This is a genomic window from Microbacterium sp. A20, from assembly GCF_004794515.1.
Taxonomy (GTDB): domain Bacteria; phylum Actinomycetota; class Actinomycetes; order Actinomycetales; family Microbacteriaceae; genus Microbacterium.
On record NZ_SSDF01000074.1, the window covers coordinates 115,344 to 173,014 of the forward strand.

A 57,671-nucleotide genomic window follows, 5' to 3' on the forward strand; every position below is an offset into this window, starting at 1 on the left:
TTCCAGCAGCGTCCGAGCACCGGGTGGGGAACGCCGGCGCAGATCATGGACGCCGACCGCAGCACCCGCGTCTTCTACGGCGGTCGGACCGACCCCAACGGACATGTCACGCGCGGCCTGCTCGACGTCGCCGGATGGGAGAGCATGCCTTTCACCTCCGCCGCGCAGGCCGTGCAGATCTCGGCCTATCCGGACAAGTACGGCCAGTGGGAGACGCAGGCCTACAGCTGGCTCGCCCTCCACGGCTGACCACTTCCATAAAATCCGCAGGGTCGAGAGGTGAGCCGCTCCCCTGTCTTTCAGGCAGTTCTCAATAGAATTCTGACGTGACGACCAATCAGCAGGCCGACCCCCTCATCGGGCGGCTTGTCGACGGTCGGTACCGCGTGCGCGCCCGGATCGCGCGCGGAGGGATGGCCACGGTCTACGTCGCCACTGACCTCCGCCTCGAACGGCGGATCGCGCTCAAGGTCATGCACGCGCATCTCAGCGACGACTCGGCTTTCCAGAGCCGCTTCATCCAGGAGGCCCGAGCCGCCGCCCGCCTGGCGGATCCGCACGTCGTCAACGTGTTCGATCAGGGGCAGGACGGCGAACTCGCCTACCTCGTGATGGAGTATCTGCCCGGCATCACACTGCGCGAGCTCCTGCGCGAGCAGAAGCGCCTCACCATCCCGCAGACGATCACGATCATGGACGCGATCCTCGCCGGTCTCTCGGCAGCACACCGCGCCGGCATCGTGCATCGCGACGTCAAGCCGGAGAACGTGCTCCTCGCGGAGGACGGCCGCATCAAGATCGGCGACTTCGGTCTCGCCAGAGCGACCACGGCGAACACGGCGACCGGGCAGCAGTTGCTCGGGACCATCGCCTACCTCGCCCCGGAGCTCGTGACCCGCGGGACCGCCGACGCCCGCAGCGACATCTACGCCCTCGGGATCATGCTCTACGAGATGCTCGTCGGCGAGCAGCCGTACAAGGGCGAGCAGCCCATGCAGATCGCGTTCCAGCACGCCACCGAGTCGGTGCCGCGTCCGAGCGTGCGAAACCCCGCCGTGCCGGAACAGCTCGACGAACTCGTGCTCTGGGCCACCGAGAAGTCTCCCGACGAGCGCCCGGACGACGCCCAGCAGATGCTCGAACGTCTGCGCGAGATCGAGCGCGAACTCGGCGTCACCCCGACAGCGGCGAGAGCGACCGCTCCGCAGCACAGCCATGGCGACTCCGGCGACCTCACCAAGGTGATGCCGGGGACGATGGTCATCGCAGACCCGACCGCTCCTGTCCCCGCCGAGATCGACAACGCGACGCTCCTTCGACGACGAGCATCGAAACGGCGAGCCCGCGGGGCGTTCCTGCTGACACTGGTGCTGCTGCTGGCGGTGCTCGCCGGCGGCGTGGGCTGGTGGTTCGGGTCCGGGCCCGGCTCGCTCATCGCCGTGCCGGGTGTCGCGGGAAAGACCTACGACGAGGCCGCAGCGCTCCTGGTCGACGCGGGGTTCGTTCCGACGCAGAAGGACGCGTCGTCCGTCGAGGTCGAGGCCGGGGCGGTGATCGAGACCGATCCCGAAGAAGGCGCACGCCTCGACAAGGGGACCACCGTCACGGTCGTCGTGTCATCCGGTCCCGCGGCGCACGACATCGATGCGGTCGCCGGGGTGGCAGTGGACGACGTCCGCGCGGCGCTGCAAGCCGCCAACCTCGAACTCACGGAGGACGAGGAGTACTTCGGCGACCTCGACGACGGCAAGGTCATCAACGTCCGCATCACGCCGCGCGACGGCGGAGACGCGTTCGGCTGCGCCGAGGGCTGCACGGTCCACGAGACCGACACCGCGACGATCCAGGTGTCCCGAGGCCCTGTTCCCGATGTCAGCGACCTGAGCGTCGCCCAGGCGACCGACGCTCTCACGGGCAAGGGGCTGAAGGTCAATCCGGAGAGCCTCTACCAGACCAGCGACAACATCGGGAAGGACCGGGTCATCGGGATCGCCGACCGGCCGTCGGAAGGCGCCTGGCGCCCGGGCGAGACCGTGCAGCTCATCATCTCCCAGGGTCCCCCGCTGTTCGACGTGCCGGATGTGTCCGGAATGACCCGCGACGAGGCGACGGGTGCGCTGAACGAGGCAGGCTTCAAGTGGTCCTACACGAGCGGCACGGGGCTCCCGGACTCGGTGTGGGATCTCTTCGCCAACGAGAACACGAAGGTCGAGTCGTACAGTCCGACCGATGCCCAGCGCAAAGGGACGACCATCACGCTCACGATGAGCTTCTCCGGCTGAGGCCGGATAGACGAAGAGGGGACCGGAAGACGATTCCGGCCCCCTCTTCGTATCGAGCGTCAGCGCTTCTCGAGCTCCTCGGCCACGAGGAACGCCAGCTCCAGCGACTGCATGTGGTTCAGGCGGGGGTCGCACAGGCTCTCGTAGCGCGTCGCGAGGGCTGCCTCGTCGATCTGCTCGGATCCGCCGAGGCACTCCGTGACGTCGTCACCGGTGAGCTCGACGTGGATGCCGCCGGGGAAGGTTCCCACAGCGCGGTGCGCCTCGAAGAACCCGCGCACCTCGTCGACCACGTCGTCGAAGCGACGCGTCTTGTAGCCGGTCGGCGTGGTGATGCCGTTGCCGTGCATCGGGTCGGTGACCCACAGCGGCTGCGCACCGGAGTCGCGGACGGCCTCGAGCAGCGGCGGCAGAGCGTCGCGGATCTTGCCCGCGCCCATCCGCGTGATGAAGGTGAGTCGACCCGGCTCGCGCTCGGGGTCGAGCTTGTCGATCAGCGCCAGAGCGGTCTCGGGCGACGTGGTCGGACCGAGCTTCACGCCGATCGGGTTGCGGATCTTGGAGAAGTAGTCGACGTGCGCGCCATCGAGCTCACGCGTGCGCTCGCCGATCCAGAGGAAGTGCGCGGAGGTGTTGTACGGGGTGTCCGTGCGGGAGTCGATGCGCGTCATCGGGCGCTCGTAGTCCATCAGAAGGCCCTCGTGCCCGGTGAAGAACTCCACCCGCTTGAGCTCGTCGAAGTCGGCGCCTGCCGCCTCCATGAACTTGATCGCGCGGTCGATCTCGGCGGCCATGCGCTCGTAGCGCTGGTTGGCCGGGTTCTGCGCGAAGCCCTTGTTCCACGAGTGCACCTCACGAAGGTCGGCGAAACCGCCCTGAGTGAACGCGCGGATCAGGTTCAGCGTGGACGCGGCCGTGTGGTACCCCTGCAGCAGGCGACCAGGGTCCGCCGTGCGAGAGCCCTCGGTGAAGTCGTAGCCGTTCACGATGTCACCGCGGTAGGCCGGCAACGTTACGTCTCCTCGGGTCTCCGAGTCGCTCGAGCGCGGCTTCGCGAACTGGCCGGCCATGCGACCCATCTTCACGATCGGCATCGAGGCGCCGTACGTCAGCACCACGGCCATCTGCAGCACCGTCTTGATGCGGTTGCGGATCTGCTCGGCGGTCGCCCCGGCGAAGGTCTCGGCGCAGTCTCCGCCTTGCAGCAGGAAGGCCTGGCCGGAGGCCGCACGAGCGAGACGGTCGCGGAGGTTGTCGACCTCACCCGCGAACACCAGCGGCGGGAGACCCGCGATCTGACGGGAGACGTCGGCGACGCGGTCCGCGTCAGGCCACTGCGGCTGCTGCTTGATGGGAAGCGAGCGCCATGCATCAAGGGCTTCGATGTGGTGCGGGAGCATGCGTTCCAGCCTAGTGGTCGCGCGTACCGCCCAGACGCGCGCGGGGGGCTATGTGACGCGGGTCGGGAGGCGGTCCTTGACCGTCGACGCGTAGACGTCTTCGTAGGTCTGTTCGCCGAGCCGCTGCAGGGCCACCATGATCTCGTCGGTGACGGATCGGAGGATGTAGCGGTCGTTCTCCATACCGGCGTACCGGGAGAAGTCGAGGGGCTCCCCGATCACGATGCCGACGCGGACGATGCGCGGCAGGCGCCTGCCGATCGGCATCGCCGTATCGGTGTCGACCATGATCACCGGTACGACCGGAACCTTCGCCTCCAGCGCCATCCGTGCGATCCCCGTGCGGCCGCGGTACAGCTTGCCGTCGGGACTGCGCGTGCCCTCGGGGTAGATGCCGAGCAGGTCGCCGCCGCCGAGGACCTGCAGCCCCGTGTTGAGGGACGCCTCGGAGGCCTTGCCACCGGAACGGTCGATCGGGATCTGACCGGTGGCCTTCATGAAGAACTTCGTCGCCCACCCTTTGAGGCCGCGCCCGGTGAAGTAGTCGCTCTTCGCCAGGAAGGACATCGGACGGTCGATCACCAGCGGCAGGAAGATGGAATCGGCAAAGGAGAGGTGGTTGCTCGCGAGGATCGCCGCACCGTTCGCGGGCACGTTGTTCCGCCCCACGATCCAGGGGCGGAAGACACCCTTGACCACGGGGCCGATAACGACGTACTTCATCAGCCAGTAGAACATCGAGGTGAAGTCTAGCGCCGCCGCGAGCCGCACCCCGGAGTTCTCGCGTTCTCGACCTTGGAAGCGACTGAGTCTCACCTCGGGCGCGACCGGATTCCATGCCCTACACTCGAAGGACACCCGTGCCCGACCGGTACCGAAGGAGCTGCCGTGGTCCAGTTTGAAGTCCCCGCGATCGTCCCCGCCGATCCCGACGCGAACGTCGCCGACCTGCTGGTGAAGCGTGTCGAAGCCACTCCGGATCGTGCGCTCTTCTCCGTGCCCGACGGTGACGGGTGGCGCGACATCTCGGCCGCCGACTTCCAGACCGCCGTGGTCGCACTGGCGAAGGGTTTCGCCGCGGCCGGCATCCAGCCCGGCGAGAAGATCGGCTTCCTCGCGCGCACGACGTACGAGTGGACGCTCGTGGACTTCGCGCTCTTCTATGCCGGCGCGGTGATGGTGCCGATCTACGAGACCAGCTCGCCGTCGCAGATCCAGTGGATCCTCGAGGACTCCGGGGCGATCGCTCTGATCGTGGAATCCCCGGAGCACTTCGCCCGCGTCGATGAGGTCCGCGGAGACCTGCCGCTGATCCGCGAGGTCTGGCAGCTGCACCTCGGGGCCATCGACACCCTGACCGCTCAGGGCGCGTCGGTGAGCGACGCAGAGATCGAACGACGCCGCACCCTCGCCGTCGGTTCCGACATCGCGACACTCATCTACACCTCCGGCTCCACCGGTCGGCCGAAGGGGTGCGTCCTCACGCACAGCAACTTCGTCGAGCTGTCCCGCAACTCCGCCAAAGCGCTCGACGCCGTCGTGCAGACGCCGGGCGCCTCGACGCTCCTCTTCATCACCACGGCGCACGTGTTCGCTCGGTTCATCTCGATCCTCGACATCCACGCCGGCGTCCGCACCGGGCATCAGCCCGACACGCGTCAGCTCCTGCCGGCTCTCGGGTCGTTCAAGCCGACCTTCCTCCTCGCCGTGCCCCGCGTGTTCGAGAAGGTCTACAACTCGGCCGAGCAGAAGGCCGAGGCCGGAGGCAAGGGCAAGATCTTCCGCGCCGCCGCCGACGTCGCCATCGAGCACTCGAAGCTGCTCGAGGCGGGCAAGAAGATCCCCTTCGGGATGAAGCTCAAGTTCGCCCTCTTCAACAAGCTCGTCTACAGCAAGCTCCGCGAGGCGATGGGCGGCAACGTGGTGTACGCCGTCTCGGGCTCCGCTCCCCTGGGCTCCCGCCTCGGACACTTCTTCCACAGCCTCGGCGTGGTCATCCTCGAGGGATACGGTCTCACCGAGACGACCGCACCGGCGACGGTGAATCTGGCGGACAAGTCGAAGATCGGGACCGTCGGACCTGCTCTCCCCGGCGTCGGCGTCCGTCTCGCCGACGACGGCGAGATCGAGGTCCGCGGCATCAACGTGTTCAAGGAGTACTGGAACAACCCCGAGGCGACAGCCGAGGCCTTCAGCGAGGGCGGCTGGTTCCACACCGGCGACATCGGCAGCTTCGACTCCGAGGGCTTCCTGACGATCACCGGTCGGAAGAAGGAGATCATCGTCACGGCCGGCGGCAAGAACGTCGCTCCCGCAGCGCTCGAGGACCCGATCCGCGCCAACCCGATCATCGGACAGGTCGTCGTCGTGGGCGACCAGCGTCCCTTCATCTCGGCGCTCGTCACCCTCGACCCCGAGATGCTCCCGACCTGGCTCGCGAACAACGGCCTCGACGCCAAGATGTCGCTCGCGGATGCGTCGAAGAACACCGCTGTCCGCTCCGAGGTGCAGCGCGCGGTGGACATCGCGAACGCCCATGTCTCGCGCGCCGAGTCGATCCGGAAGTTCACGATCCTCGACTCGGAGTGGACGGAGGCATCCGGTCACCTGACGCCGAAGCTCTCGATCAAGCGCAACATCATCATGAACGACTTCGCCGACGAGATCGCCGCGATCTACGACGAGCCCGTGGCGACGACCAACGTGGCGATCGGCGGCTGACGCTCGCCCCCAACCACCCCTTCATGTACGAACCGGCCCCCTGTGCGCGTGCGCAGGGGGCCGGTTCGTTTGCAAGAGGGTGGTTCGGCGGTCAGAACCAGGCGCTCTCGCGCACCTCGCGCATGGCGACCTTGCGTGTCTCCGGATCGAGGCGCGTCAGGAAGAGCTTGCCGTCGAGGTGATCGGTCTCGTGCTGCAACGCCTGGGCGAGCAGACCCTCCCCCTCGAGCACCACCGGTTCGCCGTCGAGGTCGATGCCCTCGACCCGCGCCCACGGGTAGCGCTGGGCGTCGTGCCAGAGGCCAGGCACCGAGAGGCATCCCTCCCCCGTCGGCTGCGGCTCGCCGCGCACCTCGGTGAGGACGGGGTTGAGCACGTATCCGATATCGCCGTCGATGTTGTAGCTGAAGGCACGGAGCGCGACACCGATCTGCGGCGCGGCGACGCCGGCACGCCCGGGGAGCTCGACGGTGTCGACGAGGTCGGCCACGAGGGCCCGCACACCGTCGTCGATCTCCTCGATGGGTGCGCAGACGCTGCGCAGAACCGGGTCGCCGAAGATACGGATCTCACGCACCGACATCAGGCGGCCTTCGCCCGTAGGCCCTCGACCAGCAGTGCCGCCAACTCTCGGGCGGCGATCCGGGTCTCCGGGAGCAGGTTCGCGAACACGATCGTCCCTCCGCCGGCGATCTGCGGGTCATAGGGAACGCGGACGACGCTTCGCGCGCGGGTGGCGAAATGCGCCTGCAGTTCATTCAGTCGCACCAGCGGGGTTCCCGGTGTCGACTGGTTGAGGACCACGATCGCATCGCGCGCCTGCTCCGCGTAGCCGTTGGTCTCGAGCCAGGTGAGGGTCTCGGAGGCCAGCCGCGCCTCGTCGACGCTGAGTCCCGAGACGATGACGATCTGATCGGCGAGATCGAGGGTGGCCGACATCACCGAGTGGACGATGCCGGTCCCGGTGTCCGTCAGGACCAGGGAGTAGTAGTGCGCGGCGACGTCGGCGACATCGCGATAGTCGCTGTCGCTGAAGGCTTCGGCGATGCGCGGGTCGGAGTCGGAGGCGAGCACGTCGAGTCGTGTCGCATCCCTCGCGACGATGGCCGAGATGTCGTGATATCCCTTGACGTCGTCGTGGATCCGGACCAGATCGCGCACGGACTTGCTGTGGTGCGGGCGCACGATGCGCTCCGCCAGCGTGCCCCGATCGGGGTTGGCGTCGACGGCGATCACCCGATCCTCACGGGCGTCGGCCAGGGCCATGCCGAGCAGGGCGGTGATCGTCGTCTTGCCGACGCCGCCCTTGCGCGAAAGCACGGGGACGAACCGCGCGCCGCCGGCGAGCGGAGCGGCGATCCTCGCCGACAACGCCTTGCGCTCACGTGCACGACGGCCGTCGCCGATGTTGATGCGCCGCCCCGAGACGGCGTAGAGGAAGTGGCTCCACGCTCCCTCCGGCTCGGGCTTCGAGACCCGGTGGGGGTCGAGCAGCCGGTCTGCGGTCAGGAGGTCGGCCGATTCCCTCGAGGAGTCGCCCAGATCATCCAGGCGCTTGGATGTGAGCGTGACGTCGACTCGCGGCGCGGAGCGCACGGGCTGAGACGCGACGGACTTCTGGTCATCGGGAGTGGACACGGATCTGTTCTCCTTCTGGACGGACGCTCGCGCGGGCGTCGGTGCAGCGACCTTCGGTGCAGCGGGCGCCGATGCAGCAGGCGCCGATGCGATGTCGGCCTTCGCTCTGGCGAGGAAGCGCTCGGCGGTAGCCGCCTCTTCGGACCGATCGCCGACGTCGTCCGGCGTATCGACCTGCGCGGTGGCGTCGGGCTCTTCGATGATCACGGCATCGATGATGTTCTCCGACCGCGGATGGACGAGCGGAGGGGAAGACACCGGGGCGTCGTCGATCGCGGTGGCATGGACGCCCGACGGCTCGACGACCTCGACTTCGGGCTCCTCAACCTCGGGCTCGGGCTCCTCGACCACCGGCGCCGAGCGCACGAGATCTTCGGTCGCGGCCTTCTTCGGGGCCGGGATCGCGCCCGCTGCCTTCTCCTTCTTCGGCTTCTTCGCAGCGGTCGCGCGCTCCATCGGAGCAGCGGTCTTGTGCGGGGAGGACTCCCCCGGTGCCAACGGCTTGACGGTGGGTGCAGGGTGTGCCTCGGACTGTGCGGCGACGGGTGGGTCGATCACGAGATCGCCGACGATCTCGCCCTCGACGACCCCGTCGTCGGTGAGGTCGTCGTCCTCGTCCTTGGGCAACGTCACGCTGACCTGCGCGGTCCCGCCGAGGATGCCGATGCCGGCCGTGTCGAGCGACGCGGCCTCATCCAGCATCCCCAGCGGGTTCTCCTCGGGGTCAGCAGTGTTCTTCGGTGTCACGATCTCGCTCCCAGCCTGCGCGGGCCTCGGGATGCACACACAGTGCGCAGGCCTCGCCCGCACAAGATTAGTGCGCGGGGCGGATCACGACCAAAAGATCTCCCGCGTCCACCTGCTGCGTCTCGGCGATCGCATGGCGTTCGATGATGCCGTCGACGGGTGCGGTGATGGCCGCTTCCATCTTCATCGCCTCGATCGACGCGACGGGCTCGCCGGCTCGAACGGTCGCTCCGACCTCGGCCTTCAGGGTGACGACGCCCGAGAACGGAGCCGCGACCTGCCCGGGGACAGAGGTGTCCGCCTTCTCCACCTCGTGCGCATCGACGGCGATCGCGCGATCTCGCACGAACACGGGGCGAAGCTGGCCGTTGAGCGTCGTCATGACGGTCCGCATGCCCTTGTCGTCCGCCTCACCGATGGCTTCGATGCCGACGTAGAGCTGCACTCCGCGATCGATCTCGATCATGTGCTCCTGCCCGGCGACCAACCCGTAGAGGTAGTCGCTGGTGTCGAGCACCGAGAGATCGCCGAACAGCTCACGACGCTCCGCGAATTCCGCGCTCGGTCCGGGGAACAGCAGGGTGTTCAATCGTGTCCGTCGCTCGGCGCTGGTGCCGGCGAGTGCCGCCTCGTCCTCCGACGTGATCTCCGTGAGGCCGAGTCGCACCGAGCGTCCGGCGAGAACTTTGGTACGGAAGGGCTCCGGCCACCCGCCGGGAAGATCACCGAGCTCACCCGCCATGAAGCCGACGACCGAATCCGGCACGTCGTACTTCTCCGGGTTCGCCTCGAAATCGGCAGGATCCGCCTTCACGGCGGCGAGGTGGAGCGCCAGGTCGCCGACCACCTTCGACGAAGGGGTCACCTTCGGCACGCGGCCAAGGATCCGGTCGGCGGCCGCGTACATGTCCTCGATGAGCTCGAAGTCGTCCGCCAGGCCCAGCGCCTTCGCCTGCTGACGCAGGTTCGAGAGCTGACCGCCGGGGATCTCGTGGTGGTAGACGCGTCCGGTCGGCCCCGGAAGCCCCGACTCGAACGGCGCGTACGTCCGACGGACCGCTTCCCAGTAGGGCTCGAGATCGGACACTCCATCGAGCGGGATTCCGCTGTCCCGCTCGGTGTGCGCGAGAGCGGCGACGAGCGAAGACAGGGACGGCTGGCTCGTGGTTCCGGACAGAGGTGCCGACGCCGCGTCCACCGCATCGACGCCCACGGCGCTGGCTGCGAGGAGCGTGGCCAGCTGACCGCCCGGGGTGTCGTGCGTGTGCAGGTGCACCGGGAGGTCGAACCGCTCCCGCAGCGCCGCGACGAGCTTCGCGGCGGCCGCCGGGCGCAGCAGACCCGCCATGTCCTTGATCGCGATGATGTGCGCGCCCGCCTCGACGATCTGGTCGGCGAGCTTCAGGTAGTAGTCGAGCGTGTAGAGGTCTTCGGCGGGGTCGAGCAGATCGCCGGTGTAGCACAGTGCCACCTCGGCGACGGCCGTGCCGGTCTTGCGGACGGCTTCGATCGCCGGCCGCATCTGCTCGACGTCGTTGAGCGCGTCGAAGATGCGGAAGATGTCGACGCCACTGGCGGCCGCCTCCGCGACGAACGCCTCGGTGACCGCTGTCGGGTACGGCGTGTAGCCGACCGTGTTGCGGCCGCGCAGGAGCATCTGGATCGCCACGTTCGGCAGAGCGGCACGCAGCTTGTCGAGACGTTCCCACGGGTCCTCGCCGAGGAACCGCAGGGCGACGTCGTAGGTCGCACCACCCCAGGCCTCGACGGACAGCAGGCCGGGGGTCAGCCGCGCCAGGTAGGGAGCAGCGGCGACGAGGTCCTTCGTGCGGACCCGGGTCGCCAGGAGGGACTGGTGCGCATCGCGGAAAGTGGTGTCGGTGATCGCCAGGGCGGTCTGCTCGCGGAGGCTCCGGGCGAAGCCCTCCGGCCCGAGTTCGAGGAGCCGCTGACGAGAGCCTGCCGGCGGCTCCGCGGTCAGATCGACCGTCGGCAGCTTCGACGAGGGGTCGATCACACCCGGGTGGGCGCCGTGCGGCTTGTTGACGGTGACGTCGACCAGCCAGTTCAAGTACTTCGTCCCGCGGTCCTTCGAGACCCGACCGCGCAGAAGCTCGGGACGCTCATCGATGAACGAGGTGCTCACATCGCCCGCGATGAACGCGTCATCCTCCAGCAGAGCCTGCAGGAAGGGGATGTTGGTGGAGACACCGCGGATGCGGAACTCCGCCAGCGCACGACGTGCTCGGGCGACGGCTGCGGGGAAGTCGCGACCACGGCAGGTCAGCTTCGCCAGCATGGAGTCGAAGTGCGGGCTGATCTGCGCGCCCTGGTGGACGGTTCCGCCGTCGAGACGGATGCCTGCACCGCCGGGCGAACGGTAGGTCGTGATCTTCCCGGTGTCGGGGCGGAAGCCCTGCGTCGGGTCCTCGGTCGTGATCCGGCACTGCAGCGCCGCGCCCCGCAGATGCAGGTTCTCCTGCTGCAGGCCGAGGTCCGCGAGGGTCTGACCGGACGCGATGCGCATCTGGCTCTGCACGAGGTCGACGTCGGTGACCTCCTCGGTGACCGTGTGCTCCACCTGGATGCGCGGGTTCATCTCGATGAAGACGACCTCGCCCGTGCGCTCCCCCGCCGTCTCGAGCAGGAACTCCACCGTGCCGGCGTTCTCGTAGCCGATGGACCGTGCGAACGCGACCGCATATCCGTGCAGCGCGGTGCGGACGCTGTCGTCGAGGTTCGGCGCCGGAGCGATCTCCACGACCTTCTGGTGACGCCGCTGCACCGAGCAGTCGCGCTCGAACAGGTGCACGGTCTCGCCGGTCTTGTCCGCGAGGATCTGCACCTCGATGTGCCGGGGGCGCACGACCGCCTGCTCGAGGAACATCCGGGCATCGCCGAAGGCGCTGGCCGCCTCGCGCATGGCCTCGGCCAGCGCGGGGGCGAGATCGCCGAAGGATTCGACCCGGCGCATGCCGCGTCCGCCACCACCCGCGACCGCCTTGGCGAACAGCGGGAATCCGATGTCCTCGGCCTGGGCGACGAGAGCATCGACGTCATCGGAGGCCTCGGTGGAGCGGAGGACGGGTACACCGGCTTCGATCGCGTGACGCTTGGCCTCGACCTTGTTCCCCGCCATCTCCAACACGTTGGAGGGAGGTCCGATGAAGACGATGCCGTTGGCTGCGGCCTTCTCGGCCAGCTCAGGGTTCTCCGAGAGGAACCCGTACCCGGGGTAGATCGCATCCGCACCCGACTCGAGAGCGACACGGATGATCTCGTCGACGTTCAGGTACGCGCGGACGGGATGTCCGCGTTCACCGATCTCGTAGGCCTCATCGGCCTTGAGCCGGTGCACCGAGCCGCGGTCCTCATGCGGGAAGACCGCGACGGTGCGCGCCCCCACTTCGACTGCCGCACGGAATGCGCGGATCGCGATCTCGCCGCGATTCGCCACAAGGATCTTCTGGAACATGCACACCTCTGAAAGCTCGATGCGCAGCGTTTTCGATGCGCATGGGGCGGGGCTGAGTGTTCCCTCAGCCTAGGGGAAGGTAACGTGGTGTCCGTGCACGTACTCAGCGTCAGCTCTCTCAAGGGAGGCGTCGGCAAGACGACCGTGACACTCGGGCTGGCCTCAGCGGCTTTCGCTCGAGGAGTCCGGACTCTCGTCGTCGACCTCGATCCGCAGTCCGACGTCTCCACCGGGATGGACATCCAGGTGGCCGGACGACTCAACATCGCCGACGTCCTGGCGAATCCGAAGGAGAAGGTGGTCCGTCAGGCGATCACCTCCAGCGGCTGGGCGAAGGTCCACCCCGGCACCATCGACGTGCTGATCGGAAGCCCCTCCGCTATCAACTTCGACGGACCGCACCCGAGCGTGCGCGACGTCTGGAAGCTCGAGGAAGCGCTCGCCTCCGTCGAGGCCGACTACGACCTCGTGCTCGTCGACTGCGCGCCGTCGCTGAACGCCCTCACCCGCACGGCCTGGGCCGCGAGTGATCGCGTCATGGTCGTCACAGAACCCGGGCTCTTCTCGGTCGCCGCAGCCGACCGTGCGCTTCGCGCGATCGAGGAGATCCGTCGCGGCCTCTCTCCCCGGCTGCAGCCGCTCGGCATCGTCGTGAACCGCGTGCGCCCGCAGTCCATCGAGCACCAGTTCCGCATCAAAGAGCTGCGCGACATGTTCGGCCCCCTCGTGCTCTCCCCGCAGCTCCCGGAGCGCACCTCCCTGCAGCAGGCGCAAGGTGCCGCCAAGCCGCTGCACATCTGGCCCGGTGATTCCGCACAGGAGCTCGCCGCCGACTTCGATTCGCTGCTCGATCGCATCATCCGCACCGGACGGATCGCCGTTCCCGAGAGCGGTCCGCAGAGCTGACACCCGCCACGCGCACAGCGAAACGGCCATCCTCATCGAGGACGGCCGTTTTCTGTATGACGGGACGTGCGATCTAGGCGGAGCGCTTGGTCCGGCGGGCCGAGAGTTCGTCGACCGGATCCGGAGCGGTCGCGTCGAACGCGACGAGCGTCGACTCCACCTCGCGGAGGACCTTGCCGACCGCGATGCCGAAGACGCCCTGGCCTCGGCTCACGAGGTCGATGACCTCATCGTTCGAGGTGCACAGATAGACCGAAGCGCCATCGCTCATGAGGGTCGTGCCGGCGAGATCGCGGATACCCGCGCGTCGCAGCTCTTCCACGGCGGTGCGGATCTGCTGCAGAGAGATGCCCGTGTCGAGAAGGCTCTTCACGAGCTTGAGCACGAGGATGTCGCGGAATCCGTACAGGCGCTGCGAACCGGAACCGCTCGCTCCGCGAACGGTGGGTTCCACCAGCTCGGTGCGCGCCCAGTAGTCCAGCTGACGGTAGGTGATGCCGGCGGCACGAGCGGCGACCGCACCGCGGTAGCCGACCTCGTCGTCCATGGCCGGAAGACCGTCCGTGAAGAGGAGTTCGGGTACGAACCGCGGGTCTGCTGCGAGCTCATCCGCATTCATCTGAAATCCTCCCTGGAACGGTTATCTTCCACGGTAGAGCAGTGCCTGGGCACCGGCAATCACATCCGCGGGACCGCGAAGGCGTGTCGCAACCAGTTCGTTACGAAAGCACGCGCGACAGCGCGTCCTTCACGAAGAGCGAGCGCACTTCGTCGATCCGCGCGGCCAATTCCGGCGCCAATTCACTGGCCTTGGCCCGCGACGGCGCATCCGTCCGACGCAGCAGCGCGGACATCGCCGATTCGATGAGCGCGACCTCGCGGTCTGCTCCCTGACGCAGCGAGCGCAGGTGCCGGGGCTCGATGCCGTGGCGGTCGAGGGCGACGAGACCGCGCAGCAGCGTGACCGTCGCCTCCGGGTAGCTCTCCTGCGCGACGATGACGCCGGTGCTGATCGCGTCGTTGAGCAGCTGCGGACCCGCGCCGGCCGCAGCCAGCAGCTCATCGCGTCGATATCGGCGTGGCGCCGGCGCGATGGAGGGCGGCGGAGCGAGCGGAGCGGCCTCCCCGCCGGCATCGACCTCGTCGAGCTGCTCGCGGATCACGCTCAACGGAAGGTAGTGGTCGCGCTGAAGAGTGAGTCCGAGACGCAGTCGCTCGATGTCCGCCGCGGAGAACTTGCGGTAGCCGGATTCCGTACGAGAGGGGCTGACGATGCCCTGCACCTCGAGGAAGCGCAGTTTGCTGGAGGTGAGGTCGGGGAACTCCGGTGTGAGCCGAGCGAGGACCTGGCCGATGCTCAGCAAGCCCGCGGACGCGGAACGTTCGCGGGCGGGAGTAGCCGCCATCAGTCGTTCGCCGCCGCGCGATCGCGAGGGGAGGCGAAGAAGTTCAGGCGGAACTTGCCGACCCGCAGTTCGGAGCCGTCGACCAGCGGGCTGCGGTCGACGCGCTCCCCGTTGACGTACGTTCCGTTGAGCGAGCGTTGGTCGATGATCTCGAACGTCGACCCGGTGCGGGTGATCTCCGCGTGACGACGGGACACGGTGACGTCGTCGAAGAAGATGTCGGCCTCGGGGTGACGGCCGACCGTGGTCACGTCGGTGTCGAGGAGGTAGCGGGCACCGGCGAGAGCGCCGGAACGGACCAGCAGCAACGCCGATCCTGCGGGCAGGGCGCTGATCGCACTCTGCTCCACGTCGGTGAGTTCCACTCCGAACGGCACGAAAGACAGGTCGGAATCGTGCCCGAACGTCTGCGTCACGTCGTGTCTCTGCTCACCGGAACGGTGGATCGCGGCTTCTCCGGCCGGTCGGCTGTCGCTGTCAGTCACAGTGCCCTCCTTGGTTTTCCAGACTAACGGATGCCGAGGCGCTCGCGGGAGGCAGCTTGCATACTCAGCCATCACATACCGCGGATTCATAGGGTGGACTCGTGAAGATCAAAGCTCTGCGCCATCCGGCCGCCCCGATCACCCTCGCCGTGACACTGCTCGCCGCGTTCCTCGTTCTCTTCTCCCCGGTCTCCGCCTCCGCGCACGACGCGCTCGTATCGTCGTCTCCGGCCGCCGATGAGTCGGTCGAGACCGTGCCGGAAGAGCTGACGCTCACCTTCAGCGCGAAGCTCATCGACGGCGAGGGCGCGACCGAGGTCGTCGTCACCGCCCCCGACGGCTCCTCGGTCTCCGATGGCGCAGCGACCGTCGACGGCGCGATCGTGACACAGCCGCTGCAGGGCTCGGGGCCCGCCGGCGACTATCACGTCATCTGGAAGGTCGTCTCCAGCGACGGCCACCCCACCTCCGGCGAGTACTCCTTCACCGTGACCGTCGGAGACGACGCGACACCGACCGAGGAACCCACTGCCGCCCCCACCACCGCGGCGCCGACGGCCGAGCAGACCGCAGCACCCGAGGCGACCGCGACCCCGGCAGCGGATTCCGACGACACCGCGGACGGATCGCCGTGGGTCTGGGTGCTTGCGATCGTCGCTGTCCTGGTGGTCGCCGGCGTGGTCATCTGGATCGTCCTGAGCCGTCGCCGTGGCGGTTCCGCGTCCGGTTCCGACGCCCCGACGGAGCGATAGGCTTAAGGCATGCCACACTACGACGTCGTCATCCTTGGTGCAGGTCCTGGCGGATACGTCGCTGCGGTTCGCAGCGCGCAGCTCGGTCTCTCCACCGCCATCATCGAGGAGAAGTACTGGGGCGGTGTCTGCCTCAACGTCGGCTGCATCCCCTCCAAGGCTCTTCTGAAGAACGCGGAGCTCGCACACACGCTCAACCACAAGGCCGATTTCTTCGGCATCTCGGGTGAGTTCACGATCGACTACGGCAAGGCGTTCGACCGCAGCCGTGTCGTGGCCGACGGTCGCGTCAAGGGCATCCACTTCCTGATGAAGAAGAACAAGGTGACCGAGTACGACGGTCGCGGCACCTTCACCGGTCCGAAGGCGATCTCCGTCGCCAAGGCCGACGGCACCACCGAAGAGGTCACCTTCGACAACGCGATCATCGCGACCGGCTCCAAGGTCCGCCTGCTCCCCGGAGTGCAGCTCAGCGACAACGTCGTGACCTACGAGGAGCAGATCCTCAGCCGTGAGCTCCCGAAGTCCATCGTCATCGTCGGCGCCGGTGCCATCGGCATGGAGTTCGCCTACGTGATGACGAACTACGGCGTCAAGGTCACGATCATCGAGTTCCTCGACCGCGCACTCCCCAACGAGGATGCCGACGTGTCGAAGGAGATCACGAAGCAGTACAAGAACTACGGCGTCGACATCCTCACCTCCACCAAGGTCGAGTCGGTCGTCGACAACGGCTCGTCCGTGACCGTCTCCTACACCGGCAAGGACGGGCAGCAGTCGTCGATCGAGGCCGACAAGGTGCTCATGTCGGTCGGCTTCGCCCCGAACATCGAGGGCTTCGGACTCGAGGCGACCGGTGTCAAGCTGACCGAGCGCGGCGCGATCGACATCGATGACCACATGCGCACCAACGTCGAAGGCATCTACGCCATCGGCGACGTGACCGCCAAGCTGCAGCTCGCCCACGTGGCCGAGGCGCAGGGCGTGGTCGCGGCCGAGACCATCGGCGGCGCCGAGACGCAGACGCTGGGCGACTACCGGATGATGCCGCGCGCGACGTTCTGCTCGCCGCAGGTCGCCTCGTTCGGTCTCACCGAGCAGCAGGCCAAGGATGAGGGACGCGAGATCAAGGTCGCGACGTTCCCGTTCATGGCGAACGGCAAGGCGCACGGCCTGGGCGAGCCGGTCGGCTTCGTCAAGCTGATCGCCGACGCCGAGCACCTCGAGCTCATCGGCGCCCACATGATCGGCCCGGACGTGTCCGAGCTGCTGCCGGAGCTCACGCTGGCCCAGAAGTGGGACCTCACGGCGCTCGAACTGGCCCGCAACGTGCACACGCACCCGACGCTGTCGGAGGCGCTGCAGGAGGGCTTCCACGGCCTCGCCGGCCACATGATCAACTTCTGATCCACCCTCTCGAAGGCCCGGTCCCGCGCAATGCGGACCGGGCCTTCGTGCGTCAGCGGCACGAGCGTCAGAGTCCGCGCATCGTGAGGGGGTCGTGCGTCAGAGGCCGCGCATCGTGAGGAGCCCGGCCGTCCAGCCCCGGACCGGCGGCGCGCCGAGCACGCGCATCAGCAGCTCCCTGCCGCGGACCACGGGCATCGGCGCCGGAGCACCCATCGACATGTAGAACGCCGAGCGACGCTGTGCGCGCGAGGCGGAGCGCAGCACGTGCCACTCGAACCTCGCCAGCTCCGGCATCCGATGCGGCAGCGACCGCACGAGCTCGGACGCGAGACGTCGGGCGTCCACCCAGCCCAGGTTCATCCCCTGCCCGCCGATCGGACTGATCTCATGCGCGGCATCCCCGAGGAGCACGACCCGGCCCCTGGTCAGCCGTGTCGCTCGGTGCTGCGCGGCGACGAAGGAGGTCGGCTCCGCGTCGGGCGGGAACTCGATGCCGAGCCCGGTCCGCGCCTCGATCGCCCTGCGGAAGGCATCGGCGTGGTGCAGGTCCTCTCCCACGCCGTGGCGGACCACCCATCGCCTGCGTCCGCCGGGGAGCGGAAAGGACTCGACGAGACCTGCGGGTTCGCAGTGCAGCACCGCACGGTCCCCCGCTCTGTGGTCGTCGATGTCGATCATCGAGTACGACGCGTGTCCCGGACGACGCCGCCACCCGACGCCGAGATCGTCGCGGAGACGGCTCCGCACGCCATCGGCGACGACCACCATCGACGCCGTGTGCTCGCGGGGACCTCCGACGGTCTCCGCCGCCACCACCACGGCGTCCGCGTCCTGCCGGAGAGTCCGCACGGTGCATCCGGAGATCAACGCGTCCGGCGAGAGTGCCTGCACGCGGGCTCGGAGCAGCGCGCTCGTCCGCGGCTGCGGGAGGATCAGGACGGGACGGTCCGGCGCGAAGGTCAGCGTCGCGAGTGTCCGTCGGCGGCTGCGTACCTCTCCACCGTCGAGCCGCAGCGCTTCGGACCGGACGTCCGTGCCGATGCCGACCGCATCGAGAGCATCCAGCCCCGGCCGATGGATGCCGATCGCTCTGGTCCGAGCGTCGGCATCCGTCTGCCGCTCGCAGACCACCACGCGCAACCCGTCCTGCAGCAGCAGACACGCCAGGAGCAGACCGACGGGGCCTGCTCCCACGATCAGCACGTCATGATCGGGCACTGCCTTCCTCCCACCGCAGCTCCAGTCGCGAGGGCAGTCCCCCGCGGACGGTCCACCCGGTCGGAGCGATCGCCGTCAGCTCGGCGGCCGTGTACGAGCGTCGGATGCTGATGAGTCCGTCCTCGCGGATGAACGAATCGGCGAGGAGGGTTCGAGAGATCGGCCAGGTCGCGGCGGCGAACAGCACGTGAGCGGCCCGGCTCCGGGCGATGTCGTGGTGGGACACCAGCCCGTTCGGCGCGACGAGTCGCACCGAGTCGCTGAGCACCGTCTGGAGCTCGTCCGCGTCCAGGTGGTGCAGCACGTGGTTCGACAGCACGACGTCGTAGGTGTCGCCGGCGTCGACCAACTCGGTGGTCAGCGCGCGTCGGTAGCGGATGCCGGCCCCGCGGTCGTGCGCCGAGGCCCATCGGATCGCGCGCTCGTCGGCGTCGAGAGCGGTGATCTCGGCGTCGAGCCCGTCGTGACGCAGCCGCCCGGCGAGCAGGCGGCAGAGGTCTCCCCCGCCGGCACCGACATCGAGGATGCGCAGTCGCCCCGACCGCTCCGCGCGCGGCCGGATGTCGCGACGATAGAGCGTGCCAGGACGGGAGACCAGCGCATTCACGAAGCCGAAACGTCCGTAGGTCCGTGCGAGCATCCGTGCATCGGCGTGCGTGTCGTCCATCAGCTCAGGGGTGTCGACGTCCCTGACCGCCAGGACTGCCCTCACGAGGCAGAGGGAGCGACGACGGTGAACAGCGCGCTCTCGGCCGTCAGCCCCGGGCCGAAGGCCATCGCGGCGACGCGTTCGCCCGCTGCAGCCTCTTCCTCCTCCAGGATGCGCTTGAGGACGAAGAGCACGGTCGCACTGGACATGTTCCCGTTCTCGCGCAGGACTTCGCGAGCGGGGTGCAGCTGCGCGTCGCTGAGGTGCATCCGCTCCTGCACCCGGTCCAGGATGCTGCGACCGCCGGGGTGGATCGCCCAGTGCTCGACCTTCTCCCCCACCCGCCCCGCCTCGAACGCCTCGGCCATCTCCGCATCAGCGGAGTACAGCGGTCGGAGTGCGCCGATGATGGTCTCCCCGATGATCTGCGGAACGGCGGTGGAGAGGATCATCTCGAAACCGCTGTCGCCGATCGTCCAGGCCATGTCCTTCTCGCCCTCCGGCGCGATGGCCGTGTGGAAGCGGTCCAACCGCAGGGCGGGAGAGGCCGACGCAAGGTCCCGGGCCGTGACGATGCCGGCCGCGGCGCCGTCGGCGAACAGGGAGGAGGCGACGATCGTGTCAGGGTTCTCCGAGGAGCGCAGATGCAGGGTGCAGAGTTCGACGCTGACGACCAGGACCACCGCGTTCTCGTCCGCGATGCAGAACTGACTCGCCGCCCGCAGCGCCGGCATGGACGCGTAGCAGCCCATGAACCCGAGATGGAAGCGCTGGACGGCGTCGGACAGCCCGAGTGCGCGCACGATCTCGTACTCCGGGCCGGGGGCGTGGAACCCGGTGCAGGACACCGTGATGACGTGCGTCACATCCTCCGGGCCGATCTCGGGGTCGGCATCCAGGGCCTTCCGTGCGACGTCGACGAAGAGCTTCGCAGCCTCGCGGGTGTAGATGTCGTTACGTGCCTTGGTGCCCGGAGCCAGCAGCTCTCCGGAACGCCGGTCGAAGAAGACGGGCTCGGGCACGTCGGAATCGAGCGACAGCTCGTCGATCACGGTGTGGCGGCGGTCGATGCCCGAGACGTTGAACGACGTCGTGACGATCCGCTGTGCCAAACGCCCGAGGTCGGGCTGCTGGGCGAAGACGTCGCGCACCTGCTCCTGGACGAGAACGGTGTCGGGGACGATCGTCTGCAGCGATCGGAGCACAGGCGGTCGACTCATGCTGTCACTCAAGCATGCGGTGTCGCCCCGGGGGAAGGGGTTGCGTTCGGCCCTGCGTCTGACTAGAAGCCGAGGGCGCGGGCGAGCTTGGAACCGGATGCCGATTCCCGGCCTCCCGCGGCCAGGACGGCACGCTCCACGGCATCGAAGAAGGCGGCGCGCGCGCCGTCGTCGGCCGGAGCTGCGGGACCGAGTTCCATCTCCCACTCCCGCCATTCGCGCTGCACATCGCCCCGGAGATCCGTCGCCTGCACCCGGTCGTCGACGAACTCGGCCACGACCCCGGCTGGGCCCGTGAGGAGGTAGGCGGTGCGGTCGTTCCGGATGCGGGCGAGCGGGGTGAGCGGAGCGGTCGTCCATGCGGACACGGTCTCGGCCACGGCCGCGGGCAGCGCATCGCCCTCACCGAGCGGCCAGCCGAGTTCGAGACGGCCGTCGCCCTGTCGCGGTCCCTTCACGTGCCAGCCCTCGTCCGGACCGCCGGTGCGACGGCGCAGCGCCACCCCGGCACGGGCGAGATCTCCGTCGGCGGTGTCGAAGTACTGCGCGTCGAGCGCCCGGGCCTCCCCGGCGGTGACGGTGTCGACCCCGGGGATGGCCTCCCAGACCGGCAGCGGGGTCTCGCCGTCGACGTCGTACTTGCGCTCGACCTCGACCGTGCGGGACGGTTCAGTCATCGTCGTTGAGAGTCAGATCCTCGAGAGACTCTTCGAACCAGTAGTCGACCTCGGTCGGCCCATCGGTCGGGCCGGTGTTCTGCGGTTCGCTGCGGCGGTTGTACACCACCTGCGTCTCGCTGTAGGGGACGATCAGCTTGTCGTCCGCGTCGCCGAGGGGGATGATCTGCCCGTCGAGCGGGCCGCCGTGAAGCCGTGCAAGTGCCATGTGCTTCAGGGTAGCCCCGACATCGGACTATCCGTGCGAGACCCGGCGGATTCAGCCCAGGACGACACCGAGGAGAGCACCCGCGATCATCCACGGGCCGAAGGCGATGCGGGTGGCACCGTGCGCTCGGCGCAGGAGGATGAGCACGAGTGCGTACAACGCCCCGAGCACGAAGGCCGAGGCGGCGCCGATCGCGAGCGACTGCCAGCCGTGCCAGCCCAGCACGAACCCGATGACCGCGGCGAGCTTCACGTCGCCGCCGCCCATCCCGGCACGGCTGATCCCGCGCAGCACGGCGTAGAAGCCACCCAGGATCACCATGCCGAGGAGGGCGCGGAGGAACGCGATGCCCTGCCCCGTGACCAGCGCGTCGAGAGCTGCGAGCAGGATCAGCACGGCGAGCGTCGGCAGCACGATGGGATTCGGGAGGCGGTGGGTGCGCGCGTCGATCACGATCAGCCATGCGCCGACGCCCGCCAGCATGACGTGCACGAGTGAGATGAGTGCGAGTCGCGGGTCCATAGGCGCAGGTTAGGAGATCCGCGGTCCAGACGCCGGTGGCCTGTGGAGAACTCCTGCCGATGTCCGATGTACGAACTATCGTCATCCACACGACTTGGTATATTAGAATATATCTTCGAGAAAGGATGCAGGGTGATCGGTCTCGATGCACTGGCTTCGCTCTCACCGGCGAGCGACTCCCGCGCGGGAGAAGTGCTGCGACTGCGCCGTGAGATCAGCCGGATGCAGCGCCGGCGCAGCGAGCATACGCTGATCCCCCTCGACCCCGCCTTCTCCGCACTCCTTCCCGAGGAAGGGCTGCAGACCGGAACCTCCTACACCGTCTCCCCCTCGCCGAGCCTGGTGCTCGCACTGCTCAGTACCGCGTCCCAGAAGGGGCACTGGTGCGCCGTCGTCGGCATGCCGACCCTCGGCGTCGAAGCGGCAGCCGCATTCGGCATCGATCTCGCCCGGCTGATCCTCGTCCCCGACCCGGGAGAGCGCTGGCTCGCGGCGACCTCCGCGCTGGCCGAGGTCGTGCCCCTGATCGTCGTGAACCCCGCCACGCGGGCACGGGATGCCGACGTCTCCCGCCTGAGCGCCCGCCTGCGCGATCGCGGGTGCACACTCCTGGTCACCGAGACACCCGGCACCGGACGCTGGCCGCAGAGCGAGGGGACGATACGCCTTCACGACCCGCACTGGCACGGCCTCGGCGCCGGCTGGGGGCTGCTCTCCGACTGCACCGTGACCGTGACCGCGCAGACCCGGCACACCTCTCGCCCGTCGAGCGTCCACGTGCGACTGCCGGGAGGCCACGGCGCCGTCGAGACGGTCGCGACCGAGCTCACCGCGCTGCCCTCCCTCTCCCCTGACATCGCCGGGCAGGGAGAGGCTGCTCCCCCGGAGCTCCTGCGATGGGCGGAAGCCGGATGAACAGCCCGCTCCGCGTGCTCGTGCTGTGGTTCCCCGACTGGCCCCTGCGTGCCGCGCTCGGCAGCCCGCCTCCGCACCTGCCCACCGCCCTGGTGCAGGCGAACACGATCGTCGCCTGCACCGCCTCCGCCCGAGAGCACGGCGTGCGCACCGGTCAGCGCCGCCGCGTCGCCCAGGGCCACCTCTCCTCGCTGCGCGTGCTCCCCCACGACCCCGACCGCGACGAGCGCGCCTTCCTCCCCGTGCTGCACCTCATCGAGAAGCAGGCGCCAGGGGTCACCCTGCTGCGACCCGGACTCGCGATCGTCCGCGCCCGGGGCATCTCCCGCTATCACGGCGGAGAGGCGGAAGCAGCCGAGGCGCTCACCGCCGTCCTCGCGGAGGCCGGCTTCCCCGAGGTGCGCATCGGCGTCGCGGACGGCCCGTTCACCGCCGAGATCGCCGCGCGGGGGCCCACACCCTGCACGGTCGTGCCGCCCGGCGGATCCCGGGAGTTCCTGGCCCCCTTCCCCGTGCAGGTGCTGCGCGACGAGCAGATCGCCGGCCTCCTCGTCCGACTCGGAGTGCGCACCCTCGGCGAGTTCACCGCGCTCGCCCCGCTCGACGTGCGCGACCGCTTCGGCGAACACGGTGCGCGCCTGCACGCGCTCGCCGCCGGCGCCGACTCCCGCCCGCTGACACCGCGTCCCCCCGACCCGGAACTCGTTCGGGACATCGAGTTCGACTCGCCGTTGGGTGGAGCGGATCAGGTCGCCTTCGCGGTGCGGCAGACGGCGGATGCGGTCATGCTCGCGCTCGGTGACGCCTCGGTCGTGTGCACGGAGGTGCGCATCGATCTGACCGACGACAACGGCGTGGTCTTCTCCCGGTCCTGGTTGCATCCGACCTGCTTCGATGCCTCCGACCTCGTGGATCGGGTGCGCTGGCAGCTGGAGGCCCTGGCCGCACAGTCGGCGAAGGAACCGGTCGATGAGGCACGAGCGTTCGGCGGCATCATGGCGGTACGCATCGTCCCCGCCGCCGTGGACGACGCCGCCCATCACCAGCCGGGCCTCTTCGGATCCGGCACCGACGAGCGCCTGCACCACGCGGTCTCCCGCGTGCAGACCATGCTGGGGCATCAGGGCGTGCTCACCGCCGCGGTGTCCGGCGGCCGGTGGCTCGCCGATCGCCAGGTGCTGACGCCCTGGGGTGAGCGCACGGTCGCCCCTCGCGACCCGGAATCGCCCTGGCCGGGGAGCCTGCCCGATCCGCTCCCGGCAGAGGTGTTCCGCCCCCCGCGTCCGATCGGGGTGCTGGCGGCGGACGAGACCACGATCACCATCGACGAGCGCGGGACGCTCTCGAGCGATCCCGCCCGCATCGACGGGGCGACCGTGCAGGCGTGGGCCGGCCCCTGGCCCATCCACGAGCGCCGCTGGGCATCCGGCGGCGGCAAACGTGGGCACCGGCTGCAGATCGTCGACGATCACGACCGTGCCTGGCTGGTCTTCCACACCGGCGAGCGCTGGTGGGTCGAGGGGAGGTATCGCTGATGGGCTGGCACAATCCGCCCCTCTCCTGGAACGACCTGGAGCGCACCCTCAGCGGCGAGGAGTCGCCCCCGGCCCCTCTCGGCGCCGAACCGCGCAGCCAGCGGACGGACCCAGGACCGGTGAGTCGGCGCCGCAAGCGCACTCCTCCCACCGCCACCGCGCGCCCCGAGGATGCGGTCCCCTATGCCGAGCTGCACGCCCACTCCTCGTACTCGTTCCTCGACGGCGCCTCCTCCCCCGAGGATCTCCTCGCCGAGGCCGACCGCCTCGGCCTGACCGCGCTCGCCCTCACCGACCACGACGGCTTCTACGGCGCCGCACGGTTCGCCGAGGTGGCAGACCTCATGGAGAGCCCGCTGCAGACCGTGTTCGGCGCCGAGCTGTCACTCGACCTGCCCGCACCGCAACGGGGTTCCGCCGATCCTGCCGGTGAGCACCTGCTCGTTCTCGCCCGCGGGATGGAGGGCTACCACCGGCTCTCGGGCGCGATCTCCGCGGCGCAGCTTCGTGGCGGAGAGAAGGGGCGTCCGGTGTACGACCTCGACGACCTCGCCGCACGCGCGGGCGGGCACTGGACGATCCTGACCGGATGCCGCAAGGGCGCGGTGCGCCGCGGGCTCGAGGCCGGAGACGCGGCCACTCCGCTGCGCTCCCTCATCGACCTGTTCGGAGCCGACCACGTCGCCGTCGAGCTCTTCGACCACGGAGATCCGCTGGACACCCGCCGCAACGACGCCCTCGCCGACCACGCCCGTCGGATGCGGCTGCCGGTGGTCGCGACCAACAACGTGCACTACGCCACCCCCGCACAGGCACCGCTCGCCGAAGCCGTGGCCGCGGTCCGCGCGGTGCGCAGCATGGATGAGCTCGACGGCTGGCTGCCTGCACACGGCGGCGCGCATCTGCGCAGCGGAGCCGAGATGTCCGCGCGCTTCCAGCGCTATCCCGGAGCGATCTCCTACGGGCTCGAACTGGCGGCGGCATCCGCCTTCCCGCTGCGCCTCGCCCGGCCAGCGCTCCCCCAGCAGGAGGTCCCGGAGGGGCACACGCCCATGAGCTGGCTGCGTCACCTGGTCTGGGAGGCCGTGCCGTCGAAGTACCCCCGGCTGAACGACGCCGGCCACCGTCGGATCGAACGCGAGCTGGATGTGATCGAGGAGAAGGACTTCCCGGGGTACTTCCTGATCGTGCACGGCATCGTCGCCGAGGCGCGCAGACGCGGCATCCTCTGCCAGGGTCGGGGATCGGCCGCGGCGAGCGCGGTCTGCTACCTGCTCGGGATCACCGCGGTCGACCCGATCCTCTATCGCCTCCCCTTCGAGAGGTTCCTGGCGACGACGCGGACGGAGGAGCCGGACATCGACGTGGACTTCGACTCCGACCGCCGTGAGGAGATCATCCAGTGGGTGTATCGGGAGTACGGGAGGGAACGCGCGGCCCAGGTGGCGAACGTCATCCAGTACCGGCCGAAGAACGCGGTGCGCGACATGGCGAGGGCGCTCGGTCATTCCCCCGGACAGCAGGATGCCTGGTCCCGCCAGGTCGACGGCTGGGGCGTGGGGCTCGAGCCCGTCGAGGGTCACGACATCCCGGAGAACGTGCTCGCCTACGCCGGTGAGCTGCTGAAGGCACCCCGCCACCTCGGCATCCACTCCGGCGGCATGGTGCTCACCGCGCGCCCGGTCGGCGAAGTCGTGCCGGTGGAGCATGCCCGCATGGAGAACCGCACCGTCATCCAGTGGGACAAGGACGACTCCGCCTTCATGGGCCTGGTGAAGTTCGACCTGCTGGGCCTCGGGATGCTCGCCGCCCTGCAGCACTGCTTCGACCTGATCCGGGAGAACACCGGCGAGGAGTGGACGCTGGAGCGCATCCCCAAGGAGGAGCCGGGGGTGTACGACATGCTCTGCCGAGCGGATTCGATCGGGGTCTTCCAGGTGGAGTCCCGCGCGCAGATCGGCCTGCTCCCCCGCCTGCAGCCCCGCTGCTTCTACGACCTCGCCATCCAGATCGCGCTCATCCGTCCCGGCCCCATCCAGGGAGGGGCCGTGCACCCCTTCGTGCGACGCAAGATGGCGAAGGATCGTGTCGACGAGGAGAACCGGAAGCGCCTGGCCCGGGGCGAGGAGCCCGTGGACTTCACGATCCCCTACCCGCACAGCGATCTGGAGGACATCCTCAAGCGCACGCTGGGCATCCCGATCTTCCAGGAGCAGCTCATCCAGATGGCGACGGCCATCGGCGACTGCACGGCCGATGAGGCCGACCTGCTGCGCCGGGCGATGGGGTCGAAACGCGGTCTGGAGAAGATCGAGAAGGTCAGGGACAAGCTCTACGCCGGCATGGCCAGGCGCGGGCTCACCGACGAGGCGGCCGATCGCATCTACGCCCAGATCCAGGCATTCTCGAACTTCGGCTTCGCGGAGTCGCACTCCCTGTCGTTCGCCCTGCTCGTCTACGCCAGCTCCTGGTTGAAACTGCACTACCCCGCAGCGTTCCTCGCCGGCCTGCTGCGCTCGCAGCCGATGGGCTTCTACTCCGCGGCGACCCTCACCGCGGACGCCCGACGGCACGGGGTGGAGGTCCGCCGCCCCGATCTGCACGTCTCCGGGGCGACGGAGATGCTGGAGCCTCTCGACGAGGGCGCGTCCTCGCACGGGCCGACCGGCCGGGAGGACTGCCTCGACGATCCGCAACCGCCCACCCTCCGCTTCGACAGGGAGGCTCCCGACGAGTCCGCGGCACATCGGCGGGACGGCGGATCCGCGGTGCGACTGGGCCTCAGCGGCATCCGCGGGATCGGCGTGCCGATGGCGGAGAGGATCGTCGCCGAGCGCGAGGCGCACGGGCGGTACCGTGACCTGCACGATCTGGTGCGTCGGACGGATGCCACCGCCGCACAGCTGGAGGCACTCGCCACCGCCGGTGCCTTCGACTGCCTGGGGCTGGAGCGCCGAGAGGCCATCTGGCTCGCCGGCGCCGCAGCGGACGACCGCTCCCGCTTCCTTCCGGGGACCACCGTCGCCGTGCAACCGCCCCTGTTCACCGATCAGACCAGCTACGAGCGGCTCTCGGCGGATCTCTGGGCGACCGGGGTCTCGACCGATGATCATCCGATGGCGCACTTCCGGGAGGCACTGCGCACCCGCGGGGTGCTCACCGCCGCAGATCTGCAGGGCCATGAGGCCGGTCGCCGTATCGAGGTCGCCGGCCTCGTGACCCATCGCCAGCGACCGGCGACCGCGTCAGGGATCACCTTCGTGAACCTCGAGGACGAGAGCGGACTGGTGAACATCGTCTGCTCGGCCGGGGTCTGGAACCGTTACCGCCGCGTCGCCCGGGAATCACCGGCGCTCATCATCCGCGGCATCCTGGAGCGGTCGGCCGAGGGAGTGGTCAATGTGCTCGCCGACGGTTTCGAGGATCTGCGCACCGGGCTCACGCACCGGTCCAGGGACTTCCGCTGACGGCGGCACTTCTCGGCTCGCCGCCCCCGACTCACCAGAAGCGCTCGGGCTCCTCCACCGGGGGCCGATCGGCGCCACTCCATCGGTCGGCTTCCGCCTTCGCGGCGTCGGCGGCCGCGTCGGCCCCGCGGAGGGCACGTTTGGCGCCCGTCGCTCCGGGCCCGATGGGGTCGACCAGCAGGGTGGTGTGCGCTCGGGGTCCTCCGATGGTCACCGTGCACTCCAGCACCCGGCCGATCCAGCGCGAGACGTCACCGCTCGGCTCCTCTGCGCGGCGGTACCGGACGCCGGTGTCGAGGTCGACGAGAGCGAGGACCACGGGTTCATCGGTGAGCGGATCGACCTGCTCGGTCACCTCGATCCGGTGGCCGTGGGCGATGGCGACCTGAGCGGTGAGAACGAGCAGTCTGTCCATGAGTCCACCCTAAACATCGCCGACAGGAAGACAACAGGAGACCGGAATGCGCAACATTCGTAAATTTCTTTGTCCCCCAAATGGCGGACAAGGCGATTAAGCGGTACTCTGCTCACGTAGCGGGGGCTACAGGCTGAGATCTGGGGAGATCAGCCGAGAGCGCAGCGAGATCTTCGCCGCCTCCCCAACCGTCCGGGAAGGACGGTCAGCCCTCTCGACGGTACCGTCTGGGGCGGATCGTTCGGGAGGGCATACCCCCGTCGAGCCGCCGATCCGGCGCACGCTCAGTCGAGCGGGATCACCTCGAGGGTGTTCGACCGCACCGGCTCCTGTCCCATCTCGGGGGCGTAGGGGCTCGGGGTGTACTTGGCGAGGTACTCGGCATCGATGGCCGCGTTCGTCGCCTCATCGGTCACGCGCTCGAAGCGGACGTCCTTCGTGACACCACCGGCCGACACCCGACCGCGCAGACTGGCGAGTGCCGGGGCGTACCACTTGCCTTCCAGTCCCGTGTACGAGCGCACGAACAGGCGGCCGTCCACGGCGACCGCCCAGATCCCCACGGTCTTCGGCATCGTCCCGTCGTCGAGCTGCGCGGAGAGATCGAACATCTCCGCCGCGGCGATCGCGGCCAACTCGTCGGCGTTCCACATCGTCATCTGCCCACTCCTCCTGAGTCCCGTCGAGGCGCGGCTCGCAAGATCGCGGATCGGCCGTGTCGTGGTGCGGCCGACGAGCGCCTCCGATGGCGTCAACCCCGAGCCCACCGTCGGCTATTCCCCGTCGCCGGAGCGGGGGTCACTCCTCGCGACGCTCTTCGTCGAGAGGCACCTCGGTCCGTTGGTCCACGGCGTCCGCTGAATCGGCGTCGGCCAGATCGACGTCCAGCGGACCAGGACCCGGCGCGGCCACCGCGACTTCCGGGTCTTCCGGCTCCTCGACCTCGGGGCGGGATTGCTCGTGCAGGTCGGCGTCCGGCTTCACCGCGTCGATCGGATCATGATTCAGAGACATGCGATGCCCTTCGGGCGGCTCCGTCGGTCTGACTAGCCCTGATCCCCCACGTGCCCCGGCGCGGTGAGGGACAGCACCCGCTCGACGAACGCGGCGTACTCGTTCATGTAGTGCTGGAGGAAATCCCGCGTGCCGGCATCCTTCACCTCGCCGTCCGCGCCGAAGACCTCGGGATCGAACGTGATGTACGCCTCCGGGGCATTGAGCTGCGGAGCGTTGAGGAAGCTCAGCACGCTGCGCATCGACGACTGCATGACGGCGGTGCCGATGGCGCCGGTGGACGCGCCGATGATGCCGGTGGGCTTACGGGCGAAGGAGTTGTGACCCCAGGGGCGGGAGCCCCAGTCGATCGCGTTCTTCAACGCTCCGGGGATGGAGCGGTTGTACTCGGGCGACACCAGCAGCAGCCCCTCGGATCCCTCGATGGCACGCTTGAACTCGGTCACCGCGGCGACCGGATCGAGCTCGTCGTCGCGGTTGTAGAGCGGGAGATCGCGGATCGGGATCTCGACAAGTTCGAGGCTGTGCGGCGCCAGCCCCACGAGCGCTTTCGCGAGGACACGGTTGATCGAGTCGTGCGCGAGGCTTCCGATGACATAGCCGATGCGATGCGTCATGGTGTGCTCCGCAGGGAGGGCGTCCGGTCGGATGCGTCAGCGTGATCCCCGCGTCCTTCCATTTCCAGGATATCTCCGGGATGGGGGCTTGCCGCAAGGCCCCCTCCCTGCGGCAGAATCGACCCTCGCTCGTGCGATCCGGCCCTCGCGCGTGAAGGAGACCCATGCCTTTCGACCCCTTCGATCTGCCCGAGAATCTGCACGCGAAAGCCACCCCTGCCCTCCTCGACGCCGACCGCGCGCATCTCCGGCGGATCGCCGACACCCTGGAGGAGCAGCGCGCCGAGGTCACCCGCCGCCTCACCGAGGTGCGCCGCCAGCGCGCCGGCTTCGGGGACACCGCCGTGGACCGCGACCTGGAGATCCGCAGGCTGAGCGGGAGGCTCCGGATCCTGGAGCGCTTCGGCATCGACATCTGCCTGGGCAGGATGACGCCGACCGAGGGCGACCCGATCTACATCGGCCGCACGGGTCTGGCTGCGGCGGACGGCACCCGGCTGCTCGTCGACTGGCGGACTCCGGCGGCGGAACCGTACTTCGCCGCGACCATGGAGGACCCTCGCGGCATCGTCTCGCGTCGACGGTACCGGTGGACGGACGCTCGTATCCGCGACTACTGGGACGAGGCGCTCACCCCGGCGGGGTTCGATGGCGCGGCCTCCCTCGATGACCAGTCCGCCTTCATCGCCAGCCTCGGCACGCACCGCACGTCACGGATGCGCGACGTGCTCGCGACGATCCAGGCCGACCAGGATGCGATCATCCGCACTCCCTCCCCCGGCACTCTCGTCGTCGACGGTGGCCCCGGCACCGGAAAGACGGTCGTCGCGCTGCACCGGGCCGCGCACCTCCTGTATGCGGAGCCGCGACTGACCCAGAGCGCCGGGGGCATGCTGCTCGTCGGGCCGAACGCGCACTATCTCGCCTACGTCGAAGACGTGCTGCCGAGTCTCGGCGAGGACACGGTGCGGCTGTGCACCCTGCGCGACCTCGTGCCCGAAGGCGCGACCGCCGTCGAGGAGCCGGATCCACGAGTCGCCGCGGTGAAAGCCTCGCTTTCTCCTGACGCGATGCTGGACGCCGTGGCCCGGACCTTCGAGCGCCCTCCGCAGCACGCCATGCGTCTGGAATCGCCCTGGGCCGATCTCTGGCTGAGCCGCGAGGAGTGGGCCGAGGTGTTCACCGGCGCCGACCCCGCGGCATCGCACAACGAGGCTCGCGACGAGGTCTGGGAGGAGATCGTGGAACTCCTCGTCGAACAGGTGGACGATCACGAGGTGCCACCGCACGCGATCCGGCGCTGGCTGCGTCAGGACGACGACCTCACCGGGACGTTCGTGCGCGCGTGGCCGCTGCTGTCCCCGACCACCGTCGTGGGGCGGATGTGGAGCTCGCCCGATCTGCTGCGGAGGTGCGCGCCTCAGCTCTCCGCGGACGACATCGCGCTGCTGAAAAGGGACGAATCGGCGCCGTGGACCACGGCGGACCTTCCGTTCCTGGATGCCGCCCGGCGCCGCATCGGCGACCCGGAGTCCGTGCGCGAGGAACACCGTCGCCAGGCGGTGATCGCCTCAGCGCAGGAACAGATCTCCCACGTCGTCGACCACCTGATCGAAGACGACGACAGCGAGATGAAGGTGATGTCGATCCTGCGCGGTCAGGATGCGCGGAACGTGCTGGTCGGCGTCGATGCTCCCCCGGCGGTCACGCCCGACGAGCTGGCCGGCCCCTTCGGGCACATCGTCGTCGACGAAGCGCAGGAGCTGACGGATGCGGAATGGCGGATGCTCGTCGCCCGCTGTCCCTCGCGCAGCTTCACCGTCGTCGGCGACCGCGCACAGGCTCGGCACGGATTCACCGAGACCTGGGAGGAGAGGCTCACGCGCATCGGTCTGCGCGACGTGCGGATCACCCACCTCGGCGTGAACTATCGGACACCCGCGGAGGTGATGGCGACGGCGGCGCCCCTCGTGCTCGCGGCGATCCCGGACGCCAACGTGCCGACGTCGGTGCGCGAGAGCGGGGTTCCCGTGCGGTTCGGCGATGCCGCATCGCTTCCGGACGTGCTCGGCGCCTGGCTCGACACGCATCCCGACGGCGTGGCCTGTGTGATCGGGGACCCGGGCTTCGCGCCCAGGGAGCGGGTGCGGTCATTGACCCCCGAGGGCGCGAAGGGACTCGAGTTCGACCTGGTCGCCCTCGTGCGGCCCGAGCAGTTCGGTGACGGCGTGACGGGCGCGGTCGACCGCTATGTCGCCATGACCAGGACCACTCGTGAGTTGGTCATCCTGCGGTGAAATGAGCAGGTCTTGCCGCAGTCGGTGCAACGACTCCGGACCTGCGCAGACTCAGCGGGGCTTCGGATGAGCTTCAGCGGCCCATGCGCCCGCGGCGACGACGCACGCTCAGTGCACGAGCGCCTTGAGCACCACGAACACGAGCCCGAAGGACGCCGTCCCCAGGGCTCCGAGAATACGCACGAGAAGCGAGCTCCCCCGCCGGAGGAAGGCGACGTACCCGAGGAAGGCGAGGATGACGACGCCCGACCAGAGAGCGAGATCGTTCGCGAGGCCGTCCGGCATGATGCGGGTCGTGCCCGCCAGCAGGAACACCGCGGGCACCGTCGCCGAGCTGAGCATGCCCAGGGAGTGCTTCACCGATGCCGCGAACGCCGCACGGACGCCCACGCGCTCACCCTGTTCCCGTTCATCGCGATCGCTGACCCGCGCCACAGTGCCGGCATAGACATGCGCGCCCCAGAAAACCAGCACGGTGACGGCGACCGTGAAGAGCACCGCCAGCGAGGTCTCCCCGTGCGCCGAAGACACGGCCACCAAACCGCTGACCAGGATCGTGCCGTAGACGGCGGCCTCGGTTCCGAACCCCGAACGCAAGGCCCGGTGCACGCGCAGGATCCCGTCGTCCGCCGCCGCTCGCTGCCCATTCATACCCGCTACGGCTCCTGTTCGGTCGTGCCAGCGCTACATCGAGCTCCCATCATCTCCCGACGCGCAGCGGAACCTTTACGTCGCCACCCGCCTCCTCGGTGATCCGCGCACCCATCTGCACGAACGTCGGCTCGGCGACGAACCCGCCGGCGAACAGCGCCTGTCCCTGCACGAACTGCGCGGATCGCCGGATCGCCTCCTCCGAGGCGAAGCCGAACACATCGGCGAGCTCGGCGAGATCCCGCGGGGCGTTCACGCGCATCAACGCCAGGTTGTCGCACTGGGAGAGGACGTTGGGGTGGATCTTCGTCGGCCGCTGAGTCGACAGCAGCAGCCAGAGACCGAACTTGCGTCCCTCGGCGGCGATCTGCACCAGCTGCTCCGTGAGAGCCCGTTCGACCGCGGTCTCCGGATTCGGCGGGCAGAGGTTGTGCGCCTCATCGATGACGATCAGCACAGGACGCCGCTCTTCGCGTCGCGCCCAGAGATGTTCGAGCACCCCGAGAGCGGCGACCTTCGGCTCCGCCGGATGCTCGAAGCCGCCGAGGTCGAGGACCGTCACGCGGGGCCGCTCATCGATGACGTCCACGACGGATGCCGAACCGCGCGACCACAACTCCCACTCGAGCACCTGCAGGTTCTCCATCCGGTTCGCGAGCCCCACCCGCGCGGGGTCCATCGACGCACGCAGGTCGGGGAGCATGTCGCGCGCATCGAAGCTCTCGGCCTCCTGCTCGACATGGATCAGGGCGTTGTACTCCTCGGCGTCGGCGATGGGATCCATCCGCAGCACGGCCGCCTTCGATGCGGGCACCAGATCGACGTAGCGCACGTGCAGCCGATCCCCGTCGCCCGCCCCCGAGCCGGAACGGAACACCCGGATGTCGGCTTCGGCGAGCCGCGACGCCTCCGCATCCTTGGCCGTGACCCTGGTCTCGCGCATCCGGGTGAAGTCACCGTTCGGGTCGAGGATGAGCATCGGCAGCTCGGTCTCCAGCAGCAGCTGCTCCAGCACCACGCCCAGCGCGTAGGTCTTGCCGCTCCCGCTCTGACCGACCCAGAAGGTGTGGCGGTTGAAGCGCCGCGCGTCGAGGTGGACGTGGGCTTCCGGGTCGCCGAGAGCAGTCCCGATCGTGAGGTTCGTCATCCTGGTGTGCGCCCTTTCGAGGTGTCGGTGCGATGATCGACATCTTCCTCGATCCCGTGCGGGGGCGCCAGCGTCGTCTCGGGCCGTCAGCCGGGGCCGTCGCTCGTCGCGGCGAGAAGCACGCCCACCACGTCGCTGATCGGCGTCGGGATGTCGTGCGCTCGGGCGAGCCGGGAGATGACACCGTTGCGGATGTCCCATTCCAGCGGACGGCCGCCTTCCCGATCCGCGAGGATCGAGGTTCCCAGGTCTTCCGGAGCCGACTGGAACTTCGCGAGGATCTCTTCCGGCACCTCGTCGCCGAGGAGCGCCCCCTCCGCACGAGCGACAGCGAGGCACTCTCGCAGGTACGCGACAGTCAGCCGAGCGACATCGGGGCGGCGAAAGACGCCGGAGCGCCGACCGGTGACTGCCATGAGTCCGGCCGCGGCGTTCTGCATCAGCTTGCGCCAGGCGACGGAGGCGAATTCCGGGGACAGGTCGACCGAGCACCGGGTTCCGCGCAACGCGTCGGCCACGCGCCGCGCCGCATCCACGTCGGGCACGGTAAGGCGCGCGGGTGCACGCAACCAGACCGCGCCATCTGGCTGTGCCTGGGCGGGGAACCACACCACCGCCGGCAGCACCTGTGCCCCGTTCGCGAACGGGGCGACGCTCGACACCTGCTCGACGCCGTTCTGCAGCACGCACACGATCGTGCCCGGCCCGCACAGGGCCGCCAACCACGGCGCGGCGTCCGCGATCTGCGTCGCCTTCACCGCGAGGAAGACGAGGTCGACTCGATCCGTGACGAGCTCGGGATCCGTCAGGACCGGCCCGGGCACGATGATGCGGTCGCCGTCCGCGATCAGCGCCAGGCTCTCCCGGGCGGTGCGGCCGTAGAGCTGGGGCACGAGACCACGCTCGTGCAACGCCGCTGCCACGACTGTGCCGATCGCGCCGGGACCCACGACCGCGACGGTCAGTGGCGGGGATACGTCGGACTCGACCTCAGGCACCCATCGTTCGGGGTGCCTGGTTACCCGGTCCGGTACGTCGATCGCCTTCTCCTGCCGTGATCTGCCCTGCGGACGCACGAGGCCCGAACATCGAGCCGCTGGTAGGCCCACGCCGTCGGGCGGGCCGGAACACCATCAATTGTGTCACCGCTACCGACCGCTTCCGTGCCGTGTCATCGCGGCGGCACGAATCGCAGCCGTGTCGCAGGGGCAGGAGGGTTTTCCCTCCTCCGGTTCGAGGGGTTTCCCTGAAGACGCCGTCTCGCGAGTTCACCAGAGTGGAGTCGTGAACACCAAGTCTCTTCTCTACACCTGGTTCGGCTGTCTGATCGGTTGTCTGCCGCTCCTCGCCCTGTTCCTCGTTCCGCAACTCATGCGCAGCCGGGCCGGCGACGAGCGACTCCTGCTCGCGGGCACGACATTGCTGTTGCTCCTGCTCGTGAGCGCCTTCGTGCTCGCCCCGGTGATGTCGTCGTGGTTCAGCCCGATCAAGCCGATCTGGGAACCTCGGACCGCACTTCGTTCGGCCCGAACCGTCTGGCGTCGATCCACGCGTGGTGCCGTCGGTGCGCTCGCGGTCGGCATCGCCGTCTACGCGGCAGGACAGGCGGTCGGTTACGTGATCGGCGCGATCGTCCCCTACGTGAGCGATAACCCCGCGCACATCAACGACCCGACCCAGTCGCCGTGGCTGATCCACTATCCCGAATACGCGCTCCAGGCGAGCTTTCTGTATGTGATGACGGCTTTCGCCGTCGCGGTCTACAGCTGGCGCATCCGGGCGTTGCGCCAACGGAGCTGAGCGGCGCCACTCGCCTCAGCGGCGGGGAGCCGCGGTGGAGGCGCGGACGATCAGCTCGGAGGAGAGAGGTGGGATGTCTCCGAGAACCGTGCCCGAGAGCGTCTTCAGGAGAAGGTCGACCGCCAGCGCGCCGCAGCGTTCGATGGGCATGCGCACGGTGGTCAGCCCGGGGGTGACCGCTCCGGCGAGATCGATGTCGTCGATACCGACGATGCTGATGTCCGACGGGCAGTGCCGTCCCAGTTCGGACATCCCCGCTTCGACGCCGAGGGCGACGAGGTCGTTGTAGGCGATCACCGCCGTGGCACCGCTGGCGGCGGCGAGAGCGGCAGCGGCCCGGCCGCCCTGGATCGAAGCCGCTTGATGGCTCAGACGGGTCAGCCGGGTCCCATGGCGTTCACAGGCCGCAGCGATCGTCTCGAAACGGCGCGCGTCGGCCCACGAGCCGCGCGGCCCCGAGGCGTACGCGATGTGCTCGTGCCCGAGCGCGACGAGGTGTTCGATCGCCTGGGCGGGCCCGTGCTCGGTGTCCATGAGCACGCAGGCGATGCCGTCGATCTGGCGGTTGACGACCACCACGGGAGCGTCGCCGACCAGGTCGAGCACGTCGGCGTCGGGCAGTCGCGGGGAGCACAGCAGCATCCCGTCGAGTTTGCGGGCCTGCTCGATCTGCTCGTGTTCCCGACGTCGGTCTTCGTCGGCATCGAAGAGCACGATGCGGTGGCGTCCATGCCACGCCTGCCCCTGGATGGCTTTGAGCAGCATGCCGTACACGGGGTTGGCGACATCGGGGACGACGACGCCGAACGTGCGGGTGGCGGTTACCGTCTGCGTGTTGGCGTAGCCCAGTTCGACGGCGGCCTCGAGCACGCGCTCGCGCGTCGTCGGCGCGAGCCTGTCGGGCTCACCGAATGCGCGGGATGCCGTGGCGATGGAGACGCCGGCGCGCCTTGCCACGTCCGTCAGTGTCGCTGCCACGTCGCCCTCCCGTTCGTCAGCAATCCTAGATCATCACCCCCGACCATGTAACGACTTGACAAGTTTGTACAAACCATTCACACTGCTTTACATGACGATCAACGCCGATCTCCGGATCCTGAGCCGAGCTGCCTCCACGGCCACCGTTCCGATGGTCTCCCCCAGCGGCGCCGGCATGCTCCACCTCGGCCTCGGCAGCTTCCACCGCGCACACCAGGCGGTCTACACCGCCGCCGCACTCCAGGCCACGGGCGGCGACTGGGGCATCATCGGCGTCGCGTCGCGTTCCCGCTCGATCGTCGATGCCCTGCACGCCCAGGACTTCCTCTACTCGGTCGCGACCATCGCGCCCGGCAGCACCTCGCTCACGATCCCGGGAGTGCACACCGACGCGTTCGTCGGCGCCGAGCAGCCCGAGCGCGTGATAGCCCACATCGCCGACCCCGGCATCCGCATCGTGACCCTCACGGTCACCGAGAACGGCTACAGCTACTCCCCCGCGACGCAGCACCTCGACCTCGATGACGACACCGTGCGCGCCGACCTCCGAGGCGGGGCGGCCCGCTCGACGATCGGCCAGCTCGCCCGCGGACTCCAGGCCCGCGCCGCCGCCGGAGGAGCGCCGATCTCCATCCTCAGCTGCGACAACCTCTCCGCCAACGGCGCCCACACCGAGAAGCTCGTGCGCGAGTTCCTGCAGGAGCTTCCGGGCTCCGAGAGTGCGGACGCCCTCGCGTTCCTCGACCGTGCGGTGACGTTCCCCTCCAGCATGGTCGACCGCATCGTCCCGGCGACCACCACAGAGCTGCGCACTCGAGTCAGCACCCTGCTCGGCGCTCGCGACGACATCCCCGTGCCTGCCGAGCCCTTCACGATGTGGGCGATCGAAGACCGGTTCGCCGGCGGTCGGCCCGCCTGGGAGGCGGGCGGAGCCGTGTTCACGGACGAGGTCGGGCGCTACGAGCAGATGAAGGTGCGGCTGCTCAACGGCACGCACTCGCTCATCGCCTACCTCGGCGCCCTCAGCGGCGTCGGAACGATCCCGGAGGCCATCGGGCTCGACGGCATCGAAAGCGCCGCGCGCGCCGTGCTGCGCGACGAGTACGAGCCGTCGATCGAGGTTCCCTCCGGCGTCGACATCCGCGCCTACGAGAGCGAGTTGTTCGAGCGCTGGGCCAACAGCGCGCTCGGCCACCGCACGAGCCAGGTCGGCACCGACGGCTCGGTCAAGCTGCGCCAGCGCATCCCGGAACCCGCACTGCGCGTTCTGCGCGACGGAGGGATGCCGCACCTGATCGCCTTGACCGTCGCCGGCTACCTGTCGTGCATCGCTCCGCTGCCCGGATTCGATCCCGGCCTGCACGCCGCCGCCATGACCGACGGCGCCCGCGAGCGTCTCGCCGGATTCGCGGCGACCGCCCGCAACGGACGCGAACTCGCGCAGCGCGTGATCGGCGAGCTGCACCTGTTCGGTGATGGACTCGGATCGCAGGATGCGTTCATCGCGCGCGTCGGCGAGCTCGTCGACGTCATCCGGCGTCGGGGAGTCGATGCCGCGATCGCCGACGCCCTCTCGGCATCCCAGACCGCGACATCATCGTTCATCAGCGCAGAGGAGATGCAGCCATGAAGGCTCTCGCCATCCACGGCAAGGAAGACATCCGCTGGGAAGACCGCGAGGTTCCGCCCCCCGGCGACGGAGAGGTCCGACTCCGCGTCAGCTACGTGGGCATCTGCGGGTCCGACCTGCACTACTACTTCCACGGCGCCAACGGCGAGTACACGATCCGAGAGCCTCTCACCCCCGGTCACGAGCTCTCGGGCGTCGTCGACCTCGACCCGTCGGGCCGGCTGGCGCCCGGCACTCCCGTCACCGTGCACCCCGCCCGTTACGGAGCCGAGGCCCCCGGCCTCGAGGATCACCCGCACCTGCGCCCCGGCGGCGACTACTTCGGCAGCGCGGCCGCGGATCCGCACCGTCAGGGCGGAGCATCCGAGCTGCTGATCGTCGAAGACCACATGGTCCGCGTGCTCCCGGCCTCCCTGCCGCTCGAGCGGGCGGCCCTCGCCGAACCGCTGGCCGTCGCGATCCACGCCGTGAGCCTCGCCGGAGACATCGCCGGCAAGCGGGTGCTCGTGATCGGCGCCGGCCCCATCGGCCTGCTCGTGGTCGCCGCTGCGCTCAATGCCGGCGCCGCGGTCGTGGGCGCCAGCGATGTGCGCGAAGAGCCCCTCAGCCGCGCTCAGGCACTCGGCGCATCCGAGGTCTCGCTCGTCGGCCGCGACACGATCGAGAACGAGTCGTATGACATCGTCTTCGAGTGCTCCGGCGTCGGCGTCGCACTCACTCAGGCGGTGCGCGCAGCCCGCCGCGTCGGAACGATCGTTCAGGTCGGGATGCTCCCGAACGCCGAGATCGGAGTGAACCTCGCCCCGATGCTCGCCAAAGAGCTGACCATCCGCGGCGCCTTCCGCTTCTCCACCGAGATCGACGACGCGGTCGCCCTGCTGGCCGAGTCCGACGCCCTCGACTCCGTCATCTCCCACGTGCTCCCGGCATCCGATGCCGTCCAGGCGTTCGAGCTCGCCCGCGACTCGTCCGCCTCGGCCAAGGTCCTCCTGGCCCTCTAGCGAATCACCCCCACCCGGCGGCCCCGCCGCACCGATACACCCACCCTGTTCCTGGTCCGAAGGAGTACCTCCCATGTCCGAACCGCAGACGACCGCCACGGTCGCCGACCCCGCCGCGAAGAGGTCGGTACGCGACCTCGTGCGCGCCGCCATCTCGGGGTGGCTCGGCACCGCCCTCGAGTTCATGGACTACCAGCTCTACTCGCTGGCCGCCGCGCTCGTCTTCGCCGACCTGTTCTTCTCCTCCGAGAACCCGGCCGTCGCCGTCGTCGCCGCGATGGCCACCTACGGCGTCGGCTACGTCGCCCGCCCGGTGGGTGCGTTCTTCTTCGCACGACTCGGTGACAAGACCGGTCGCACGAAGGTGCTGTTCTACACGATCCTCCTGATGGGTCTCGCGACCACCCTCATCGGCTTCCTGCCGACGTACTCGCAGGTGGGCGTGCTCGCGCCGATCCTCCTCGTGCTGCTTCGCATCGCGCAGGGCTTCGGTGCCGGAGCCGAGATCTCGGGTGCCGGCGTCATGCTCGCCGAGTACGCGCCGGCCAAGCGTCGCGGCATCATCGCCTCGCTCGTCGCGCTCGGCACGAACTGCGGCACGCTGCTCGCCTCGGGCATCTGGGCCATCCTGCTCGTCGCGTACAGCGAAGACGAGGTCATCGCCTGGGCCTGGCGCATCCCCTTCATCGCGAGCGCCGTGATCATGCTCTTCGCGATCTGGGTGCGCTTCAACCTCAAGGAGACCCCGGTCTTCGAGGAGCGCGACGATGTCGTCGACGGCAAGGCCCTGTCCCGCGACGAGGCGATCCAGCTCGCCACCGAGACCGGCGACATCCGCACCCTCGAGGCGATGCAGCGCAAGCCCTGGAAGGCGTTCTCGATCGCGCTCCTGCTGCGCTTCGGCCAGGCCGGCAACTCCGGAATGATCCAGACCTACCTGATCAGCTACATCACCGTCGTGCTGCTGCTGGACCGCTCGATCGGCGTGAACGCCGTGATCGTCTCGTCGCTCGTCGCCTTCATCACGGTGCCGCTCTCCGGCTGGCTCGGCGACCGCTTCGGCCGCAAGCGCATGTACATGGTCTGGGCGATCATCGCGCTCATCATCATCGTCCCGACGATGCTGATGATCAGCAGCAAGGACACCGTGCAGGTCTTCGTCGGCTACGTCGTGCTGCACAACCTCGCCGTGATGAGCTTCGCGTCGCTCGAGAACCTCACGCTCCCGGAGCTCTTCGGATCGCGCAACCGCTACACGTTCACCGCCATGGCACGCGAGATCGCCGCCATCGTCGCGACCGGCGCGGGCCCCGTCATCGCCGCGGCATGGGTGTCGGCCGTCACCGGCTCGTTCATCCCGATCATCATCATGCTCTTCATCTTCACGCTGTGCGCCCTCATCGCCTCGATCTGGATGCCGGAGGTCGCCGGTCGCGACCTCACGGATCCGCGCGACGCGATCTGATCGCCCTGCCCGTAACGACCAGGGGTGCGGACGCCCGAACGTCCGCACCCCGCACCTCGCCCCGCATCTTCAGGAGAACGACATGACCATCGAGATCGTCGACGTCAACATCACCAGCCCCGGACGCAACTTCGTCACGCTCAAGATCACGACCTCCGACGGCATCGTCGGCCTGGGCGACGCCACCCTCAACGGACGTGAGCTCGCCGTGGCGTCGTACCTCTCCGATCACGTCGCCTCGATGCTCGTCGGCCGCGATGAGGACCGCATCGAAGACACCTGGCAGTACCTCTACCGCGGCCCGTACTGGCGCCGCGGACCGGTGACCATGGCGGCGATCGCCGCGGTCGACATGGCCCTCTGGGACATCAAGGCCAAGAAGGCCGGGATGCCGCTGTACCAGCTGCTCGGCGGCGCGAGCCGCGATGGCGTCCGCGTCTACGCGCACGCCTCCGGCACCGACTACGCCGCCCTCAAGAACGCGATCACCGGATACGAGGAGCTCGGCTACACCGCCGTGCGCGTGCAGACCGGAGTGCCCGGCCTCGGCCAGATCTACGGCGTCTCGGCTACCGGCCCCGGTGTGCGCTACGACTACGAGCCCGCCAAGCGCTCGGGTGACCGCCCCAGCGAAGAGACGTGGGACACCCGCAACTACCTGAACCACATGCCCGGGATCTTCTCGCAGATCCGCGAGGACTTCGGGACCGACCTGCGCATCCTCCACGACGGACACCACCGGATGTCGCCGATCGAGGCCGCACGCTTCGCGAAGGACATCGAGCCCTACGACCTGTTCTGGCTCGAGGACTGCACCCCGGGTGAGGACCAGAGCGCGCTGCGCCTCGTGCGCCAGCACTCGACGACACCGCTCGCGATCGGCGAGGTCTTCAACTCGGTCTACGACTACCAGACCCTCATCACCGAGCGCCTGATCGACTACGTGCGCTCGGCCGTCACCCACACCGGAGGCATCACCGCGATGAAGAAGCTGCTCGACTTCGCGGCGATCTACGGCATCCGCTCCGGCATCCACGGCCCGACCGACATCTCCCCCGTCGGCATGGCGGCAGCTCTGCACCTCGACCTCGCGATCCACAACTTCGGCATCCAGGAGTACATGCCCCACAACGCGCAGACGCTCGAGGTGTTCCAGACCTCCTTCACCTTCGACAAGGGCTTCCTGCACCCCGGCGACAAGCCCGGTCTGGGCGTCGACCTCGACGAGGATGCCGCCGCCGGCCACGAGTACACCAAGGCCTACCTGCCGGTGAACCGTCTGCTCGACGGGACCGTCCATGACTGGTGAGGCCCTGACTGGTGAGGCCATGACTGGTGAGGCGATGACTGGTGAGGTCCGCCGGGTCGCCCTCCCGCAGCGCACGGTCGACTCGCGCCTGGTCGTCGTCGCCCGCGCTAAGCGGGCCGAGGACTACGACGCCGTGCTCGATGTGCTGGTGGACGCGGGTATCCGCAGCATCGAGCTGACGCTGACCACGCCGGGGACGTTCGAGCACTTCCCGCAGCTGCGCGCACGGTTCGGCGACGCGATCGACCTCGGTGTCGGCACCGTGACGAACGCCCTCGACCTCTCCCGGGCGGTCGAGGTGGGCGCGACGTATCTCGTGACCCCGATCACCTCGGCCGATTTCGTCACCCAGGCGACGGATGCCGGAGTGCCGATCGTTCCGGGCGGCCTGACCCCGACCGAGCTGTTCGCGTCGTGGTCGGCGGGCGCCTCGGCCGTGAAGATCTTCCCCGCGGGGCAGGTCGGTCCCGGCTACCTCAAGGACCTGCGGGGCCCCTTCCCCGATCTCGTCGCGGTCCCGTCGGGCGGGGTTGATCTCGCAGGTGCCTCAGCCTGGCTGCAGGCCGGCGCTGCGGCGGTGAGTGTGGGCGGTCCACTTCTCGGCGATGCCTTTTCCGGCGGAGACCTGAGCGCTCTGCGTGACCGGGCGATGGCCTTCGTCGAGGTCTGTGCACGCTGAGTTCGCCGAGAGATCGGGTCAGCCGATGACCTTGCCCGGGTTGAGGATGCCGGCGGGGTCGAGGGCGGCCTTGATCGCTCGATGCATGTCGAGGACGGCGGGAGCGAGCTCCGACACGAGGCCCTTGCGTTTGAGCAGGCCCACGCCGTGCTCGCCCGTGACCGTGCCCCCGAGCGCGAGCGCCGCGTCGATGATCTCGCTGAATGCCTGCTCCGCGCGAGCGCGAGCCGCGTCGTCACCGGCGGGCACGACGAGGAGCGGATGCAGGTTGCCGTCGCCCGCATGAGCAATGTTGGCGATGAGCACATCGTTCGCGAGCCCGATGGCCTCGATGCGTCCGAGCATCTCCGCAACGGCGGCTTTCGGCACGCACACGTCTTCGGTCAGGACGGGACCGAGGCGTTCCAGGGCCGGATAGGCCAGTCGTCGGGCGGCGAACAGCGCTTCCCCCTCCTCGTCGTCCGTGCTCCGGTCGGCCCACGTGGCACCGCCGCGCTCGAACGCGGCCAGCAGTGCTGCCGCCTCCTCTTCGCCGGCGGCGCCCGGGGTGTCCACGCGCCCGAGCAGGACGACCGCGGCATCGGCGGAGAGCCCCATGTTCTTCCAGTCGTCGACCGCGCGCAGACAGTTGCGGTCGATCAGCTCCAGCGCCGACGGCGTGAGTCCGGCCGCCGCGACCTCGCGCACGGCCTCCCCCGCGTCGGTGAGCGAGTCGAAGAACCCGGCGATGGTCTGCTCGGGCGGGCGCGCCGGCCGCAGTCGCACCGTGATCTCGGTGACGATGCCGAGTGTCCCCTCGGAACCGACGAGAAGTCCGGTGAGGTCGTACCCTGCGACACCCTTCGCGGTGCGGCGGCCCAGCCGGACGAGCTCTCCGGCGCCGGTCACGACCTGCATCCCGAGCACGTAGTCCCGGGTGACGCCGTACTTCACGCAGCACACCCCACCCGCGTTGGTCGCGACGTTGCCGCCGATGGTCGACCACGGCGAGCTGGCCGGATCGGGCGGATACCAGAGGCCGTTCTCGGCGACGCGTGCCCGGAGGTCGTCGTTGACCACCCCGGGCTGCACGACGGCGAGTCGCTCGAGTTCGTCCACTTCGAGCACAGCGTTCATCCGCTCCAGAGAGATCACGACGCTGCCGGCGAGCGCGTTGGCGCCGCCGGAGAGCCCCGTGCCCGCCCCGCGGGCGACGACCGCCGTTTCATGGCGCAGACACGCGCGCACCACCGCCTGCACCTCTTCGGGGGTGCGCGGCCGCACGAGGCAGGCCGGCAGCAACCACTCCGCCCACTCGGCATCATCGTGCGCGTAGCCCTCCAGCACATCCGGGTCCGTCGTGAGACGGTCGGCGGGCAGGAGCGCGGCGAGATCGGCGAGGAGCGCGGACTCACTCACGGTCGTCGTCGCCGGCAGCGGATGCCGAGCGCGTGTGGCAGGTCTTCAGATAGCTCAGGAACGATGCCTGCAGCCCCGTGAGATGGGTCTCGTGCAGCATGGCCTTCGAGATCCCTTCGGAGCGCCCCTGGGCATGCAGCTCTTCGATGACCGTGAGCAGATTGCGTCCGATCTCCCGATAGATCGGGATCGCTCCGAGCAGCTCGGCTTCGTTGAGTGTGACGTGCAGCTGCTGCAGGGAAGAGACGGGGTCGCGCTGCGGAAGCGCGGCGATCAGGGGGAACACCTGGCTGTCCGTGGCCGCGACGCCCGGGCTGCCGGCGCCGAACGTCGCGAACGGAGGCGTCTCACGCAGCCAGGCGTACAGGGCGAAGAGGCCGCCGTAGGAATAGCCGAAGAGGCCGTGGCCGGTCTCGCTGACGCGGACCTTCGACTGCAGGAGGGGGTGAAGCTCCTCCGTCAGGAACTCGAGGAAGACGTCGGCATGGGTGTCGGCCAGCTGGGCGAGATAGGCGTCCACGTGCTCCGGCGTCATCGCCCCGGAATCGCGGGCGGCCGCGAGCGTCCTCCGCATCTCGTCGCCCACGGGTTCTCCCGGCGGTACGAGATCGCGGTTGCGGAGCTGCGCCCACTGCGCGGCCTCTTCACCGGCGTAGCCGACGCTGACCTGGATGTAGGGGGCGATTGAGAGGTACGGGTCGGCCTGGGTCACGATGAGCGGCGCGGTCAGCCCGACGGACCAGTTGCCGTCCACGACATAGATCAGGGGCAGGGAGTCGGTGGACTCCGCATAGCCCGGGGGCGTGGTCACCCACACGGCGTAGCGGTGTCCCGACCGTGCCGTGACCTCCAGGTACTCCGTGTCGGCCAAGCAGCCGTTCAGCATCGCGCTCACTGGGTGTCTCCCTTCATGATGCGGCCGGCCTTCACGACGAAGGCGGCCATGTCCGGATCCGCGAAGACGCGGGCGTCGTCGAGCGGGTTCCGCTGCCAGGCGACCATGTCGGCCGCCATCCCCACGCGGAGCATCCCGACGGTGTCGCCGATGCCGAGGATGCCGGCGTTAACGCTGGTGGCGGAGACGAGCGCCTGCATGGGCGACTCCAGCTCGGCACGCAGTCGCAGCTCCTCGCCTCGGCGGTACTGCTCGGGGCCGAGGAGGTCGGAGCCGAGCCCGATCCGCACGCCCGCTGCGCGGGAGATCTCGAGCGCGTTCGCCATGCGGCGACGGGCGCCGGCCAACCGATCGCGGGTCGACGGGTCCACGTCGAGGCTCCCCGGGTCCATGATCTGCTCGACCACGGCGAACGTCGGGACGAGCGCCACATCGTGCTCCCGCATCAGCTGCGCGGTCGGCTCGTCGATGTCGGTGCCGTGCTCCACGCAGCGCACACCCGCCAGGACGGCGTTGCGGATGCCGGCGTTGTTGTGCGCGTGCACGGTCACGTAGGTGCCGCGCGCGGCGGCCTCCTCCACCGCGACCGCGATCTCGGCCGACGTGAACTGCGTGTCGTCGAGGCGGTCGTGGCCCCCGACGACACCTCCCGTGACGCACAGTTTCAGGAAGGTTGCACCGCGGCGGAACGACTCCCGGACGTTGCGTCGCAGTTCATCGGCGTTGCCCGACATGAGGGAGAGGGCGGCGAGGCCGGGGATGTGGTGCGTCTCCCACAGCTCGGTGGGCTCCCACGCGGCGCCGTAGTAGCCGTGTCCGCCGGTCTGGCACTGCACGGGGCCGCACGACAGCACCCGCGGGCCACGCACCTTGCCGTTCGCGATGACCTCGACCACTCCCCGGTCGACGCCACCGGTGTCGCGCACCGTGGTGAAGCCCGCGTCGAGGGTGCGGCTCGCCGTGAGGAAGATGTCGGCGGCGATCTCGGCGGCGGAGAGCTGGAACCCGAACTGCGCGCGGATCGGGCTCGAGAGTCCGAAGTGCACGTGTGCGTCGATCAGGCCGGGCGTCAGCAGCATGCCGTCGAGGTCGACGGTGGCGGCTCCCGCCGGGGCGGTTCCGATCCGGGTGATCACGCCGTCCGCAACGCACACGTCCGCGGGCGAAGGCTCGGCACCGGACCCATCGGCGATGATCCCGCCGGCGAACCAGATCTCGGTCATGACGCCTCTTCCGAGAACGACTGTGTCCTCAACAGTGGTGAATTGGTTGTGCGCTAACGTACTCAACAGTGGTGAAGATGTCAACGGAGGCAACATGCGAGCACCGGTGGGCGAAGGAAAAGCGCGGCTCCTGCAGGCGCTGTTCGACGAGTTCGGCGAGAACGGGCCCAGCCCGAACCTGTCGATGCGCCAGGTGGCCGAGCGGCTCGGCGTGCACCACACGCTGCTGACCTACCACTTCGGTTCGCGGCCGGGGCTGCTCAGCGCGGTGCTCTCCGAGGCGCGCCGCCGCGACAACCTCATGATCGCAGCGACGAGCGAGGGTCTCGGATTCATCGAGCTGTTCCGGGCGATCTGGGACTTCTATTCGAGCCCGGCGCAGGAGGAGAGGACCCGGGCCTTCTTCCACCTGATCGGGCTGGCTGTGTACGAACGCGGCGCCTACGACGAGTTCGTCGCCGACCTCGACGATCTGACGCGTCTCCTCGAAGCAGCTGCCCGTCGCGACGGCTTCACAGCACCGGATGCCGCGCAGTCGAGCCTCGTCGCGGTCGCGGGTATTCGCGGACTGCTGCTGCAGCGACTGCTCAGCCCGTCCGCGGAGGTGGATGCCGCCGCAGACCGTTTCATCGCATCGTTCACGAAGGAGTCGACCGCATGACCCAGGGCTACTCTCACATCGTCATCGGCGCCGGAGCCATCGGATCCGCCGCCGCCTACTGGTTGACACAGGCCGGGGCAGAACGCGTCCTCGTGCTCGAGCAGTTCGAGCTCGGCCATTCCTTCGGCTCGTCCGGTGACCACTCCCGGATCATCCGTCGGGCGTACCACCGCGAGGAGTACACGCGACTCACCGACGCGATGTTCGCCGCCTGGGCTCACGTCGAAGAGCGTTCCGGCCTGCAGGTCTACACGAAGACCGGCGGGATCGACCTCGCGGCCGCCGGGAGCGCCGGTGCGGAGGAGATCGACGCGTATCGTCGGGCGATGGATGCCGCGGGCATTCGCTACGACGAGCTGACGATCGACGACATCCGCGCGCAGTACCCACAGTGGAACGTGACGGATGACACGATCGGCATCCATCAGGCGGACGGCGGCATCCTCGACATCCGCCGGTCGGTGTCCGCCCACGTGTCGCTCGCCCGGGCCGCCGGGGTCGAGTTCCGCTCGGGGGTGGTCGTGACCGGTGTGCGGATCGACCCGGAAGGGGTCACGGTCACGACGTCGGACGGTTCGTTCGACGGCGGCCACCTCGTCGTCGCCGCCGGCTCGTGGCTGGGCGACCTCATGCCCGACCTCGGCCTCTCCTTCGATCTCACCCTGAGTCAGGAGCAGGTCGGCTACTTCTCCTCCTCGAACCTCGCGGAGTTCACTCCGGACAGGTTCCCCATCTGGATCCATCACGCCGACGAGGTGCACTACGGGTTCCCCGTCTACGGCGAGGCGGCGGTCAAGATCGCCCGGGACATGCGCGGTCGCTTCATCTCGTCTGCCGAGCGGACGTTCGTCCCCGACGACACGGAGCCGCTGCTGCTCCACGACTTCCTCCGGGAGCACCTTCCGGCCGCCGCCGGCCCGCTGCTGATGAGCAAGACCTGCGTGTACGACATGCCCGCAGACCGGGAGTTCGTGCTCGACGCCGTCCCCGACCACCCCCATGTCGCGGTGTTCAACGGCGCCGGCCACGCGGGCAAGTTCGCGAGCCTGATGGGACGCATCCTCGCCGACCTGCTGACCGTCGGCCGCACGGAACACGACATCTCCGCGTTCAGTCTGCGACGTCCGGCGATCGTCGACCCCGACTTCGTACCCGTATTCCGGCTGGGGACGGGCGACGGGGCGGTGGGCGTGAGACCGGGCGGGGCCTGATTCCGGGGAGGATGAAGGCAGACGCGACGCCGCCAGGCCTCAACGGCGCGGCGCCCCCAGCGCCGCCTGACCGGCTGACAGCACTCGGGACCCAGAAGAGAGAACGCCAACGGCCCGGCCTTCTCGCCGTCGCAGCATGGCGACTTGACCTGGAGCGCACTCCAGGAACGAGACTGATGTCATGACGACACCAAGGATGGCACTAGGGACGATGTACTTCGGCACCACGGTGGATGAACGAGCGGCGTTCTCGATCCTCGATCGGTACGCCGAACTGGGCGGATCGTTCGTCGACACCTCCGACAACTACAGCTTCTGGACCTCCGAGACCGGCTTCGGTGGCCAGAGCGAGGCGCTGCTCGGCCGATGGCTGGCGTCGAACCCCGGAGTCGGCGTTCGCCTCAGTACCAAAGTCGGAGCGCAGCCCACCCGACTCGGCGGCTTTCCCGACCATGTCGAAGGGCTGCACGAGGACGCCGTGAGAGAAGCCTTGGCGAAAAGCCTGGACCGCCTGGGTGTGGACGGCGTGGATCTGTATTGGGCGCACGTCGAGGACCCGAGTGTGCCCCTGCAGACGCTGGTCGGCACGTTCGCCGGCCTGGTCAGCGAGGGCCTGACCTCGCGCTGGGGCGTTTCCAACCACCCGTCCTGGCTACTCGAACGGATCCGCGCCACCGCAGAACAAGCCGGTCTCCCGCAACCGAGCGCCTACCAGGAGCGCTACTCGTACATCCAGCCCGCGGGGGGCATGGATGTGGCTGGCCAGCCGATCCCGCTGGGGATGCTGTCGCCGGACGGCCTCGACTTCCTGCAACGCAACCCTTCGTTCGACGGGTGGGTCTACACGGCCACGCTCCAGGGCCGGTATGACCGCAGAGACCGCCCGTTCGAGATCGAGTACCAGCACCCCGGCACCGAGCGCCGGCTCGCAGCGCTCGCACGAGTCGCCGATGCACGTGGAATCCGACCGGGCCAGGTCGTGCTCGCATGGTTGACCTCCGGACGCCCGGCGTTGACGCCGATCGTCGGCGTCAGCAGCGTCGAACAGCTCGAGCAGGCCGTGAAAGGAGCATCCATCGAGCTCACCCACGACGAGCTATCGGCGCTCGACACCGCATAGACGACGCACACTCAGCTCCGATGCCGCTGCTCGGTACTCGTCCGTGTGCGCCGTCCCGACGGAGCCGTTCCCGCTAACGGTGGGGAGGAGCATCGCCGCCCATCAGCAGGTCCGCAGGAGCGCGGACAACGTGCGACATCGCAAGTGGAAGCGGTGTGTGGTCCAAGCGTGTTAACGTCAAAAGTCCCGGAAACCCTTGAGTTTCCGGGACTTTCTGGTGGGCTGTTGGCACAACCCTTCCTGTTGCGGATGGGAGATGGGCGCGGCGTCCCCTTTTCCTACAGCCCGCTCCCGCTTTTCCTACAGACCCGACGTACAGCTCTCTCGCTCGCCCCTTCGACGAGACCACAGCCCGGGCACCCGAGCCGAAATTGATCCAACCGACATCCTCACCTTCAACCTCAACCTCGCTCAGGCCGGGCCCGCGACAACTGGAACCAGTCGGAGAGCCTCGGCAGGTTGATGCAGCGCGAACCGCGAGCCGTTCGACTACCTCACGCCTGCGACCGATCAATCACTTCCTGGCCGGGGCCTCGCCCCGCGACCGTGTTTTCAATAGTGATCCGAGACTTCATTTATGGTGACGAAAGCGATGGGTGGGATAGCCTCGAACCGCGATCACCCCGATACGGTATGTCCCGGAGGCGTTCACACGCACGCGACCGGAGTGGCCGCGATCAACCGCTCCAACAAGGGACGTAGATTCGATGGGCGCTGCGCGAGCATTCCGACTCACACGACTCGAGGTCGGTGATTTCGACGAGGTCGACGAGTTTCTAGACGTCTCGTTCGGCGCGCGCGAATCTGACGCCTCGTGGACCACCCTGATCACAGGCCGCAACGGTTCAGGTAAGTCCCGATTGCTGGCAGCCGCAGCCACCGCGTTCGACGCGATGAATGGACGAGAGTTCAGGAAAGCACAGTCGATTGCCATCGAGTACCATCTCGGCGACCAAGAATGCGCATTTCGGGTGGATGGGAAACGTAGATCCGCCTACCTGGACGGGCGACCGGTCGAATTGGAGCGGCTGCCCCGTCCGCGCTCCGTCGTAGCCGCAACCGCCAGCGCTTTCGACAAGTTCCACCTGCCGCACGAGAGCAAGTCGTTGGACCCGAAACCGACCGACTCTCTGTACCGATACTTGGGCCTGAAAGACGCTCGGGGACGCGTCTCCTCTCGCGCGGGCGTGTTCCGAGCGCTAGAGCAGCTGTTCGACGCGAGCGCCGAGGATCATCAGCGACGGCAACGGGTAGCTGATGTGTTCACTTACCTGGGGTACAGCCCAAACGTCGAGGTTACCTACGCCTGGACCGTGAGCGGGCGGCAGACGCTCGAAGCGGCCTCCGAAGACCCCACAGTTGCTATCCAGGATTACCTGCTGGATGCAGCCAAGAGGGACGACAATGCGACTCGCACATTTCTACCGAACTACCTGTACGAAGATCCGATGGCTGTGGGGAGCCTCTCCGACTCATTCCAGGCGATTCGAGAATTCAGCGATGGCAATCGGGTGCGGCTGAGTGCCGACTTCGAACATCCGAACTCCCGGCCAGAGCATCTACTGCGGATGGCGAGGCTGCTCTCTCGCGTGGGATTCGTACAGATGGAGGATGTCCACCTCCGACGAATGGGTTCGAAGCGTGGCGTTCGGATCACGGACGCCAGTTCCGGCGAGCTCTCCCTTGCCATCACCATGCTCGGGATCGCGTCCTCCATCCAGGACCAAAGTTTAATACTGATCGATGAGCCTGAAATCAGCTTGCATCCTCAATGGCAGTCCGAATACCTCGAACGGCTGACTCAAGGCTTCGCAGCCTATCGAGGCTGCCATTTCGTGATAGCGACCCACTCCCCCACAATCGTGGCCGGCGCCAGCTCCGAGGCAATCAGCATCGTCGACCTCGAGGAACAGTCCCCGCTGACGGACGAACCGACGGGGGGCCGGTCGGTTGACGAAGTGCTATTCGAGACTTTCGGTGTGATCTCGAGCAACAATCTGCATCTCCGCGACCTTCTGGTCACCGCTCTGCGAGGCGCCGAGGATGGCGACCTGGCGACCTCAAGTTTTGACAGGGATATGCAGACGCTGGAGGTCGCTCGCCGGGAGTTACCGGTCAACGACCCGACGGGGCGCATCATTGACAGTCTTGTTCGCCTCCGAACCCAACTTGCGGAACGGACTCCTTCATGATCGTGAAAAAAGTCATCTACAGCCCGGCGTCTGCCGAGATCGTGAATCAGTACAACAACCGCCCATCGAAGGACCACAACTTCTGGAGCGAGGAAGTCGTCAAAGCTCTCCGCAAGGAGATGAGGGATCACTACATCCACGAGCAGAAACACCTCTGCTGTTACTGCGGGATTCCGGAACCCTCAATCCACGGTCTGGACTGGGATGTCGAGCACATCGCACCGAAAGCCAAACATCCCGAGTTCATGTTCACAGAAGCAAATCTCGCGGTGGTCTGCAAGGAGTGCAACGGGCACAAGGGGTCGAAGAATGTGTTTGCTGGCGCCCGGCCAGCTGACTATCCAACGACTGCAGACGCCTACCTCGTCGTGCATCCCCATTTCGACGAATGGTCCGATCACCTCCTGCGGGACCACCTCACCTATGCCGCCTTTACCGCCAAAGGGAGGTGGACCATCGAGAAGTGCAGGCTGAACAGGTTTGATGAGCGTGTGATAGGCATTCGCTATCCCATCTCGGACACTCGCTTCGAGAAAACCGTGCGGCAACTTCTCGACCGCCAGCTCACACTGCAGGAAGTTGCGGACATCATCGAACCGTTAGTTCGGGCTGCGTCACTAATAGCGACCCGCAGACCTACCGATTGAGCGGCCAAGTAGTCCACAAGCGGCGCAACTGGGTTTAGTCAGTTTCGCATCTGACGAGAGGATCTGTCTCGTGCGCGACCATGGCCGACGATTGAATCGGCTTCCCGTAGCCGCATTCTTGAAGCAAGGATGGAACGCCATGAACGGGCAGCAGTCGCCGACAGCGTCCAAGCAGGTACCTCAGAGCCTCGGGCAAGAACGGCCGCTGCACCCGACGATGATGAGTGCCGCCATGCAGGATAATGGGCTTCACAGACGCGGAAACGGGAAGGGCACCTACCCGAACCAGGTGCCCATCCCGTTTGCTGCATTCAGTACTTCTAACACAGCTCTAGATGAGCCGTTGGCCCTCGGCCTCGTGCGCCGCCTGCCGCGACGCGCGACCTGCTCTCTCGTCTCCTGGTAGTTTCATTCGAGCCAATACCAGTAGGCACCGCAAGGGAAGGTTCGCGTGAATCCGCGTACCTGGATCGGGCAACGAACGCCAGTCTCTGGGCATGGCTCGGGGCGGGGTACGGAATCTTGAGAACGATGACGACTGGCACGTCCGCAAGCGGTGTCAGATCAAATGCTCCGAAGACGTCCTCGCGCCCTGGCGATGATCCTAGATCCGTTTCCGAACTTATGTAGATGTTGTTCAGGCCTTGTGCGCCGAGGCCAGATTGTATCCGTGGGCAACCGCACGCAACCAGCCCTCCGGAAGCCGCGCGAGATCATTCGGCGTGGCCTTCGAAACCCCCTCCGTCTTCGCGAAGCTCAAAGAGTCCGAATGACGACGATGCCGCCAGTGATGTCTGGTCGGCTGGGGCCGCGACCAATCTCCCGTCGCACGTCACCACTCAACTACTCACAGGTGCAACATGCTGAAGACGCACCGCCCGAGAGCGACCGAGGAATCCCGACTGATCCGATTCGACCGGAGTCATCATCGTGAGGTCGAGGATTGGCGCTAGGGGGAGCTGGTCTAGATCCTCGAGGACGGCGGCCAGCGAATCGGAAGACGGGTAGATGAGGACTATGTCAATGTCGTGTGCTGGATGAGGCCCGTGCACGGTCGAACCGAAAACGTATATCTGAACAGAGGGGTGTCGGGACGCTACCCTAAGCAGCCCCGCGAGGTCTCCCTCGCTCATCGTCTGAGGCGGGACAGGGTCGGGCCCCATCGAAGAATCTCTATGTCGGCTTCCTTCGCAGCGATCTCAGCTTGCTCGGTAGGCCCGCGATTCGGATTTGTCGAGACGAAGATGTCGAAGGGCCAGCACCGGTCTAGCGCGAAGTGCACTGCCGCGACTTCGGGCTGATATGTGTCTTCGATGTACAGCACCAGGGAATTGAGACCGTCCGCTCGATTAATGAGCAATCGGCGGCCGTCCAGATATGACACCGAGACAACGTGGCTGTGCCGGCGAAGGCCATCGAGCACGAAACCCATCTCCCGCGGCGTGTAGTCGCCGGGATTGTCAAGATGGAATGCCCGCATCGCGTCCGCAATCGCGCCCCATCCCACTCCCGCTTCGTGGCAAAGAGCAATTGCGTCTTCTTGGAATACGCCGTCTCGAGGGACGTTAGCGACGAAATCAAGGTCACCGTCGAAGAGATGCGCGATATCCTCGGCATGAACGTCGCGTCGGCGAACGATGCCGATGCGGACCGCTCGCGCATGTTTGCGCTGGACACGCACATGATCACCGTCGACTAAGACGCCCGTGACGATGTCGTCGACCCTCTCGAACATGGAAGCAATGAACGCGTCTGCCTCAGGCAAAGAGATTCTCCATTCCTGCTGGATACCGTGACACCCTCAGTCCCCCGTCGCCGAGATGACGATGAGTCAAGCCATCGACATGACTGCGAAGCGCAGCCACCACATCCTTTTCCTCATCGGTTAGCAGCTCCCGATTCGCGTCAACGATGCGCAGTATCTGGTGAAGGTTCGGGATGATCGTGGCAACGACTTCTCGATCCCACATCGCTGCTTCCTCGGCGTTCGGATCAAACCTGTAGTCGTTGTCCGGACCTATCGTCCGGTGTATGTGTCGGTTCTGGTGCGCAAACGGTTCTATGGCAGCGCGGGCCTGCTCGCGGGTGGTGTGACCGGCGATTCCAAGGGCTGCCTCAACGGCTGCCCTGCGCTGTTCTTTCCACGCCAGGAGCATCTCAACCGGATGACTGTCGGGGGTCTTGTCCACCACCGTGTGGCAATTCGCGCACAGCAGCACGAGGTTCTCCCGCTCTCCGCGGTTTGGAACCGGAACCGTCGCATCCCCGCGGGGGCCTCCTGGACTTGCGGCGATGATGTGCGCTATCTCACCGAAGTGAGTGGTTAGCGCCATTCCCACGTCGACGAACAGAGGGTTCTGGCATATCGGGTTGCAACAGTATCCCGCAGAGTCCGCCCAGAGTTGATAGCGGGTGGCCTGCGTCGGGTTCGCTGTCCCCAGGACACAGGCTGAACTCATGACACGAGTATGCCGCATAAGTCGATGTGGCGGAGCCTTCGAGTTCGACGTGAGGATGCAGGGCGAGCTCGAATCAGCTAGCCCTTGCCTACACCCTTCAGGTACAGCAGCGCTCGCCGTGCGGTTTTCTCAGCGTCCCCCACGGGGCCACCAACCAGCCGTCACTAGGCGTCAGACTCCCTCCAGGACGCGCCAGGGGCTGCAATAGGATCGGGCCATGGCCCTGAGTAGACGCGAACGCTTCAATCTTAAAAGTCGGATGATTGAGATTCAGCAAGATGACCGCTCCTGGACATTCGAGCGAACGAACCTGCTGCTCTCGGAGTTTGGCTTCACGGTTCTGGACCGATTCGACAGCAACGGCGAGTTCACCTTCGGGGACAGCATCCAGACGATCACCGATGCAGACCTCGTCGAGATGTACTCCCTGATAACGGGTGCCGATGACGACGACGTTCGCGCAGAACTCGAGACGGCCGATTCCTCGCTCTGGAAGCCGGGATATGTGCGCGTCTTCTTGTCGCACTCTGCCATGCATAAGCAGTTCATCGGCCGGGTGGCGAGTGAGCTGGCTGTGTCGGGCATCCACGCTTTCGTCGCACACGACACCATGGAATACGAAGAACCCTGGCAGGACCAGATCGAACATGGGCTTCGCACCATGCAGGCTTTCGTCGCGATCACCCATCCCGAGTTTCTGACGAGCGCTTGGTGCCAGCAAGAGGTAGGTTGGGCGCTGGGTCGTGGTGTCCCTCGTTACGTAATCCGATACCCGGCGGACCCGGCAGGGTTTATTGGACGAACTCAATGGCCGCAGGCCGCTGAGGAGCGGGACGTAGACGTCGCCGCTCGGATTCTCGAATGGATCAGTCGAATGCCGGAGTTCTCGGATCAGATCGTCACTGGGTTGCTCTCAGCCCTTCGAGCGGCGGACAACTACCTGGACGCCGGCGCGACAGCGAAGCGCATCGCGACCGTTGACACGCTGAACGTTGATCAGTGGTCAGAACTCGCTGAGATTTATCACAGCAACGACCAAGTCGGCGGGGCGGGGCTGGTGCGTAGAGAGCTGCAGCCGTACTACCGATCCCATGGGCAAGCGTGGCCACCGCAGCGGACCAACAGCGTAGACCCTTAGAGATGAGGCATCACCTCTTCCACAACATCTGAGTCCCAACCGGGTGGCTGGAGAGCTGGCACTGGAGCTGGAATTCTGCGCCCGTAACCTCCATACAACGCAGTGATCTGCTCGCCAATCGGGGGCGTCGGACGTGGTGCCGGGCCTGTGGCCGCAGGATCTCGTGCCAACTATCCGACGACGCGGCCCGCAATGTCGGAAGGGAGGCATCGAGTGCGTCGAGACGAAGCAAAGGCTGGAGCGGATGCCTCGCACCTGGGTTATCTCGTCCTTTCCTCGCCTGTTCTATGCCGCCTCAATCGCTGGCCGCGACCCCAGTTACGCCGGACTCGCCGCCAGTGAAGTCGCGACTGAAGGAGTTCGTTATCTGCGACATTCAATGGCCTGCAGCGACGTCTTCGAATGGATCCCGCGGACCGAGGCTCTCGGTCGAAACTGGACCGGCCGGGGCCGCAAGCCTCGAGCCCTCGGCTGGCGACTCGCCATCTTCATCCTCGTCGAAGGCCCGGTCATTGATATGGTCTTCTACTTGATCGCACCGTTCAAGGACCTCTGAGCGTTGGGTGAATGCACCGCGGATGGCGGCCACGTAATCGCGCGGAGCTTGGTAGAGCTCCTCTTTCGTCATATCGCTGATGATCGAGCTCACTTGGTCATCAATGCGCTGTTCCAGTTCAGGCAGCACCTCCTCCTCCAGACGTTTGAGAAGGTCGACTCGTTCCTCTGCCGAGAAGAGGCCCATGACTGACGCGTCTGCCCAACCGGGATCGAGTTCGTCAATGCCGTATTGGACGATGCGCTCGACCGCCGACCGCCGCACAGTTTCAGGCAGGGCGGCCGCTTCGTTAAGCCGGCCGAGGACGGCGGGCTGCCACATCGCCTCGATCATCATCCCGAAGTCCGCCATGCGGGGTAAAGCGGCATGGTGGGCCTCCGCCCAGATTCGCAGGAACTCATCGGAACAGCGTGTTCGGAGGAACCATGCCCTCCGTCCCGTCGACCATTCATGCCGCTCTGGGGGCGCTACGCGCGAGGCGATCCGTGAATACATCGCAGGCGGTACTCGAACGAGTGTCCCCCGCTGGTCCGGCCCACCGCAGTCGAGCTGAGACACGAGTTCATCGACCGTCATACCTTCCAGATACACAGAGAGCGTGGAGATGTCGCGAGCAACGGAGGCAGCGAAGCCTTCTCTGATTGTGGGGTGATGGAATCGCCAGACCGTATTTCCATCAGTCCGTGTGCTCTGGGACAGAAAGGTACCGTCGATGGCCGCGAAGGCGCGGGCAGTTTCCGCCACAGTGGCTCCAAGTGCTGTCACAGCAGCAGTTAGCCGCTCGTCTGGTGCGAACGGCGCGAGGAGTTCTCCACCTGAGAGGTATATCGCGGCGAGTGCCGCGCGTTGTGCAGGCTCGACGCCGTCGAGAACGTCGACCAGGAACTCGTTCGGATGCTCGAAGTAGGACACGAGAGCGTCCTCGCCCCGCAGACCTGACATCGGCGCGAAGCCCTGAAGCGAGAGGCGACGCGCTACTTCTGGCTGGAATCGCCTTGCCGCCGCCACGGCGCGCAGGTGCGGACGCCACTCATTCAGGACGGCGGCGGGCTGATCACCGGCCTTCAAGTGGTTATAGAGCATCTGCTCTTTCTCGGAGCCGCTCAGTTGCGTGATGTCGATCACAACCTGCTGTTCCTTCAAGCGAGGGAAGGAGTACTCCTTCATCCGCGGGCGGGCGTCGCGGTAAATGTAGTCGCGACTGGTCATCAGCACCCTCGCACCGTGGCCGACGGCCGCCATCACCTCAGGCATTCGGCGCACCCAGGCGTCCGTCAAATGCGGCTCGTGTCGAATGCTGCCGAAGGCATCATCGACCCAGAACATCTGTCGCGGGTCGTCAGGGTTCCAGTGCGCGAGGAGGTCGTCGGGGCCGTCGACTCGCATCACATCGCACTGCCAATTATCGAGCGCGGTCATGCAGAGCATTGCTGCGATTGTTGACTTCCCGCTGGCGGGTTCACCGAGGAGCAACACAAACCCATGGTCGGTCAGAGCATCACTTGCGTCTCGGTATGCGCCTGTGGGGACAAACG

The 57,671-nt window shown here is 67.7% G+C and carries 50 protein-coding genes (2 of these 50 cut by a window edge); 22 read left to right on the top strand and 28 right to left on the bottom strand.

Translation table 11 applies throughout. The features are described from left to right. Together DW298_RS09510 and pknB are read left to right on the top strand one after the other, a co-directional pair. On the top strand, nucleotides 1-249 hold the final stretch of the coding sequence (locus DW298_RS09510; RefSeq protein ID WP_240745087.1) for a LysM peptidoglycan-binding domain-containing protein. It extends 939 nt beyond the left edge of the window; only the last 249 of its 1,188 coding nucleotides appear in the window; its start codon lies off the left edge, out of view; its stop codon occupies nucleotides 247-249. A gap of 77 nt (nucleotides 250-326) precedes the next feature. Further along, nucleotides 327-2,282 carry a Stk1 family PASTA domain-containing Ser/Thr kinase gene (gene pknB / locus DW298_RS09515; RefSeq protein WP_136042187.1) on the top strand — a complete coding sequence of 652 codons (1,956 nt, stop codon included), beginning with the start codon at nucleotides 327-329 and terminating at the stop codon, nucleotides 2,280-2,282. Nucleotides 2,283-2,341: 59 nt separating this feature from the next. Here the strand turns inward: pknB and DW298_RS09520 are convergent, their stop codons facing one another. Further along, nucleotides 2,342-3,682: a 3-deoxy-7-phosphoheptulonate synthase class II gene (locus tag DW298_RS09520; protein ID WP_136042188.1), complete on the bottom strand. Its 1,341-nt coding sequence runs from the start codon at nucleotides 3,680-3,682 to the stop codon at nucleotides 2,342-2,344. 48 nt (nucleotides 3,683-3,730) lie between these two features. After that, nucleotides 3,731-4,420 (bottom strand): lysophospholipid acyltransferase family protein, encoded by a 690-nt coding sequence (locus tag DW298_RS09525; protein ID WP_136042189.1) that lies wholly within the window; start codon nucleotides 4,418-4,420, stop codon nucleotides 3,731-3,733. A gap of 150 nt (nucleotides 4,421-4,570) precedes the next feature. Here DW298_RS09525 and DW298_RS09530 point away from each other — a divergent pair, with 150 nt between their 5' ends. Next, entirely contained in the window at nucleotides 4,571-6,403 is a 1,833-nt protein-coding gene (locus DW298_RS09530) for an AMP-dependent synthetase/ligase (protein ID WP_136042190.1), read from the top strand. A gap of 91 nt (nucleotides 6,404-6,494) precedes the next feature. On the opposite strand, the gene def is transcribed toward DW298_RS09530, so the two are convergent. The 3 genes from def to DW298_RS09545 form a co-directional block, all read right to left on the bottom strand. Continuing rightward, nucleotides 6,495-6,986, bottom strand: a complete 492-nt coding sequence (def, locus tag DW298_RS09535) for a peptide deformylase (protein WP_136042191.1) — start codon at nucleotides 6,984-6,986, stop codon at nucleotides 6,495-6,497. Next, the gene (locus tag DW298_RS09540; protein WP_136042192.1) at nucleotides 6,986-8,788 is read right to left on the bottom strand and encodes a MinD/ParA family protein; all 1,803 of its coding nucleotides are present in this window, start codon (nucleotides 8,786-8,788) and stop codon (nucleotides 6,986-6,988) included. Before DW298_RS09540 ends, def begins: the two co-directional genes overlap by 1 nt. Before the next feature lie 67 nt (nucleotides 8,789-8,855). Beyond that, nucleotides 8,856-12,263 carry a pyruvate carboxylase gene (locus DW298_RS09545; protein WP_136042193.1) on the bottom strand — a complete coding sequence of 1,136 codons (3,408 nt, stop codon included), beginning with the start codon at nucleotides 12,261-12,263 and terminating at the stop codon, nucleotides 8,856-8,858. Between the two features lie 93 nt (nucleotides 12,264-12,356). Between DW298_RS09545 and DW298_RS09550 the strand changes: the two genes are divergently transcribed. Then, nucleotides 12,357-13,169, top strand: coding sequence for a ParA family protein (locus DW298_RS09550; RefSeq protein ID WP_029261541.1), 813 nt, complete (start codon nucleotides 12,357-12,359; stop codon nucleotides 13,167-13,169). 73 nt (nucleotides 13,170-13,242) lie between these two features. On the opposite strand, the gene DW298_RS09555 is transcribed toward DW298_RS09550, so the two are convergent. The 3 genes from DW298_RS09555 to DW298_RS09565 form a co-directional block, all read right to left on the bottom strand. Continuing rightward, on the bottom strand, nucleotides 13,243-13,788 hold the full coding sequence (locus DW298_RS09555) for a MerR family transcriptional regulator (RefSeq protein WP_136042194.1): 546 nt from the start codon (nucleotides 13,786-13,788) through the stop codon (nucleotides 13,243-13,245). Between the two features lie 100 nt (nucleotides 13,789-13,888). After that, nucleotides 13,889-14,575 (bottom strand): MerR family transcriptional regulator, encoded by a 687-nt coding sequence (locus DW298_RS09560; protein WP_136042195.1) that lies wholly within the window; start codon nucleotides 14,573-14,575, stop codon nucleotides 13,889-13,891. Then, nucleotides 14,575-15,060 carry an FHA domain-containing protein gene (locus tag DW298_RS09565; protein ID WP_029261538.1) on the bottom strand — a complete coding sequence of 162 codons (486 nt, stop codon included), beginning with the start codon at nucleotides 15,058-15,060 and terminating at the stop codon, nucleotides 14,575-14,577. Before DW298_RS09565 ends, DW298_RS09560 begins: the two co-directional genes overlap by 1 nt. 101 nt (nucleotides 15,061-15,161) lie before the next feature. Between DW298_RS09565 and DW298_RS09570 the strand changes: the two genes are divergently transcribed. Both DW298_RS09570 and lpdA read left to right on the top strand, forming a co-directional pair. Continuing rightward, on the top strand, nucleotides 15,162-15,812 hold the full coding sequence (locus tag DW298_RS09570) for a copper resistance CopC family protein (RefSeq protein ID WP_136042196.1): 651 nt from the start codon (nucleotides 15,162-15,164) through the stop codon (nucleotides 15,810-15,812). 9 nt (nucleotides 15,813-15,821) lie between these two features. After that, complete coding sequence (gene lpdA / locus DW298_RS09575) at nucleotides 15,822-17,219, top strand: dihydrolipoyl dehydrogenase (RefSeq protein WP_136042197.1); 1,398 nt, start codon at nucleotides 15,822-15,824, stop codon at nucleotides 17,217-17,219. Nucleotides 17,220-17,318: 99 nt separating this feature from the next. Here lpdA and DW298_RS09580 read toward each other — a convergent pair whose 3' ends face one another. The 6 genes from DW298_RS09580 to DW298_RS09605 all read right to left on the bottom strand — a co-directional run bounded on the left by DW298_RS09580 (nucleotide 17,319) and on the right by DW298_RS09605 (nucleotide 21,716). Continuing rightward, complete coding sequence (locus DW298_RS09580; protein WP_136042198.1) at nucleotides 17,319-18,440, bottom strand: NAD(P)/FAD-dependent oxidoreductase; 1,122 nt, start codon at nucleotides 18,438-18,440, stop codon at nucleotides 17,319-17,321. Further along, nucleotides 18,427-19,152 (bottom strand): methyltransferase domain-containing protein, encoded by a 726-nt coding sequence (locus DW298_RS09585; RefSeq protein ID WP_275087553.1) that lies wholly within the window; start codon nucleotides 19,150-19,152, stop codon nucleotides 18,427-18,429. Before DW298_RS09585 ends, DW298_RS09580 begins: the two co-directional genes overlap by 14 nt. Next, complete coding sequence (locus DW298_RS09590; protein ID WP_136042200.1) at nucleotides 19,149-20,309, bottom strand: type III polyketide synthase; 1,161 nt, start codon at nucleotides 20,307-20,309, stop codon at nucleotides 19,149-19,151. The genes DW298_RS09585 and DW298_RS09590 overlap by 4 nt, the downstream gene beginning before the upstream one ends. 62 nt (nucleotides 20,310-20,371) lie before the next feature. Next, nucleotides 20,372-20,986, bottom strand: a complete 615-nt coding sequence (locus tag DW298_RS09595; RefSeq protein WP_136042201.1) for a CYTH domain-containing protein — start codon at nucleotides 20,984-20,986, stop codon at nucleotides 20,372-20,374. Then, nucleotides 20,979-21,194, bottom strand: coding sequence for a response regulator (locus tag DW298_RS09600; RefSeq protein WP_136042202.1), 216 nt, complete (start codon nucleotides 21,192-21,194; stop codon nucleotides 20,979-20,981). Before DW298_RS09600 ends, DW298_RS09595 begins: the two co-directional genes overlap by 8 nt. Nucleotides 21,195-21,245: 51 nt before the next feature. Continuing rightward, nucleotides 21,246-21,716, bottom strand: a complete 471-nt coding sequence (locus DW298_RS09605) for an A24 family peptidase (RefSeq protein WP_136042203.1) — start codon at nucleotides 21,714-21,716, stop codon at nucleotides 21,246-21,248. Between the two features lie 132 nt (nucleotides 21,717-21,848). Here DW298_RS09605 and DW298_RS09610 point away from each other — a divergent pair, with 132 nt between their 5' ends. Genes DW298_RS09610 through DW298_RS09620 form a run of 3 tightly spaced genes read left to right on the top strand, consistent with a single transcriptional unit; the run spans nucleotide 21,849 to nucleotide 27,633 of the window. Further along, entirely contained in the window at nucleotides 21,849-22,631 is a 783-nt protein-coding gene (locus tag DW298_RS09610) for a hypothetical protein (RefSeq protein WP_136042204.1), read from the top strand. Then, entirely contained in the window at nucleotides 22,628-24,166 is a 1,539-nt protein-coding gene (locus tag DW298_RS09615) for a DNA polymerase Y family protein (protein WP_136042205.1), read from the top strand. The genes DW298_RS09610 and DW298_RS09615 overlap by 4 nt, the downstream gene beginning before the upstream one ends. Then, nucleotides 24,166-27,633: an error-prone DNA polymerase gene (locus tag DW298_RS09620; protein ID WP_136042206.1), complete on the top strand. Its 3,468-nt coding sequence runs from the start codon at nucleotides 24,166-24,168 to the stop codon at nucleotides 27,631-27,633. Before DW298_RS09615 ends, DW298_RS09620 begins: the two co-directional genes overlap by 1 nt. Before the next feature lie 31 nt (nucleotides 27,634-27,664). Here the strand turns inward: DW298_RS09620 and DW298_RS09625 are convergent, their stop codons facing one another. From DW298_RS09625 to DW298_RS09640, 4 genes are all read right to left on the bottom strand, one after another. Continuing rightward, on the bottom strand, nucleotides 27,665-28,048 hold the full coding sequence (locus DW298_RS09625) for a hypothetical protein (protein ID WP_136042207.1): 384 nt from the start codon (nucleotides 28,046-28,048) through the stop codon (nucleotides 27,665-27,667). A 284-nt stretch (nucleotides 28,049-28,332) separates the two neighbouring features. Beyond that, entirely contained in the window at nucleotides 28,333-28,707 is a 375-nt protein-coding gene (locus tag DW298_RS09630) for a DUF2255 family protein (RefSeq protein ID WP_136042208.1), read from the bottom strand. A gap of 139 nt (nucleotides 28,708-28,846) precedes the next feature. Further along, complete coding sequence (locus DW298_RS09635) at nucleotides 28,847-29,062, bottom strand: hypothetical protein (RefSeq protein WP_136042209.1); 216 nt, start codon at nucleotides 29,060-29,062, stop codon at nucleotides 28,847-28,849. A 32-nt stretch (nucleotides 29,063-29,094) separates the two neighbouring features. Further along, nucleotides 29,095-29,679: an NADPH-dependent FMN reductase gene (locus DW298_RS09640; protein ID WP_136042210.1), complete on the bottom strand. Its 585-nt coding sequence runs from the start codon at nucleotides 29,677-29,679 to the stop codon at nucleotides 29,095-29,097. A 164-nt stretch (nucleotides 29,680-29,843) separates the two neighbouring features. Between DW298_RS09640 and helR the strand changes: the two genes are divergently transcribed. Next, nucleotides 29,844-31,976, top strand: a complete 2,133-nt coding sequence (gene helR, locus DW298_RS09645) for an RNA polymerase recycling motor ATPase HelR (RefSeq protein ID WP_136042211.1) — start codon at nucleotides 29,844-29,846, stop codon at nucleotides 31,974-31,976. Nucleotides 31,977-32,084: 108 nt separating this feature from the next. Here the strand turns inward: helR and DW298_RS09650 are convergent, their stop codons facing one another. The 3 genes from DW298_RS09650 to DW298_RS09660 form a co-directional block, all read right to left on the bottom strand. After that, nucleotides 32,085-32,627: a hypothetical protein gene (locus DW298_RS09650; RefSeq protein WP_136042212.1), complete on the bottom strand. Its 543-nt coding sequence runs from the start codon at nucleotides 32,625-32,627 to the stop codon at nucleotides 32,085-32,087. A 49-nt stretch (nucleotides 32,628-32,676) separates the two neighbouring features. Beyond that, nucleotides 32,677-33,774, bottom strand: coding sequence for an ATP-binding protein (locus DW298_RS09655; RefSeq protein ID WP_136042213.1), 1,098 nt, complete (start codon nucleotides 33,772-33,774; stop codon nucleotides 32,677-32,679). 86 nt (nucleotides 33,775-33,860) lie between these two features. Next, nucleotides 33,861-34,772 (bottom strand): oxidoreductase, encoded by a 912-nt coding sequence (locus DW298_RS09660; RefSeq protein ID WP_205820325.1) that lies wholly within the window; start codon nucleotides 34,770-34,772, stop codon nucleotides 33,861-33,863. Nucleotides 34,773-35,058: 286 nt separating this feature from the next. Between DW298_RS09660 and DW298_RS09665 the strand changes: the two genes are divergently transcribed. Next, nucleotides 35,059-35,574 (top strand): hypothetical protein, encoded by a 516-nt coding sequence (locus DW298_RS09665; protein WP_136042214.1) that lies wholly within the window; start codon nucleotides 35,059-35,061, stop codon nucleotides 35,572-35,574. 15 nt (nucleotides 35,575-35,589) lie between these two features. Here DW298_RS09665 and DW298_RS09670 read toward each other — a convergent pair whose 3' ends face one another. Further along, nucleotides 35,590-36,531 (bottom strand): LacI family DNA-binding transcriptional regulator, encoded by a 942-nt coding sequence (locus DW298_RS09670; RefSeq protein WP_240745088.1) that lies wholly within the window; start codon nucleotides 36,529-36,531, stop codon nucleotides 35,590-35,592. Nucleotides 36,532-36,643: 112 nt separating this feature from the next. Between DW298_RS09670 and DW298_RS09675 the strand changes: the two genes are divergently transcribed. The 5 genes from DW298_RS09675 (at nucleotide 36,644) to DW298_RS09695 (ending at nucleotide 42,636) form a co-directional block, all read left to right on the top strand. Further along, nucleotides 36,644-38,182 (top strand): mannitol dehydrogenase family protein, encoded by a 1,539-nt coding sequence (locus DW298_RS09675; RefSeq protein ID WP_240745089.1) that lies wholly within the window; start codon nucleotides 36,644-36,646, stop codon nucleotides 38,180-38,182. Further along, entirely contained in the window at nucleotides 38,179-39,183 is a 1,005-nt protein-coding gene (locus DW298_RS09680) for an L-idonate 5-dehydrogenase (RefSeq protein ID WP_136042216.1), read from the top strand. Before DW298_RS09675 ends, DW298_RS09680 begins: the two co-directional genes overlap by 4 nt. 73 nt (nucleotides 39,184-39,256) lie before the next feature. After that, on the top strand, nucleotides 39,257-40,648 hold the full coding sequence (locus DW298_RS09685; RefSeq protein WP_136042217.1) for an MFS transporter: 1,392 nt from the start codon (nucleotides 39,257-39,259) through the stop codon (nucleotides 40,646-40,648). Nucleotides 40,649-40,730: 82 nt separating this feature from the next. After that, nucleotides 40,731-41,957 carry a D-mannonate dehydratase ManD gene (gene manD, locus DW298_RS09690; RefSeq protein WP_136042218.1) on the top strand — a complete coding sequence of 409 codons (1,227 nt, stop codon included), beginning with the start codon at nucleotides 40,731-40,733 and terminating at the stop codon, nucleotides 41,955-41,957. 34 nt (nucleotides 41,958-41,991) lie between these two features. Beyond that, entirely contained in the window at nucleotides 41,992-42,636 is a 645-nt protein-coding gene (locus DW298_RS09695) for a bifunctional 4-hydroxy-2-oxoglutarate aldolase/2-dehydro-3-deoxy-phosphogluconate aldolase (protein ID WP_136042219.1), read from the top strand. Between the two features lie 18 nt (nucleotides 42,637-42,654). On the opposite strand, the gene DW298_RS09700 is transcribed toward DW298_RS09695, so the two are convergent. Genes DW298_RS09700 through DW298_RS09710 form a run of 3 tightly spaced genes read right to left on the bottom strand, consistent with a single transcriptional unit; the run spans nucleotide 42,655 to nucleotide 46,152 of the window. Continuing rightward, a complete protein-coding gene (locus DW298_RS09700) occupies nucleotides 42,655-44,034 on the bottom strand; it encodes an FAD-linked oxidase C-terminal domain-containing protein (protein WP_136042220.1) in 1,380 nt (459 codons plus the stop codon). After that, entirely contained in the window at nucleotides 44,027-44,920 is an 894-nt protein-coding gene (locus tag DW298_RS09705) for an alpha/beta hydrolase-fold protein (RefSeq protein ID WP_240745094.1), read from the bottom strand. The genes DW298_RS09700 and DW298_RS09705 overlap by 8 nt, the downstream gene beginning before the upstream one ends. Nucleotides 44,921-44,925: 5 nt before the next feature. Continuing rightward, nucleotides 44,926-46,152, bottom strand: a complete 1,227-nt coding sequence (locus DW298_RS09710; protein WP_136042223.1) for an amidohydrolase family protein — start codon at nucleotides 46,150-46,152, stop codon at nucleotides 44,926-44,928. A gap of 94 nt (nucleotides 46,153-46,246) precedes the next feature. On the opposite strand from DW298_RS09710, the gene DW298_RS09715 reads away from it, so the two are divergent. The 5 genes from DW298_RS09715 (at nucleotide 46,247) to DW298_RS09735 (ending at nucleotide 51,983) form a co-directional block, all read left to right on the top strand. Continuing rightward, nucleotides 46,247-46,813: a TetR/AcrR family transcriptional regulator gene (locus tag DW298_RS09715; RefSeq protein ID WP_136042224.1), complete on the top strand. Its 567-nt coding sequence runs from the start codon at nucleotides 46,247-46,249 to the stop codon at nucleotides 46,811-46,813. Next, nucleotides 46,810-48,024 carry an N-methyl-L-tryptophan oxidase gene (gene solA, locus DW298_RS09720; protein ID WP_136042226.1) on the top strand — a complete coding sequence of 405 codons (1,215 nt, stop codon included), beginning with the start codon at nucleotides 46,810-46,812 and terminating at the stop codon, nucleotides 48,022-48,024. The genes DW298_RS09715 and solA overlap by 4 nt, the downstream gene beginning before the upstream one ends. A gap of 181 nt (nucleotides 48,025-48,205) precedes the next feature. Next, entirely contained in the window at nucleotides 48,206-49,144 is a 939-nt protein-coding gene (locus DW298_RS09725; RefSeq protein ID WP_136042228.1) for an aldo/keto reductase, read from the top strand. Between the two features lie 707 nt (nucleotides 49,145-49,851). Continuing rightward, entirely contained in the window at nucleotides 49,852-51,336 is a 1,485-nt protein-coding gene (locus tag DW298_RS09730; RefSeq protein ID WP_136042230.1) for an AAA family ATPase, read from the top strand. Beyond that, on the top strand, nucleotides 51,333-51,983 hold the full coding sequence (locus DW298_RS09735) for an HNH endonuclease (RefSeq protein WP_136042232.1): 651 nt from the start codon (nucleotides 51,333-51,335) through the stop codon (nucleotides 51,981-51,983). The genes DW298_RS09730 and DW298_RS09735 overlap by 4 nt, the downstream gene beginning before the upstream one ends. 1,129 nt (nucleotides 51,984-53,112) lie before the next feature. Here DW298_RS09735 and DW298_RS09745 read toward each other — a convergent pair. Together DW298_RS09745 and DW298_RS09750 are read right to left on the bottom strand one after the other, a co-directional pair. Beyond that, a complete protein-coding gene (locus tag DW298_RS09745; protein ID WP_136042235.1) occupies nucleotides 53,113-53,748 on the bottom strand; it encodes a hypothetical protein in 636 nt (211 codons plus the stop codon). Continuing rightward, nucleotides 53,741-54,442 carry a hypothetical protein gene (locus DW298_RS09750; protein ID WP_136042237.1) on the bottom strand — a complete coding sequence of 234 codons (702 nt, stop codon included), beginning with the start codon at nucleotides 54,440-54,442 and terminating at the stop codon, nucleotides 53,741-53,743. Before DW298_RS09750 ends, DW298_RS09745 begins: the two co-directional genes overlap by 8 nt. Nucleotides 54,443-54,659: 217 nt before the next feature. Between DW298_RS09750 and DW298_RS09755 the strand changes: the two genes are divergently transcribed. Next, a complete protein-coding gene (locus tag DW298_RS09755) occupies nucleotides 54,660-55,580 on the top strand; it encodes a toll/interleukin-1 receptor domain-containing protein (RefSeq protein WP_136042238.1) in 921 nt (306 codons plus the stop codon). Between the two features lie 376 nt (nucleotides 55,581-55,956). On the opposite strand, the gene DW298_RS09760 is transcribed toward DW298_RS09755, so the two are convergent. Then, nucleotides 55,957-57,671, bottom strand: the 3' portion of a protein-coding gene (locus tag DW298_RS09760; protein ID WP_136042240.1) for a hypothetical protein. The gene runs 580 nt beyond the window's last position; the window shows 1,715 of its 2,295 coding nt (coding positions 581-2,295); its start codon lies off the right edge, out of view; it ends in the stop codon at nucleotides 55,957-55,959.

Excerpts from the sequence above, each read along its gene's own strand:
- DW298_RS09655 (WP_136042213.1), bottom strand. The coding sequence starts at position 33,774 with ATGACGAACCTCACGATCGGGACTGCTCTCGGCGACCCGGAAGCCCAC.
- DW298_RS09615 (WP_136042205.1), top strand. The coding sequence starts at position 22,628 with ATGAACAGCCCGCTCCGCGTGCTCGTGCTGTGGTTCCCCGACTGGCCC.
- DW298_RS09750 (WP_136042237.1), bottom strand. The coding sequence starts at position 54,442 with ATGAGTTCAGCCTGTGTCCTGGGGACAGCGAACCCGACGCAGGCCACC.
- DW298_RS09560 (WP_136042195.1), bottom strand. The coding sequence starts at position 14,575 with ATGGCGGCTACTCCCGCCCGCGAACGTTCCGCGTCCGCGGGCTTGCTG.
- solA (WP_136042226.1), top strand. The coding sequence starts at position 46,810 with ATGACCCAGGGCTACTCTCACATCGTCATCGGCGCCGGAGCCATCGGA.
- DW298_RS09520 (WP_136042188.1), bottom strand. The coding sequence starts at position 3,682 with ATGCTCCCGCACCACATCGAAGCCCTTGATGCATGGCGCTCGCTTCCC.
- DW298_RS09590 (WP_136042200.1), bottom strand. The coding sequence starts at position 20,309 with ATGAGTCGACCGCCTGTGCTCCGATCGCTGCAGACGATCGTCCCCGAC.
- DW298_RS09695 (WP_136042219.1), top strand. The coding sequence starts at position 41,992 with ATGACTGGTGAGGTCCGCCGGGTCGCCCTCCCGCAGCGCACGGTCGAC.
- DW298_RS09755 (WP_136042238.1), top strand. The coding sequence starts at position 54,660 with ATGGCCCTGAGTAGACGCGAACGCTTCAATCTTAAAAGTCGGATGATT.
- DW298_RS09620 (WP_136042206.1), top strand. The coding sequence starts at position 24,166 with ATGGGCTGGCACAATCCGCCCCTCTCCTGGAACGACCTGGAGCGCACC.
- helR (WP_136042211.1), top strand. The coding sequence starts at position 29,844 with ATGCCTTTCGACCCCTTCGATCTGCCCGAGAATCTGCACGCGAAAGCC.
- DW298_RS09545 (WP_136042193.1), bottom strand. The coding sequence starts at position 12,263 with ATGTTCCAGAAGATCCTTGTGGCGAATCGCGGCGAGATCGCGATCCGC.
- lpdA (WP_136042197.1), top strand. The coding sequence starts at position 15,822 with ATGCCACACTACGACGTCGTCATCCTTGGTGCAGGTCCTGGCGGATAC.
- manD (WP_136042218.1), top strand. The coding sequence starts at position 40,731 with ATGACCATCGAGATCGTCGACGTCAACATCACCAGCCCCGGACGCAAC.
- DW298_RS09715 (WP_136042224.1), top strand. The coding sequence starts at position 46,247 with ATGCGAGCACCGGTGGGCGAAGGAAAAGCGCGGCTCCTGCAGGCGCTG.
- DW298_RS09675 (WP_240745089.1), top strand. The coding sequence starts at position 36,644 with ATGACGATCAACGCCGATCTCCGGATCCTGAGCCGAGCTGCCTCCACG.
- DW298_RS09635 (WP_136042209.1), bottom strand. The coding sequence starts at position 29,062 with ATGTCTCTGAATCATGATCCGATCGACGCGGTGAAGCCGGACGCCGAC.
- DW298_RS09605 (WP_136042203.1), bottom strand. The coding sequence starts at position 21,716 with ATGGACCCGCGACTCGCACTCATCTCACTCGTGCACGTCATGCTGGCG.
- DW298_RS09525 (WP_136042189.1), bottom strand. The coding sequence starts at position 4,420 with ATGTTCTACTGGCTGATGAAGTACGTCGTTATCGGCCCCGTGGTCAAG.
- DW298_RS09595 (WP_136042201.1), bottom strand. The coding sequence starts at position 20,986 with ATGACTGAACCGTCCCGCACGGTCGAGGTCGAGCGCAAGTACGACGTC.
- DW298_RS09725 (WP_136042228.1), top strand. The coding sequence starts at position 48,206 with ATGACGACACCAAGGATGGCACTAGGGACGATGTACTTCGGCACCACG.
- DW298_RS09710 (WP_136042223.1), bottom strand. The coding sequence starts at position 46,152 with ATGACCGAGATCTGGTTCGCCGGCGGGATCATCGCCGATGGGTCCGGT.
- DW298_RS09735 (WP_136042232.1), top strand. The coding sequence starts at position 51,333 with ATGATCGTGAAAAAAGTCATCTACAGCCCGGCGTCTGCCGAGATCGTG.
- DW298_RS09630 (WP_136042208.1), bottom strand. The coding sequence starts at position 28,707 with ATGACGATGTGGAACGCCGACGAGTTGGCCGCGATCGCCGCGGCGGAG.
- DW298_RS09705 (WP_240745094.1), bottom strand. The coding sequence starts at position 44,920 with ATGCTGAACGGCTGCTTGGCCGACACGGAGTACCTGGAGGTCACGGCA.
- DW298_RS09685 (WP_136042217.1), top strand. The coding sequence starts at position 39,257 with ATGTCCGAACCGCAGACGACCGCCACGGTCGCCGACCCCGCCGCGAAG.
- DW298_RS09650 (WP_136042212.1), bottom strand. The coding sequence starts at position 32,627 with ATGAATGGGCAGCGAGCGGCGGCGGACGACGGGATCCTGCGCGTGCAC.
- DW298_RS09730 (WP_136042230.1), top strand. The coding sequence starts at position 49,852 with ATGGGCGCTGCGCGAGCATTCCGACTCACACGACTCGAGGTCGGTGAT.
- DW298_RS09600 (WP_136042202.1), bottom strand. The coding sequence starts at position 21,194 with ATGGCACTTGCACGGCTTCACGGCGGCCCGCTCGACGGGCAGATCATC.
- DW298_RS09680 (WP_136042216.1), top strand. The coding sequence starts at position 38,179 with ATGAAGGCTCTCGCCATCCACGGCAAGGAAGACATCCGCTGGGAAGAC.
- DW298_RS09625 (WP_136042207.1), bottom strand. The coding sequence starts at position 28,048 with ATGGACAGACTGCTCGTTCTCACCGCTCAGGTCGCCATCGCCCACGGC.
- DW298_RS09640 (WP_136042210.1), bottom strand. The coding sequence starts at position 29,679 with ATGACGCATCGCATCGGCTATGTCATCGGAAGCCTCGCGCACGACTCG.
- DW298_RS09555 (WP_136042194.1), bottom strand. The coding sequence starts at position 13,788 with ATGAATGCGGATGAGCTCGCAGCAGACCCGCGGTTCGTACCCGAACTC.
- def (WP_136042191.1), bottom strand. The coding sequence starts at position 6,986 with ATGTCGGTGCGTGAGATCCGTATCTTCGGCGACCCGGTTCTGCGCAGC.